Genomic DNA, 56,864 nt, shown 5'->3' on the forward strand with positions numbered 1-56,864 from the left:
CGGGCTCCGGCATCCCGGTGAAGAAGTCGGCGAGTCCCGCCCGGGACAGCGGGGCGAAGTCCGGGTCGTCCTCCAGTACCGCGGACGCGGTGCGGGCGAGGATGTCCGGCCAGGGCGCGAAGTGCTCGCGCAGGTCGATCTGCTTCGCCGTGAGGTCGCGGGCGGCCAGCGCGTCGCAGATCCCGGTGGTGACGGCCGCCCAGTCGACGGCCACCGGGCCGTCCACGGCGAGGACCAGCCCCGGTGCGAGCCCGGCGACGGCGTCCCGGAATCCGGCGCCGACCTTCCCTGTGACGCGGTGGCAGGGTTCGGCTTCGTAGCCACGAACTGCCGGCATGACGATGTCAGCCCTTCTGTCGGTACGGCTCGGGGTGTTCAGACGGCCGGGCCGAGATGCGTGAGCGTCCCGACCCCCTCGACGGACAAGGCGGCGGGCAGCCCGGCAGGAGTGCCGGTGGCGAACGTCGGATTGATGTCGAACAGGGCGGAGAGCACCGCCTCGGCTCCGGCCGCGCCCGCGATGCACTCGCGCGTGGCCACCCCCCGCTCCGCCACCCGGGCCCGGTGCCGTCCGTCCGCCCCGGTGACGATCTCCATGGCCTGGCCCCACAGTCCGCCCGAGGCGGCCGACGGGAGGTCACGCAGCAGGGCGATCGCCCGGTCGCGGTGACCGAGGCGGGCCAGGCCGTGGGCGGTGATGGCGGGCCAGGCGGGAAAGGCCCCGCCCGCGCCGTGATCGGGGCGGTCGGAGGCGGCGGCGATCGGGTCGTCGGGACTCAGCGCCCGCATCCACCCACCCACCAGCAGACGGTCGGTGACGAAGTCCGTCATCTCCCGCCGTATCCCGTCCGGGAGTTCACGGTGGAGGGCTGCCGCGACGAGGCCGAAGTCCAGGCAGTGCCCGATCGTGTCGGTCCCGTCCGGGCGGCGCACCTGCCAGCGGCCCGAACCGGCGTACAAGTCGACGAGCGCATCGGCCAGTTGACCGGCCTCGGACTCGGTCCGGTCGGCATCCTCACGGCGGCCGAGCCGCCGGTACAGTCCGGCCAGCGAGCGCGTCGAGCCGACGTAGGCGGCGTTGAACGAGGCGACGACCCCGGTGTAGGTGGGCACGCACTCCAGCAACTGCCACGCATCGTCACCGAAGTCGGCGAGCACACCACCGGTGGCCGGACTGCGCCTGTCGCGCCACCCGAGGCCCAGCCGCTCCAGGTGCCCGAGGACGGTCGTCCCACCGACGGTCTCCTCAAGGAAGGCGAGGTCGCCGGTGATGCAGACGTAGTGCTCGACGAGCCGGAACAGGGCGTAGTCGGTGGAGCTGTAGGCATTGCCCAGGGGGCCGCCGCTGAGGTTCTCGACACCGAAGGAGTCACAGTAGGGCCCGGCCAGGACCCGCAGCAGCCAGGACCGCAGCCCGGCCGGCTCCAGCAGGGCGTACATCCGGCTCCACTCGCAGTGGTCCCAGAAGTAGGTGGTGGTCGGGCCGAGCCGGGGCCCGCCGGTGAGGAACACCGGCTCGCCGGGCCGGATACGGACGCTGCGCATGTACAACGCCTGCAACGCCCCCATGTAGTAGGTGCGCGCGAGTCCGGCGTCCTCGGCGGTGAAGGTCGGCAGGTGCCCGGAGAAGTCGGGATTGCCGGGGATGAACATGCTGGCCCAGAGCCGGCGCCAGCCGTCCGCCCCGGCACGCATCGTCGCCTCGAAGTCCTCCGCGGCACTGAGGGCCTCGGCCGAGACGGCGTCCGCGTCGGTTCCGTAGGCGCAGCTGATCCCGACGGCCACGCTCCCGCCGGGCTCGATCCGGCAGGTCCAGGTCGCCCGGCCACCGGCGCCCTCGATCCGCAGCCCCGCGGGCGGCCCGGCGAAGGCGAAGACGGCACGCGCAGGCGACCGTGAGTCCGCGACGGCGACCGTACCGCCCTCGATACGGGACACCCAGCGGCGTGACTCGCTCCAGTGCCGGGTACGGGCGACCTCGGCACCGTCGAGACACATCACGACCTGGTCCGCTTCCACCCGCACCCGCACGTGGTGCCAGTCCCCGGCAGCGAGTGGGGCGTCGGTGGCCTCCCGTTCCCCGGTGATGCCGAGCCACGGACGGCCGTCGGCCACGCCGATCTGGAGCGAGTCGGGGTGATTGCCATGGGTGAGCACGGTCCCGGACTGCCCGGCCGTGTCGAGCCGCAGCTCGAAGCCGATCGTCAGCCCGGGGGAGAGGGCGAAGGTGCCCAGACCGGTCTCTCCGTCGGGTGTCAGGACGACCGGCTCGTCGGCCCGGACGAGCACGCCCCCGTCGGCCGTCTCCACCCGGAGCCCGCGTACGGCCCCGGCCACGCCGACCCGCGGCTCCGGCTCCCTGTCGTGGCTGACGTGCGCCGGGAGCGCGTCGTCCAGGAGCATCGGGCCGTGGTCCTCGTCCCGCTGGATCCCCGGGACCCGGGGCCTGCCCAGCCGCAGCCGCCGTGGTGCCGGGGAGAGCAGGTAGTGCCGCTCGCGTCCGGCCGTGGTGGCGCGGACGCGTTCCAGTGCCATGAAGTCGTGGTGCATGCCGTGGTTCCACGGGCCGTCGTACAGCCAGCCGTAGCCGACCTCGGAATGGGCAGTCATCGCGAACAGGTCCTGGGCCAGCTCGACCGTCCGTGCCTCGCTGCTCTCGTTGGTGACGACGATCCGCCACAGCAGCAGGTCCCGGGACAGCGCCATCCGGGTGTCGGTGGTCAGCAGCAGCCCGTCGCCGCGGTGCTCACGCTGGACGCCCCACGGCTTCCACAGGAACCGCTGCGCGGCCGGGACCACGCCGTCCACGCGCAGTTCGCCGGTGTGGTAGCCGAAGGTGAACGGCGGGGCGGCCAGCCAGGACAGGGAGGTCAGGTCGTGGTTGACGTGGGCCTGCCCCTGCTGGTTGCGCAGGGAGGGCAGGTGCGCGATCTCGTCCTGGGCGACCCAGTGCCCGGCGACGTCGTCCAGGTCGGGTACGCCGGTCGCGCCGATGTCCACGGGGCCGGTTGCGGTGTTGGCGGTCACTTGCTCGCTCCCGAGGTCAGTCCGGCGATGAACTGCTTCTGCAACGTGAGGTAGCCGGCGACGGGAACGACCGCCGCGAGGAGCATCACGCCGAACAACTGCGCGTAGTTGGTGGAGAACTGGCCGACCGACAGATACAGCCCCGTGGTGATGGTCTGGCCGTGCAGGGGGCCGAGGATGAACTGCGGGTTCATGAAGTCGTTCCAGATCCACAGCGACAGGAAGATCGCCACGGTCGCGGTGGCCGGACGCAGCAGTGGCATGACGATCGTCCGCCAGATCCGCAGCGTCCCGGCGCCGTCCACGGTCGCGGCCTCGATGATCTCGCCGGGGATCGACCGGAGAAAACCGGAGTACACGAACACCGCGAAGGACAGATAACCGCCGCCGACGTTGGCCAGGACCAGCCCCGGATAGGTGTGGTCCAGGTGCAGGAAGGTCAGGATGCGGATGGTCGGCAGCAGCACCACCGCGGGCGGGATCATCAGACCGGCGGCGAACCCCGCCAGGACGATCCGGCGCAGCCGGGCCGAGCGCCGGGACAGCCAGAAGCTGAGGGCCGCGCCGAGCGGGATGATCAGCAGCACCGAGGCGAGGACGGTGACCGCGGAGTTGGTCAGCCCGATCTGTACGATCCGGTCGGGCCGGGCCAGGGCGTCCGTCAGGTTGTGGGCGGTCGGCGGAGCCGGGGGAGCCGCCGGATCGCGGATGATCTGGTCCTGCGTCTTGAAGGCGTTGACGAGCGTGAGATAGACCGGGCTGACGAAGGCCAGCGTGATCAGTCCCGCCGCGACGAGATGGACCCGCCCGGCCCAGGCCCGGCGGTCCCCGCCCGGCGCGGGTACGGCCCTCGGTGCCGGTGTTCGCCTCTGGACGGCCGGCCGTGGCGATGTCGACGTACTCACAGGTCCACCTCCCGGCGGCGCAGCAACGCGGTCACGGACAGCGCGATGACGACGGAGACGCCCAGCAGCAGCATCGCGACGGCCGAGGCGTAGCCGTAGCGGTCGTCCGTGAAGGCGAGCTGGATGATGTAGAGAGCGGTGGACTGGGTGGAGTTGGCCGGTCCGCCCGAGGTGAGCACCGCGATGATGTCGTACAGCTTCAGCATGGTGATCAGCGAGATGGTGACGCTGATGGTGGTGCCGGGGGCCAGCATCGGGAACGTGATCCGCCTGAACTGCTGCCAGCGGCCTGCCCCGTCGACCTTCGCGGCGTGGTACAGCTCCACGGGGATCGACTGGAGTGCGGCCAGGTGCACGACGGTGGTGAACCCGGTCAGCACCCAGGCGGCGACGAGCCCGACGGACACGACGGCCAGGTGCGGACTGCCCAGCCAGGTGATCGGCTTGTCGATGATGCCCAGGGAGACCAGGATGGTGTCGAGGATGCCGTCGCGGGCCAGGACGTAGCGCCAGACGTATCCGACGATGACACCGGACAGCACCTGCGGCAGGAACGCGACGGTACGCATCATCCGGAAGCTCAGCGACGTCTTGTTGAGCAGGATCGCGAAGCCGATGCCGACGGCGTTGGCCACGACCGTGACCGCGCCGGCCAGCAGGAGCGTGAAGCCGAGGCTGCCGGCGAGGGCGCTGTCGTGCGCCATCTCCGTGTAGTTGGCGAGGCCGACGAAGTCGGACCGCGCCAGCAGCGGGTTCTCGTTCGTCAGGCTCTTCCAGGCACTCATGATCACGGGAACGATGATGAACAGGGCGTACAGGCCCAGCGCGACGAGCGCGATCGACCCCAGGGCGGGGTCGCCACGGCGTGGGCGGACTCGGGTGGTCATGGCTCTTCCCTCGAAGGAGATCTGCGGCGCCGGAGCCGGTACGGCCGGGGCCGGTGAGGTGGCTTACTTGGTGGCCGAGTCCCAGGCGGCGTCCAGCTTGGCCAGCTGCCCGTCCACGTCGTCCGACGAGAACAGCGCCTGACTGGCCGCGTAGAAGGCGTTGTTCAGGCCCGAGGGCATGGAGTCGTCGTTGGTCGCCCAGCCGACCGCCGAGACCTTGGTGTTCTGCTGGGTGACGTAGGAGTACGAGTCCTTGAAGACCTTCGTGACGTGGACGCCGTAGTCGTCCAGGGTCCTGCCCTTGAGCATCGGGAACGCGCCGTCACCCTCGATGAGGGCCTTGTAGTTGGCCGGGTCCAGCGACCATGCCTCGGCGAACGCCGTCGCCTTGGCCGGGTCGGCCGCCTTGGCGCTGATCGCCATGGAACCGCCCACCGAGAACGGCACCACGAGCGACCCGTCCTCGGTGGGCGTGAGGAAGGCGCCGAAGTCGTCGGCGTGATCCTTGGGAACCGAACCGAGAAACCAGCTGCCCATCATGTACATCGCGGCCTTGCCGGAGGTGAAGTGGGTGATGGAGTCGGCGTACTTGACGCCGAGAGCGCCGTCCTCGAAGTAGCCGTTCTTCACCATCGTCCGGTACTTGGCCACCGCCGCCTTGACGTTGGCGTCGGTGAAACGGACCTTGCCGGAGTAGCGCTTCTTCAGCCAGTTCGGGTCCTTGCCCAGCACATCCGCGGACAGGATGCCGACCAGCGGCATCGCCGCCGAGAACGGATCGCCGCCGCCCAGCTCGACGGGGGTGATGCCGGCGGCCTTGAGTTTGGCGCACACGGCCATGAAGTCCGACCACGTCTTCGGAGCCGCGTCGATGTGGGCCTTGGCGAACAGCTTCTTGTTGTAGAACACCTCCGGGATGATCTGCGAGTTGGTCGGCGGGATGTACACCTTGCCCTGGTACGCGTTGCCCATGGGCAGCAGGAAGTTGGCGTTCACCCACTTCTGGTCGTACGGCCTGAGCAGCCCGGCCGTCGCGAACGTCGACGGAGTGATCGACTGGAGCAGATCCGGGAACTGCCCGGAAGCCTGCAACTGCTTGGCGTACGCGTCCCGGTCCGTGCTCGGTGCGACGATCTTCCGCACCGCGACGTCCGGGACCTTCTTCTCGGCATCGGCGATCGAGGTGTCCCAGAACCCGGCGGTCAGGCTGGGGGTCTCGAAGGTGAGGTAGGTCAGGGTGCTGCCACCCTTCCCGCTTCCGGTCGACGCGGCAGAGCATCCGGTGAGGGCAAGCCCCGCGGCGAGGCAGGCAGCGGTCAGACGTGTACGCCGCATGGAAGTCTCCTGGAGGGACGATGTGGCCCGACGGGACGGGGCGGACCGGACAGGTCGACGCCGCCTCATCCTTCGAGATAACGTTATCCCGAGGATAGAAGCGCGTTGCGGGAATGTGTCAAGGGCCGGTCTGATATCGGTCCACTGTTTCGACGAGGAGCGACCGGATGGCCCGAGCACGACGTGAGAGCGGGGAACGGCCCAAGCGCCCGACGATGGTCGACGTCGCGCGCGAGGCCGGGGTGGCCCTGCGGACCGTCTCACGAGTGGTCAACAACGACCCCACGGTGGGCCCGGAGTACGCCGCCAAGGTCGAGGCCGCGATCACCGCGCTGAACTACCGCCCCGACGAACGCGCCCGGCAGCTGCGCACCGGCGTCACCGGAACCATCGGCGCCGCCGTCCGCCGCATCGCCGAGGTCAACCCGGAACTCGCCGCCATCGAACGCACCGCCCGCGACTCGGGACTGACCCTCCTGGCCGCCTCCACGGACTTCGACGAGGCCAGAGAGCGCGACATCCTGATCTCCATGTGCCGGCAGCGCCTCGACGGCATCATCGTCGAGCCGTTCGGCGAGAACCACGCCTACCTCCAGCCCGAGCTGGACGCCGGCATGCCGCTGGTGGCTATGGACCGCCCGATGAGCGGCGTCTCCGTGGACTGCGTCATGTCCGACAACGCCTCCGGCATCGGCATGGCCTTCCACCACCTCCACCAGCACGGACACCGCCGCATCGCCTATATCGGCGACAGCGAGCGCGTCTTCTCCGGCTACGAGCGCGCCGCGGCCTTCCGCGCGGCCCTGCGGGCCCACGGCCAACCCGTCGAAGGCATGGTGCACCCCGGCGAGATCACCGCCGAGCGGGTGGCCGCCGCGCTGGACACCGCACTGCACGGCCCGGACCCGGCCACCGCCCTGGTCACCGGCAACATGGACACCACCCTCGCCGTCCTGCGGCACCTCGGCCCGCAGGCGGCGGCCGACCTGGCCATGGTCGGCTTCGACGAAGTGCCCCTGGCCGACCTCCTGCAACCGGCCCTCACCGTGATCGCCCAGGAGACCGCCCAGATCGGCCACACCGCCGTCGAACTGCTCCGCGCCCGCATCGCCGACCCCGGCCGCCCGGTCCAGACAGTGATCGTCCCGGTCACCCTGAAGGTCCGCGGCTCCGGAGAGGTACGCGTCTGAAGCTCGGGGCCGCAGGTCTTTGCCGGACCTTTGGCACGGCCGCGCAGGGCAGGGGGATTGCGTGCGATAACGTTATCCGAAACATGGTTCGAAGGCCCGTCGTCCGGGACGGTTGGCCTTGGTCCAAAGGACCCGGGTCTCGGCTGTGTCGATCCTCGGTCGGGTTCCCTCGGCCACACGGGAAGAGAAGACCTGTGCGGCCGCTGTCACCTCACGGCCGCGGAAGACGCCTCTCGTACCGTTGCAGATCAGGCTTTCGCAGGAGTGCTCGCGATCGCCCCCGGTGGGCGCGTCATGAAGACGTCGATCGGGTCCTGGGCCTCCACGACGAATCCGTGGCGCTCGTAGAGCCGACGGGCAGCACTGCCCTGGAGGACGTTCAAGCCCACGGTCATGCCCTGTGCGTCCGTTCGCTCCAGTACCGTGCGCAACACAGCGGAACCGAGACCTCGGCCCTGACAGTGCGGAGCAAGGTAGAAGTGCTCCAGCCACTGCCCGCCCTCGGCGGGCCGGACCGTGACGCATCCTGCCAGTTCACGGTCGATCATGATGATCGACGTGTGCTGCGGGGAGAAGGAGTCCCGCAGCCGCTGCCGTACCCGGTACCCGTCGTAGCGCCCAAGACGTTCCAAGTCCGCACGCATGACCGTGGCTCGCAACTCCGCGATCACCTCGATGTCCGCTGCCACCGCGGAACGCAGCATCCAGCCCGTGGCGTGCGCCGACGTGGTCCGTGCGGGCACGGCCCCGCCCGATCCCGTACCGTTCCCCGTCCACCCGGCATCCATGGCCGGAGTATTTCAGTCCGCCTGCCCTGAACAGGCACGTGGGCATCCCCGGCGAACTGCCCCGTCCACCGCGACCTCGATCGCGGAACGGGTAGGTGGCGGACGGCGGCCACACCTCCGCCGCGCTGCTCGACACCGTCGTCCGCACCCGCCGCATCCGCGTGGTCGGCGCGCTCCGGCCCAGCCCAGCCTGACGCGGACCGGCCCCGGCGCATCCACGAGGAGTCCGTCAGGTGGCGTTGATGTCGAGTTTGCCGATCTTGTTCGGCGTGAGCAGGCCGAACCAGATGGCGCCGGGCTGGTGCGGGTTGATGTCGCAGGGGTAGGAGGCCGACGAGGGGGTGGGCCACATCGTGACGTCGCCGGTGCGTGGGTCGAGCCGGGCGATCTGGTAGCCGAGTCCGGCTGCGGCGGGGAAGCTCACCGACGCGTAGATGTTGCCGTCGCTGCCCTCGGCGACCGGTCCGGGTGAGGGCAGGGGGTTGCCGATGCTGCCCTGGCCGAGCCCGTTGAGGACGCTGGTCAGGATGCCGGCTGGGCCCGCCAGGGGGTACTCCCTGATGTGGCCGGTGCGCGGATCGATCCGGGCGAGCTTCATGCCCAGTGACTCGCCGACCCAGATGGAGCCGTCCGATGCGGTCCGGACGCCCACGGGGAAGGACGCGGGCGTGGGCATGGTGTAGCGCGTGAACTTCTTGGTGTCGACGTCGATCGTGGCGACCTGGTTCATCTGGGGCAGGCCGAACACGATGGTCCGGCCGGGTCCCGGCTTGATGATGCCGAACAGCGCGTGCACCTGCCCCAGAATCTCACCGGGCACCTTGTACTTGGTGAACTCGCCCGTGTGCGGGTCGTACCGCCCGACGGAGTTCAGGCCGCCGAGCGTGAACCACAGGGCGTTGTCCGGTCCCCAGGCGATGTCGTTGGCCAGGCCCAGTCCCGTGTGGAGGGGAATGCCGAGGAGCGAGGTGGCGAACGCCTCGGCCCAGGGCAGCGGTACCTCGGTCATGCTGCCGTCGCGGGTGTCGACGCGCAACAGGCTGTTGCCGGTGACTTGCGGCATCCACAGGTACCCGTCGCCGTCGAGGTCCATGCCGCCGGGCATGGACAGCGGCATCGGCGTGTCGAAGTTCGTGAACTTGCCCGTCGTGGTGTCGAAGCGTGCGATCTGGCTGCTGAGGTACTGCTCCACCCACAGGTTGTTGTGGTGGTCGAACTCGACCTCGCACACCCCGCCGACGGGTAGTGACGAAGGAACCGGGCCGTACTCGGTGATGGGTGACTGCGCCGTCGCCTCCGGAGCCACCAGCAGCGCGCCTGTGAGTGCTGCCGCCGCGGCGAGCGTACCGAGGAGGGCGTGCCTGCGCCTGCCCGGCGTTCGCCCGGCCCTCGCCGCAGAATCCGTTGTCCGGTTCACTCCGCCCCCTTCGTCCGGCCTGTCACTGACTGTACGTCAGATCTTGCCCGACCGGCGCACGACGGCACCGATGGCCGGTTCCGATGACGAAGCCGTCGAGGGCACGGGCCGCTACCGGAGGCGTGTGCGGCGAGGCCGACCTGGACGGCATCGCCCATGGGTTCAACCATCGCCCCAAGCTCGGGCCGATCAGTCCAGGTCGGACATGTCGAGCACGAAGCGGTGGCGGACGTCGTTGCGTTCCAGACGGTCAAGGGCCGTATTCACCTGAGACGACGGCAGCAGTTCGATGTCGGCGGTGATGCCGTGTTCGGCGCAGAAGCGCAACAGGGCGGCGGTGGACGGGCGGCCGCCGCTGCCGGCGGAGCTGAGGTGCTTGCGGCCGATGAGCAGGTCGATGGTGTCCACGGTGACCGGCCCGAGGTGGCCGAGGTGGCTGAGGGTGCCGTCCAGGGCGACCGTGCGCAGGTAGGGGGTCAGGTCGTGGGGGGCGGAGATGGTGTCGATGACCACGTCGAACCGGTCTCGGACGGCTCCCAGCTGCCCGGTGTCGGTGGAGACGACGAATCCGTCTGCGCCGAGGCCGTGTGCTTCGCCGGCCTTGTCCGGGGTGCGGCTGATGACGGAGGTCGTGGCGCCGAGCGCGACGGCCAGTTTGACGGCGAGGTGCCCCAGGCCGCCCAGTCCGGCCACGGCGACCGTGCTGCCCGGGCCCACCCCAAGGGCCCGCAGGGGTTCCCAGACGGTGACGCCGGCGCAGAGCAGGGGGGCTGCCGCGGCCGCATCGAGGCCCGCGGGCAGGTGATAGGCGAACTTCTCGCGTACGAGGTGTTCGCGGGAGTAGCCGCCCAGGGTGGTCGCTCCGTCCTGCCGGTCGCTTCCTCCGTAGGTCAGGGTCGGGAAGTCGCGGCAGAAGTTCTCCTGGCCGGCCTGGCACATCGGGCACATCCCGCACGAGTCGACGATGTTGCCGACGGCCACGGGGTCGCCCGGGGCGAAGTCGGTGACCGCGCTGCCGACCTCGGTCACCGTGCCTGTGAACTCGTGTCCCGGGACCAGGACCCCGTCCGCGTCGCTCTTGTGCGCGTGCACGGCGTGCAGGTCGCTGTGGCAGACGCCGCAGTAGTCCACGCGTACCGCGACATCGTCCGGGCGCAGGTCTCGGCGTTGGAGGGTGGCGCGGCGCAGCGTGTGCGTCGTGGGGTCCGCCTGCCAGCCGGTTGTGGTGCGCATCGCTCTCCTTAGACAAACTGTTCGGTCTATTTGAGTCTAGGCGGACTGGGGTGTGAAACCGGCGACCTCGCGCAATCGGGGGTCGCGTATTCCGCGGCGCGGGAGCTCGTGATCACCGTGAGTGATTGCAGGGGGCGTTGTGGCGCCAGGTTCCCCCGGCTCCTTCGGCAAGGCGGGCGGTGGTGTCGTTCATGATCCCGCTGTGGTTCGCGGGCGTTGAGGCGCGTGGTGTGCAGTCGTCGCTGCGGTGCGCCGGGTTGCGGCGCAGGGTGGTGCTCGACGGCGCGACGCAACTGCAACCGCCGGGTTGCGGTTGCGGGGTCTGATGTGCAACCGTTGGGTTGCGGATGGATGCGCGGGAAGCATCCGAGGGAGGAAGCCATGAACGACACCACCTGCACCGACGCCGAGCTCACCGAGCTTGACCGGATCGCCCGGCAGATCGACATCGACGCCCCGGCAGAGCGGGTCTGGGAGCTGGTCGCGCGCCCCGGCTGGTATGTCAACGACGGCGCGGTCGAGGCCGACCCGGACCTGTACTACGAGGGCGACGTGGCCGTGGTGCGCCATCCGACGCTGGGCGAGTTCCGGTTCCGGACGGTGACGCTGGACAAGCCGCGCTACGCCGCGTTCCGCTGGATCGGTACCCCATTCCGGGATGAGTCGACGCCCTCGACCCTCGTCCAGTTCTGGATCGACGAGCGGGACGGCGGCGGGGTGACGCTGCGCGTCGTCGAGAGCGGATTCTCCGGCCTCGCCGACGACCCGGCCGCGTGGCTGAAGGAGCGCGAGGGCAACGACAAGGGGTGGCTCGCCGAACTGGAGGCCGCGAAGGCGTTCGTCGAGAAGACCGCGCCGGCCCCGACGACGCAACCGTGACCGCCACTCTCCCCGTCGTGTGTGCAGCGCTCGGCGACCCGATGCGCTGGGAGATCCTTACCCGGCTCGGCGAGGGCCCCAAGTCGGCGTCCACGCTGGCCCGGGTGCTGCCGGTGAGCCGACAGGCGATCGGCAAGCACCTGGAGGTGCTGCGCGAGGTCGGGCTGGTCGAGTCCGAGCGGCGCGGGCGCGAGGTCGTCTATCTCGCGGTCGGCGTCCGGCTCGGCGCGCTGGCCCGGGAACTGGATCGGATCGGCCGCTCCTGGGAGACCCGCCTGCTGCGGCTCAAGGAACTGGCGGAGCGCCCCGGCCCGGCAGCCCCAGAAGCCTCGGACTGACGCAAGACGACTGATGACCTACGACGATTGGACACGATCGTGACCGAGCACGACAGCAGGAGGGTGGACCCCGGCCGCGCGCCGGCGCTGCCGCCGGTGGCCGACCGGGCCGTCTTCCAGGCTGAACTGGACAGGCTGCGAGTCCGCGAGAAGGCGCACACCCGGGAAGGCGACGCGATCGCCGCGGCCCGGCGCCGGCTGCCCATGGTCGAGGTGGCCGCCGACCTCCAGCTGACCGGGCCGGACGGGCCGGTCACCCTGCTCGACGCGTTCGAAGGGCGCCGGCAGCTCATCGCCTACTACTTCATGTGGCACGACGGCCACGACGCGGCCGGGCAGTGCGAGGGCTGCACCTGGGTCACCACCCAGGTGCAGGAGCTGTCCTACCTGCACTCCCGCGACATCACCTACGCGGTCTTCTGCCAGGGCCCGTACGAGGAAAGCCGCCGCTACCGCGCATTCATGGGCTGGGAGGTGCCGTGGTACTCGGCCCTTCCATCGCATGACGAGCTCCTGGTCGGACGCCACGTCGGCATGATGCACCTGGTCTGCTACCTGCGCGACGGCGACCGCGTCTACGAGACCTACTGGACGACGCTGCGCGGGGTGGAGGCGACGGACTACAGCTACGCGCTCATGGACCTCACCGTGTACGGACGCCAGGAGCTGTGGGAGGACTCGCCCCCCGGCTGGCTGCGTGGCCAGGGAACACCCGCCGACCACGTCGGCCTGCGGAGCAACGGACGTCCCATCCCCCAGTGGTCCCGCATCGAGGCCGGGCGCTCCGACGACCTCACGCCTCAACCGTGACGGCACAGCCGGCTCGCAGTCCCGGGTGGTTGACGATCAGCCGCCGGTTGTGAGATACGCGTCAAAGGGGCAACGAGATGATCTTGAAGCCCTGAGCGACCGGCCCGTCACCCTGCGATGAGCATGTGCTGGCCCTGCTGCTGATGTTGACGTCGTACCGGCGCATGGGGCGTTTCCCGGCGGACGACGCTGTTCAACCGGCTGAAGAAGCCCGCCAAGGCCCGACCTGGTCACACTTCAAGAACCTGACCAGACGTCTGGAATGGCTGGACGGGCTCGGCGACACCGATGTGTGGATGGACGGCGTCGCTGCGGGGAAGATCACCGACTTCACCGGGGAGGCGGACGCAGCGGCACGACCCGGTACCGTCCCGACCAACCGCCATCGGTGGCCGCACCACGACAGGGGGCGGAGCTGGGTGTGAGGTCCTCGTCAAGCGACGGCTCCCTTCGGGTGGTGGCGGCGCAGGTTGGCGGCGAGCATGCGGTCGAGCGTGCGGTCGGACAGGATCCGGACCAGGCGGGTGATCAGGGCGGCGTCCCGGCCGGCGGTGTAGCGGGTGCGTGGCTTGCGGGTTGTCACGGCCTTCGCGATGACCCGGGCGGCGGCGTCGGCGGTCAGGCCCGATGCGGTGCCCGTGGCCATCAGTTTGTTGTTCGCCTGGACCAGGCTGCCGTAGCGCTCGTCCTGCCCTGGCGTCATCCGGACGGCCAGATCGTTCGCCGCCTGGATCCCGCGGGCGGCCATCTCCGTGCGAACGCCGCCGGGCTGGACCACGACCACCTGTACGCCCAGCGGCGCGACCTCACGGCGGAGCGAGTCGCTGACTGCCTCCAGGGCGAACTTCGTGCCGGCGTACGCGCCGTATGTGGCCATGGCGACCGTGCCGCCGACCGAGCTGATGTTGATCACGCGGCCCTTGCTGCGCAGCAGTGCGGGCAGGAGCGCCTGAGTGACGGCGATGTGGCCGAACAGGTTGACTTCGAACACCCGCCGCCACTCCGCGAGTGGCAGGGCTTCGACCGCGGCGTTCACCTGGATGCCGGCGTTGTTCACGAGCGCGTGCAGCGCGCGCGAGTCGCCGGCGACGCGCGCGGCGAGTGCCTCCACCTGCTCGGGCTTGGTGATGTCGAGGATGACCGGCTCGATGCCAGTCGATCGGATGGAGTCGGCGTCACGGACGCGTCGCACGCCGGCCAGGACGTGGAATCCCTGACGGGCCAGTTCGCGGGCGGCCGACGCGCCCAGGCCCGTGGAGGCGCCGGTTACGACGATCAGCTTCTGGGTTTCAGATGACGTTGTCACCTGAGCTACGTTACCAATTCAGATGACGCCGTCAACTGAATGTACGATGGGTGCCATGGTCACCCGTGCGGAATCCGCCGCCCTCACCCGCCGCGCTCTGCTCGACGCGGCCGCCGAGCTCCTTGACCTCGGCGGCCCCGAAGCCGTCACCCTGCGCGAGATCGGCGCGCGGGCAGGCGTGACGCGGGGAGCGCCGTACCGGCACTTCATGGGCAAGGACAGCCTGCTGGATGCCGTCGCGACCGAGAGCTGGGAACGGATCGGCGACCAGATGCACGCCCTGCGGACCGACCCGGCCCTGCCGGCCTCCGAGAAGCTGTGCGGCGCTCTCCGCGCCCTCATCGGCGTCGGCCGGGACCAGCCGTACAGGTACCAATTGTTGTTCAAGCGGCTCGGGCACGGTCCGGGAGAGCGCGGCGAAGGGCTCGACCGCGTCATGCGCCAGCTCTGCGGACCGGAGGGCGACTCCGCCGCAGCCATCCGCGCCTCAGTGCGCTTTCAGGACGAGTTCCTGGCTATCGTCGCCGCCCTCGTAGGGGAGCGGAACGCACGCCACTACGGAGCCCTGCTACTGGCCGGCGCTCACGGCATCGCTGACATGGAACTCAGCGGCCACCTCGGCGAGGACACGTGGCGCACCACCGCCGACGAACTCGTCGGCACTCTCGTCCGCCTGGTCGCGGATACCGGCGAAACGACATAGCAGCGCCCACGCCCCGTCGACAGCAGCCTCCCCGCCCCTGGGTCGGCGGCGGCGACCAGTTCATTCAGTTGCTGGTCGGTCAGGTCATCCGCGGCCATCACTTGGTGACCCCCTGCCCTCGTCGGGGCGCGAGCACCAGCCCGCACGCGGATCGGCCTGTTGCTGAACACCCGAGTCCCAGCCGAGGTGCAGCGGCCAAGGCAAGCCGCTGGAGGGGCAGCAGCTGATCTCGGTCTTCCTGCCCTGCCTGGCGGGTGAGGCGTTTCATGGGTGGTCCCTGTGGCAACACCGCGCGACGAAGACGTTTCGGCAGGTCGCAATGTTTCACGTGCCGTTTCCTTCCTCTTGATCGGCGAAACGCACCTCTGAAACACCCGTGGGGCGAGACCCGACCCGCACAAGCTCGTCGAAGCGCACCCCTGCCCGATGTCCACCTGCCGGGCCCCGGCCGGCTCCCCGTGCCGGACCACGGCGGGGAAGGCGGCCCTCACGTACCACGCCGCCCTCTTCCAGCTCGTCCCCGCACTCCGGTCCGAACTGCACGTTGCCATCCCAGCCGTGCGCCATCCCGGCTCGCTCCGGACCGCCCTGCCGGCCGTGGAGCCTGCGGCGACATCCACGCCGATGGAGGTCCGCCTCGGCTACGCCCGCGTCTCCACCCGGAGGCAGGAGATCCCGTCGCAAGTCGACGCTCTCGGAGCCTCCGGGGGGATCGCCGAGACTGTCCCTCCCGCAAACAAACTGGTCGGTCTGCTAGCCTGGAGATCATGTCCGACCAGCCATCGAGCGCGCGCGGAGCCGCGACATACCGGCGGATCATCGACGCCGCCACGCAGGAATTCGCCCAGTACGGCATCGCCGGGGCTCGCATCGAGCGGATCGTCGCCGCCGCTCAGACCAACAAGGCCCAGCTGTACGGCTACTTCGGCAACAAGGAACAGCTTTTCGACGCGATCTTCTTCGCCTCACTGGAGCGCATCACCAACGTCGTCCCCATCGAGGTCGAGGATCTGGCCGACTGGGCCGTGCGCCTCTACGACGAGTACCTCGCCCGTCCCGATCTCATCCGCCTCGCCACCTGGGCCCGCCTGGAGCGGCGCCCGTCCGGGCATCTCGTCGCGGGGCAGCGCTACGACGATCACAAGCTTCGCGTCATCGCCGAGGCCCAGGCCGCTGGGCGGGTCAGGCCGGGCGACCCCTTCGACCTGATGGCCATGGTCATCGCCATGTCCATGGCCTGGTCGCCGGTGAGCAACGTCTACGCCGCCACCGCGGCGGAGCCCCCGGAGGTACACGATCAGCGGCGCGCCCTGTTGCGGGACTGCGTTCGCCGCGCCGTCGCCCCTGGATGAGCAGCGTTTGTCGGGCCGTGAGCTGTGGCCCGTTCCCTCTGGTGCGAGCGGCACGGCCCGGTTGCCCGGCCGCGACGGGCGGATGACCGACGCCACGGTGGTCGGCGTACGGCAGGAGCCGGGGCGGCACGGGGCCCGGACCGTCACCGCGGCCGGGCGGCTCCCGCCCCGTCCGGCGGTGCTCCCGCACCGGAGCCAGGGCAGATGGCTTTCCGTGCCCGAGCCCGGCAGATTCCGCACCCGGGTCAGCCCGAGTCCGGCAGATGGCTTTCCGCACCCGGGTCAGGCAGGCGGCTGCTCGAACTCGACATCGTGCAGGGCTCGGTCTCCGGAGGTGACGCGGATCGAACCGACGGCGGGTGGGTAGCCGGTGGCGATGATCGTGTAGTCGCCGGGAGGCAGGCCCTCCACGGTGCAGCCGCCGTCCGCGCCGGTGAGCGCGGTGACGATGGCCTTGCCGTCGGAGTCGACGTCCATGATCCGGGCCTCGCGTACCGGCCGGCCGTCCGACCCGGACCGCGCCGTGCCGGTCAGCAGGGCGTTCCCGAGCAACTCGACGTCCTGCCGTACGGCTGCGTTCCGGGCCGGCGTGACCGTGGTGGCGGTCGGCCGATGGTTCTCGGCGCTGACCACCAGCGTGGAGCTACCGGTGCTCGGACCGGGCAGCGCGAAGCCGCCGTCCGCGCCGGTGAGCGCGGTCGCGAGCACCTCACCGTGCCCATCGGTCAGCGTCACCGCCGCACCGGCGACCGGGGTACCGGGTCCGCTGACCGAGACCGAGCCATAGAGCCGGCTGCTGCCGGTGAGCACCAGGTCCAGCGCCGACGGGCCGTTGATCGTGACGGTGGATGCCTGCGGTTGGTGGGTCCCGGACGAGGTGACCAGGACGTAGCTGCCGGCGGCCGGGACGGCCGGCCCGTACCGGCCCGAGCTGTCGGTGAGCATGCCGGCCACCTGGCGGCCGTGCGGGTCGATCAGCGTCAGCGTCGCGCGGTCGATAGGTGTGCCGTCGGCGTCGGCCACGGTGCCCCTGAGCTGGTGTTCCGCCCCCGCCCGTAGGGCGGCTCCGCCGGTCGCCGCCGTGCCTGGCACCCGGGATCGCGGCAGGTCCGAGGGCGGAGCCGCGGTCCGGGCGTGCGGGGCGCCCGCTGCCGCTACGCCGTCGGCCACGGTCCCCGGCACGGCGCGGCCGGGCTGCGCGGGGGCCGCGGGGGGTGGGGCGGAGCTGCTGTGGGTCACCATCATGAACACCACCGCGACCGCAATGCCGACGACCGTCTCCAGGGCCCGGTCCCGCAGGAGTACATGGACGGGCGACGGCCTGACGAGTTGGATCATCATGAGCGCGAGGGTCGTGATGAACACCACGCCCACGCTGTAGTTACGGCTGACGGACAACTCGGTCAGCACCTGGAACACGGCGACCAGGATGATCGCTCCTATGCTGTCGAGGCCGAGTTGCAGCAGGAACCCGGCGACCGCGAGCCCGACGAACGTACCGATGATGCGGTGGCCGGCCCGCAGCACCCGGTCGGGGGTGGACAGCGCGGCCATCGGGACCACCGCGGTGACCGCGGCCCAGTACGGGTGGCCCATGCCGGACGCCGTCGAGATCGCCCCCGCCGCTGCCGGCGCGAGCGTGCATCGCATCAGGTGCCCGCCCACCCCGGGGTGCCGCAGCGCGTGGCGCAGCCCGGGCGTGGGGATCGCCCGGCGCTGCGTCAGCCGTTCCGGTCTGTGCAACCCGGCCACGGTGGTGGCCGCGATGGCGAACAGCGCGGCTCCGGCGCAGACGAGGGCTGCCGTCCCGAGCGACCTGGGCGTCGAGGGGACGACGGAACACGCCCCGACCGCGAACGCTTGCAGCAGCGAACCGGGCGGATGCAGCCGGACCGCGTCGGAGAGCACCGTGATCACGCCCGACCACAGCGCCAGGATCGGCACGACGAGCCAGGTCCGGTCCGCCGAGAGCGCGACCGCGAGCCCGATCAGTACCGAAGCGGTGAATGTGGCACCGGCGATCGCCTGTGTCCCGAGCTTGACCCGCTGCACTTCGACCCGGCCGTACAGCGCGGTGAACGAACCGAACGTGGAATACAGCGACAGATCGAGGTGCCCGGTGGCCCACAGCACGGCGAGCGGTACGGAGACCGAGATCCCCACCCGGATCGCGACCAGCCCGTCACCACGGTGGTACGGGCCGACGGCGATCAACCGCCGTGGATGCGGGAGTACCGCCGCGGCGCCCTCGATCATGGATGCCTCCCGTCAACTTTACTTCACTGGTAAATTACTTCCAGTGTTGTCAGGGAGAAGATGAACTGTCAACCGAAGGTGTGGAGGAGGACAATGCCGGGCCGCCACGACCACGACAGCGTCGACGAGATCATTGACCGCTGGCGGGCCAAACGGCCCGAGCTGGACCTTTCGCCGATCGCGATCATCGGCCGGATCGTGCGCGCCGCCCGGCTCGTCGTGCTCGCCAGCGACGAGTACCTCGCCGAGTACGGGCTCAGCCGGGGAGAGTTCGACATCCTCTCGGCACTGCGGCGGTACGACGAACCCCTGACGCCGAGCGCGCTGACCGCCGCGGTACTGGCCTCCCCGGCGGCGACGACCAAGCGGCTGCACTCACTCCAGTCCCGCGGGCTGGTGGAGCGCAGCGTGAATCCGGACGACCGGCGCAGCGCCCTCGTGCGGATCACCGCGGAGGGCACCGCCACCATCGACCTGGTCATGCCCGCACAACTGGCCGTCGAGGCGGAACTGCTGACCACGCTCGACGACGCGGACAACGCCGCGCTGGCCGACGCGCTGCGGCAACTGCTCGCCGCATGGGAACGACAGATCTGACCGCGCGCGTCACCCGCCGCTGCACCGGACGCGCTGGGGCACATCGCTACCGCGGTCAGGCGGTTTTGACGGTGGTACCGGCGGATTCGAGTGCGGTCACCTCGTCGGCGGGTGCGGTGGTGTCGGTGACAAGGGTGTGCAGGAGGGTGGAGGGGCCGATGTGGGCGTAGGCGGTGCGGCCGAGCTTTCCGCCGTCCGCGGCGGCGATGGTGCGGTGGGCGGAGGTGATGCTCGCCTTTTTCACCGCGGCGTCGTCGAGGTCGTAGGCGGTCAGGCCGTCGGCCGCGCTCAGTCCGCAGCAGCCGATGACGGCGGTGTCGAAACGCAGGGCTGCCAGGGAGGCGAGGGTGAGGGGGCCGGTGAGGGCTCCCTCGGCGGCGCGGGGCTGCCCGCCGGGCACCACCAGCGTGGCGGGGCCGGGTGTCTCGCCGAGCAGGTGGATGGCCTGTAGGGACAGAGGCATCACGGTGACCGGCCGCTCGCGCAGGAGGCGGGCGACCTCCAGACACGTGGTGCCGCTGTCCAGCACGACGCTCTCACCGTCGGCGATGAGCGCGGCGACCTCGGCGGCGATCCGGCGCTTGGCGTCGACCGCCTCGTGGGCGCGCAGTGCGAAAGGGGGCTCCTCGCCCCTGAGCAGCAGGGTGCGTGCCCCGCCGCGGACGCGTTCGAGGACGCCCTGGGCGGCCAGGGCGTCGAGGTCGCGCCGGATGGTCATCTCCGAGGCCCCGGTCAGCTCCGCGAGCTCCTGGACCGTGGCGCCGCCGGAGTCCCTGACGGCCTTCGCGATCAGCCCGTGCCGGTCTGCGTTGCTCATACCGGGATTGAACACCACCGGAAAACGAACACGCAAGGTGTTCATTAGTGCGCCTTCCGAAAGCAATTTATGTTCGTTACGGTAGGTGGCGTGAAACCTTCGCTTCGAGCCGCCCGTCTGGCGACCTACATCTACTTCGTTCTGTGCGGCACTCTGATGGGCACCTGGGTGGTGCACATCCCGGCCGTCGAGGAACGCGTGGGCATCAGCCACGCGACGCTGGGCGGCCTGCTCGTGCTGCTCGGACTCGGAGCCTTCACCGGGATGCAGGTGGCCGGGAGCCTCACCGACCGCCTCGGCGCGCGCATCGTGGTGCCCGCGGGCGGTGTGCTGTGCGGCGCGACCCTGGTGCTGCCCGGTCTTGCCCGAGATCCGTGGACCCTGGCAGGCGCACTACTGGTCTTCGGCTTCTGCAACGGCGCCCTGGACGTGAGCATGAACGCCCACGCCGTGCACGTGGAGAAGGCGTACGGTCGGCCCGTCATGTCAGGCTTCCACGCCACGTTCTCCGTCGGCGGTGTCCTCGCCTCGCTCGTCGGAGCGGGTGCCGCGAGCGCGGGCCTGAAACCGGCCGCGAGCATGGCCGCCACGGGAGTCGTGGGCATCGTGATCGCCCTGGCGTCGGCCCGCGCCCTGTTGCCGGCTGCCTCGGTCGCCGCCGTCGCCGCCGGCACCGGCTCCGCGGCGGCGACCGAGGCAGCACCGGCGGTCACGCTCCGCAGCACCAGGCGGCTCGTCCGGCTCCTCGCCGTCCTGGCGCTGATGGTCATGCTGTGCGAGGGCGCGGCCAACGACTGGAGTGCTCTGCACCTGAAGGACGTCCTCGGTGCGCCCGCCGGCACCGCGGCCTTCGCCTACGGCACCTTCGCGGCGGCCATGACCATCGGCCGGCTGCTCGCCGACCGCCTCGTCGCCCGGTTCGGTTCCATGGCGATCCTGCGCCACGGCGCGGCCACGGCCGCCGTCGGCATCACGATCGTGGCTCTCGGCCCTTGGACCTGGGCCGCGTTCGTGGGCTGGGCACTCTTCGGGCTGGGCCTGTCGGGCTGTGTCCCGCAGCTGTTCAGCGCGGCCGGGCACGCCGACCCCGCGGCCGCCGGCGCCAACGTCTCCCGCGTCGCCGGGCTCGGCTACGTCGGTATGCTCGCCGGTCCCGCCGTCATCGGCTGGCTGACCCACTTCGTCCCCCTCAACCACGCCTTCGTCCTGCTGACCCTGATGTGTGTGACCACCGCTGTGGCCGCCGGGATCCTGCGCACCGGATCCGACCCCGACCGCACGCGCCAGGGCGAGATGGCACGCAGCGTCCACTGACCGCTTGTGCGGCACGGCCCTGACACCGTGCCGCACAAGCCCCCGTCTCACAGGCCACCAGGGCCAGGCACGCGATCCTCCGCCAGGGAACCCACCGCTCCCGCCGCCCCGGTGACGACGGGCACCGCGCCTCCTCGGTGACAACCCGCCTGCTTCGGTCGTGCCGCCGAGGCCGTGGCACGTCCGGAGAACCGTGCCCGGTCCGCCGGGCGTCCTTGCCGGGAACGGACCCGGAACGTACAGAAGGCTCGCCCCATGCCCACACAGCACGACCGCACGGAGCCGCCACCGGCCGGCGGGAGCCCGGAACGCGGCGTCACCGCCACCGCGTTCGCCGTCCTGCGGCGGCATCGGGGCACTCTCGCGGGTGCGACGGTACGCGTCGTCGGCCTGTCCGGACTGGCCGGGCTGCTGATGACGGCCGCGATATTCGCGCTCGCCTGGCCCCTCTTCACCCGTATGCGGAACCAACGCACCTGGTACCACCAGATCGAGGACCCCTACCTGCACGACCACACCGACCTGGCACTGGTCGCCCTCTGCACGCTCCCGCTCTTCCTGCTCCTCCTCGGCACCGGCAGCGCGGCCTTGCAGACCGTGTGCTCCCGGACGGTCGCAGCGGGGCTACAAGAACCCCCGCAAGGGGACCGGTCACCTGCCACGGTTCCCGCGCGGCTGCGACCGGTGCTCACCGTGTACACGCTGCGCGGCCTGCTCGTATGGTCCCTGCCGCTGCTGGTCGAAGCCGTGGCGAACAGTCTCACTGGCTACCAACTCGACACCCCGGAGCCCCTGGAACGCGGATCGTGACCCTACACGCTCGTCGCGGCCTCCCCTGCGGCCGCCGTGTTCGTCGCCGTGCTGCTGTGCCTCGGGCTCACCCTCGCCCCGGCCGCCGCGGCCGGTGGCCTCGGCCCCCGCGCGGCCCTGCGTCGTTCCTGGTCGCTGACGTGGACGCGCGCCGGAACGGCCCGCGTCCTCGCCCTCGCGCTGCCGCTGACCGCGCTCACCGCCGGGTTGGTCTGGCTGGTGACGCAGCTCGCCCTGCCGCTGCGCCCCCTCGTACGCACCCTCCTCGAACGGGCCACGGGCAACTTCTTCGCCGCGTATTACGCCGGCATTCTCGCCCCCGTCATCGTCGGCATCCTGGTCACCGCGGCCGTGACCCTCCCCCTCACGTGCACGGCCTTCGCGGCCCTCCACGACCACCTGCGCTCGCCCCGTACCGCTCCGCCACGCACCGGGAACACGGCGGACTCGGCCGTCTGACACACGTGAAGAACCACAGGCCGCGCCAGCCGGTCGGCGGCCGAAGCGTTCGGCGGCGCAGCCTGAGGATCCGTGAACTGCCGCAGACGAGGAGGCAATTGCGCACTCAACGCACGCGCACACGCGATCTCCCGCTCGGCCACGGCCGCGGCCTCATCGGACGTCGGCGTGTGCCGGACGGCCTGGGCCAGTGCTCGGGAACGCACGGCGGTGACCCTGCTCGGGCAGATCTCAACTCGGCTTCCGTGCGTCCGGTGTGCAGCCGCCAGCAGGCGTCGGCGATGGTCTGAGGCTGGGAGTCGTGGCCGCCCTGGCCGATGTAGGCGGCGATCGCCACGTGTGCGGCGTGGACGCCGGTACCGGAGAGCGCGGCATGCACTGCTATGCCTCCTGCGTATGCATGCAGGTCGTGGCGGCCTCGCGGGCCGCGGCGAGGAAGTGGCGGATCAGGCTGGACGGGGTGCCCGCGGTGGGGTCCCAGGCGAGGCGGACCGGGATCGGCGGGGCCCCGGTCAGGGGGAGGAAGCGCAGCGAGGGGTGGTGGATGCGTCGTTCGGCGGCCGTCGGGACGATGCCGATGCCGCGCCCGGCGGCGACCGACTCCAGCCACTCGTCGAAGTTCGCGGTCTCCACGAACTGCCGGGGGCCGCCCCCGTGCGGCCAGGACCAGGGGCCGGTGGTGCCGCTGGCGGTGTTGACGACGAGGGTCCAGTCGCGGGCGTCCCTCCAGTCCAGGCGGTCGGCCGAGGCGCTGGTGCCGGACGACAGGTCGTCGCGGGCACGAACGGCGACGCGGGTCTCGTCGTACAGGTGCAAGATCCGCACACGCGGCTCGACCGGCCGGGTGCCGCGCAGCAGGGCGACGTCGATGCTCCGGCGGTCGAGGGCGGCACAGGGGTCGTCGCAGCGCACCAGCTCGACCCGGGTGCCGGTGTCGCGTTCGAAGCGGGCGATGGTGCGCTGGGCCCAGGGGTCGGGCAGCAGCCAGCTGAAGCCGAGCCGCAGGGCGGATTCGCGGCGCGCGGCGGCGACAGCCGCGTCGAAGGCGGACAGGGTGCGCTCGGCATGGAGGAGGAACTCCCTGCCGGTGTCGGTGAGGTGGACGGTACGGGAGGAGCGGTCCACCAGGCGCACGCCGAGAGCCTTCTCCAGCTGGGCGACGGTGCGGCTGAGGGCCGGCTGGGTGATCAGCAGTTCCTCGGCGGCCCGGGTGAAGGAGCGGTGCCGGGCAACGGCGGCGAAGGCCCGCAGATGCCGCAGCTCGATCCCGGAGGCTCCGGCCGGACCGGGCGCCGTCATCCTCGCCCCGTTCCATACCCATGGCGCATGGATGCAGCGTAACCGGCATTTCCAAGCAGGGCGCGGGCGCTCTAGCGTTGTGCGAAGCCGTCCCGCACGGGACGTCACGAGAGTTGGTGATCATGCCTGAGCTGTCCGCATCACCCGACCGGTGCCGCCGCGGGTCCCGGCCGCAGACCGCCTCGCCGTGGCCGACCGCGCTGCGGGGCGCCGCGGCCCTGGCCGCCGCGATGGGGGTGGGGCGGTTCGCGTACACGCCGATCATGCCGCTGATGCACACCCAGGCCGGGATGTCGGACAGCCTGGGGGCCGCGCTGGCCACCGCCAACTACGTCGGCTACCTGGTCGGCGCCCTGCTCGGGATCGCCGTCCCCGCGCTGCTCCGCTCGGCGGCCGGGCTGCGTGCCGGGCTGCTGGTCCTGGCGGTGAGCCTCGCCCTGATGCCCCTCACCCACGACGGCGCCGCCTGGTGGGCACTGCGGCTGGTGGCGGGCGCGGCCAGCGCCGTCGTATTCATGATCGCGACGAGTGCCATGCTGGCCGGTCTCGCCGCGCACGCCGAGCACATGACCGGCTGGGCCTTCGGCGGGGTCGGCGGGGGAATCGCGCTGTCCGGGCTGGCGGTGGTGGCGGTGCAGCAGGTCGGCTCCTGGCAGGCGGCCTGGTCGGCCTGCGCCGGGCTCACCGCGCTGTTGACCGCTGCCGCCTGGAACCTGGCGTCACGAGGCGCGACCGCCGTGGCCCCCGCCGCCGCGGCGGGGGCCGAACGGCCGCGCACCCAGCGCTGGTTCGCGGCCCTGCTCGCCAGCTACCTACTGGAGGGCATCGGCTACATCATCGCCGGGACCTTCCTGGTCGCCGCCCTCCAGCAGGGTGCGCCCGGCTGGATCGGCAGCGGTGCCTGGATCGTCGTCGGCCTGGCCGCGCTGCCGTCCTGCGCGCTGTGGATGCGCCTGGCCCGGCGCATATCCCGCCCGGTCCTCCTCATGATCGCCCTGTCTCTCCAGGCCGTCGGCATCGCCCTGCCCGCCCTGTACGCCGGCAGTGGCCCCGCGCTCGCCGCCGCCGTCCTGTTCGGCGCCACCTTCATGGGCGTGAGCACGATGGCCCTCGCCATCGGTACCCATCTGCGTATCCCGCGTGCCATCGCCCTGCTCACCACCGGCTACAGCCTCGGCCAGATCCTCGGCCCCCTGCTGGCCGCACCGCTGCTGCGGCACGGATACCACTCCGCGCTCCTGCTCGGCGCCGCCCTGGTGCTCGCGGCCGCCTGCGCCGCGGCCGCCTGCTGCATTCGGTTCCCCCACCACCTCACCCCCCACGCCCGGACCGCCTGAACCCCGGCGGGCTCACGGCGGAGGCCGCGGTGCTGCCCTGGCTCGGACTGCTCATCCCGCAGATCGCCCGGCCGGTCCGTGGCCGGCTCAGCGAACGTCCTCGAACTGTTCGTGTCCCAGCACGCCCAGCAGCCTGATCTTCTCGAACGCTTCGCTGCGCGGCGGTGCGGTCAGCACGAGCAGGGCCTGCGACTGTTCCTCGGTGAACAACACCTGGCAATCCACTTCGATCTCGCCGAGTTCCGGATGGATCAGCACCTTGTGGTCCGTGAAGCGGGCGGCCACCTCGTGCCGTTCCCACAGCCGGGCGAACTCGGCGCTCTTCGCGAGCAGGGCACGGACCAGCTCACCCGCCCGCGACTGCGATCCCATCGTCCCGTGCGCCGCCCGCAGGTTCGCCACCAGCGAGCGGCTCTGCCAATCCCGATCGTGCTCCGGGTAGACGCGTCGCTCGGCGGGATCGGTGAACCAGCGGTAGATCTCGCTGCGGGCGAGCCCGGTGTGCCGGGACCGATCGCCGTACAACGCTTCCGCGAGCCGGTTCTGCACCAGCACTTCCATGAGGGTCGACACGATCAGCGCGGGCGTGTCCGACAGCCGGTCCAGCACGGCGCCTGGCGAGGACGCCCGGTCGACGCGGGCACGGAGGCCGTGTGTGCATCCGACTTCGCCGCCGTCGAGCGCCTCGACGCCTGTGCCGCTCACGAGGCCGCCGTCTTCGCCACAGGGTCATGCCGCACTGGCCGGGCCGACCCGAGACCGCCCCACCACCACACACACTGCCAAAGGAGCACGATCATGTCCGACAACGCCAACATCACGCTCGTCCGTCGTGCGTACGAACCCGGCGCAACCCCCGACGTGACCGCCGAGATCATCGACCCGACATCGTGTGGGACATCCCCGTCGGCTTCCCCTACGGCGGCGTCTACCACGGCTGGGCCGGCGTCCGCAGCGACTTCTTCGGCCGGCTCGCCCCCCACTTCAGCTCCTTCGAAGCGGTGGCCGAGGAGTTCTACGGCGTCGATGACCACGTCTTCGTTTGCGGCCACTACCACGCCGTGTCCAAGTCCGGGCAGCAGTCGGATGCGCGGTTCATCCACCTGTGGACCATTCGCGACGGCAGGCTCACCCACCTGGTACAGACCGCGGACAGTCACGTCGTCCAGCAGGCCATGAGCGCCTGACCACATCCACTTCGGCCGATCACCAGGAGGCCACACCCATGTCAGAGCGGTGACGAATCCGAAACCCACGGATGCCGTGGGCCGCGGGTGAGTCAGAACGCGAACTCGTCCCCGAGAACACGCGGTTGCCGCACATCCCCGCCCACCGCGGGCGCACCGGCTGCCTCGGTCCGGGGCCGCTGCCTGGGCACGGCACCCCACCACTACGGCTTCCACCTCTTCCACCGGTGACAAGGGGGAATCTCCCGGCGAAGCGGCGGAAGACCGGCGCGTCCACCCAGGCGGTGGAGCGCACCTACGACTGCTTCTTGGCGCGGAGTTCGTACTCCTCACGGGCGGCGAGGACTTCATCCGTGTGCTGCACCGACCATTCCGTGAGTGCTCGAAGGGGTTCCCGCAGCGTCTGGCCGAGCGGAGAAAGGCCGTACTCCACGCGGGCCGGTATCTCCGGGTACACGGTCCGCCGGACCAGTCCGTCGCGTTCCAGGATGCGCAGTGTCTGGGTGAGCATCTTCTCGCTCACCCCGGCCAGCCGCTGCCGCAGCTGGGTGAACCGGCACGCCCCGTGCCTGCCGAGTTCGCCTATCACCAGAACCGCCCATTTGCTGCCGATCTGGTCGAGCAGGTCACGCGACGGGCAGCCACGCGCGTACGGGTCCCATGACGCTATGGGCTCTGTCACATCCTCAGCTGTCGCCAAGTCGCTCACCTCAATGCTTTCCTGCACGTTGCCACCTTACCGCCAAGTGGCTGCTTACCAATGGAGAGCATGCAGGTCATTGTTGCTTTGCCATGCCACGGGAGGTCCGTGGCGGGAAGGAGCAACCTCATGTCGATCGTGGTCACCGGAGCCTCCGGCCAGTTGGGCAGGCTCACCGTCGAAGCACTGCTGCGGCGCGGGGTGCCGGCCTCGGACATCGTCGCGACCGGCCGGGACACCACCAGGATCGAGGAGTTCGCCGACCGCGGTGTCGTGGTGCGCCGGGCCGACTTCGCGGACCCGGACAGTCTCGCGGCGGCCTTCGCGGGCGCGGACAGGTTGCTGCTCGTATCCACCACGACCGTGGACGAGCGGGTCGCCAACCACTGCCGTGCCATCGACGCCGCGGCGGCGGCAGGTGTGTCGCTGGTGGCGTACACGAGCATGTCGCACGCGGACACGGCCACCACCGTCCTCGCCGCCACCCACCGCGCCACCGAGGAACTTCTGCGGCAGCGCGGAGTACCCGGCGTGCTGCTGCGCAACAGCTGGTACCTGGAGAACTACACCGGCCAATTGCCGCTGGTGCTGCGGAACGGCGCCGTCGTCGGGTCCGCCGGCCAGGGCAGGATCAGCGCCGCGACCCGTGCCGATTACGCCGAGGCCGCCGCGGTCGTGCTGACCACCGAAGGCCATGCCGGCAAGGTGTACGAACTGGGTGGCGACGAGGCGTTCACCCTCACCGGCCTCGCCGCGGCGATCTCGGCCGCCACCGGCAGGCAGATCACCTACACCGACCTCCCGGCGGACGAACTCGTCCGCGTGCTGACCGGTGCGGACCTGCCTGCCGAGTTGGCGGAGGTTCTCGCCGACGCCGACCTCGGCATGAGCCGCGACGAGTTGCTGACGACCTCCGGTGACCTGCACCGCCTGCTCGGACGTCCAGCCACGTCCCTGGCCGACGCAATCGCTGACGCACTGCACCGAGAGCCGGCCGCCGCAGACCACGCCGGCTGATCGCGGAGTTCTCCTGGCCACGCTCGCTCTTCCCGCAACCGCCGCGCCGGCCCATGGCCGCGAGGACAACGGCTGCACGATCAAGATCAACGGCAGCCAGGTCTTCCCAAGGTGAGGGACGGGGAGCGGGCGCCGGGGCCGAGCAGTTGCGGTAACGCCTGCGGCCCCTCCATGTCATCGCGGCCCGGCGGGGATTCAACGAGCCCGCACCCTTCAGCCGGGTCTTCCACAGCGCCTACGGCATGGCACCCAGGGACTACCGCCACTACGCCCATCACGGCTGAGTGCAGGAATCGACAAGCACTGTGCGGTGAAAGTCAACGACGCTTGTTGCCGCCGTCGGCATCCTCGTGACCGCACCGCTATTGGGTGAGTCCACAAGGAACAGAGGGGGAGCCGTGAGCAGGCCGAGCACCACGGCACGCACACCATGGCGCGCCGCGAAGGTACGGCTGATCGGGTCGACGGCCGTGGCGGCTGGGGTCATGACGCCCGCGTACGCCGACCCTGCGAACGCCGAACCCGCCGCTGCCGAGGCGCTGCTGAAGCCGGTCCCCAACCAGGCGTAACGATCAGCCAGACGGTGTCCGGCCGTCTCCTTCATGAATCAGGAGTGATCATGCGAACTGCACGTTGGGCAGTCTCCGCCGGTGGTGCCGCAACCGGTCTGGCCTTGATACTGCTCGCCGCAGCTCCGGCGAGTGCCTACGCGGACCACACCGTCTACTCGGAGCGGTCGGCGAAAGGCGGGTACGGCACCTCGAACGCCTACCTGACCGGTGAGTACTTCTGGCTCAGGGTCTGCGACAGGGGGACAGCGGACGGTTACCGCGCCGTCGGCCGCTTGTCCAAAGACGGAACTTCCTGGAGCGTGACGCGACACGCCGCGGGCGGAAGCGGTTCCTGTGTCGGCGGCACAGAAGACGGCGCGACCAGCGGCTTCCTGCCCCAGCCGTTCCGCGGTAACTACACACTGACGGTTTGTCTGCGCAACACCGCGAGCGGTGCGGACTTCAACTGCAACGACACGGCGTTCTACTACGACGGCTCGGCCTGAGCGCTGTCCGATGGTCCGGAGCGGGGCTGGATCAGCGGCACGGTCGAGGCCGAGCAGGCCCGAGTCGCTCAGAGCGTCGAGCGGCACCTGATGCTCGACGCCGATCGGCCGGGGCCGGTCTCAGCGCCGACCCTGCTTCCCAGGATCGGTGTACGAGTATCGGTGTACGAGTGGGGCGCGTCGGCGGCTCCTGGGACGTCCTTGTGGTCGAGGGGTGTCCCCCGCTCGCCCCGCCCGGTGCCCGGACTGCCGGAAATCGGAGTCGCCGAAGGACACGCAAACCGGATGAAAACACTCAAGCGGGCCATGTGCGACCAAATCTCGTTCGAACTCCTCCGGGTCCGGATCCTCATCCAGCCGTGAGCTTCACGGAACTGCGGACAGAGTCGATTTCAAGAATCGCCCTCACCTGCACTGCCGTCTCCCCTGGTGCGCTGTGATGCGACGACGTCACTCGGCCGAGCGGGAATTTTGCAGTTTTTCATCCGTATTTACTGCAATTGGTGTACATAGAGGCGCGGTCGACCTGCGGGTATCGCCCGGCGTGACGGCAGGCGGCGCTCTGGGCGTCAGGAGTCCGGACTTGCCAGCCTCTTGGTGTCCGAAATGACGGTTCTTTCGGGTGGTCACAATGCATGGAAACGGTGCTAACTCTCTTAAAACGCCCTCTTGCTGTCCCGTAACAATATGACGAGCGACCTGGTGACGACCATCACAAAGCACTTGTCATTGCTACCAGCGGGATGAAATATCCCAGCAAGTCGTCGCCGGGCCGGAGCCTACGACGCCGCGCGACACCGCCCGTCGAATGCCGGCAGCGTCACCGGTCCTGTGGATGAACCGTATGGCCGCGCGACGAGCCAAGTGGCTCGCTCGTCGGCAACTCGCCGCCCCTGCGGCGTGTTCGTGTCACGTAGGTCGGCAGCACGACGTCTTCCGGACGGCACTGCCACCACCAGTCCCCGTAGACCGTCCGCACGGACGGTCCCCTCTCAACTGACCTCAGTTCCACATCTCGCAGGGAGACCGGTCATCGTTATGCGAATAGGCAGCGCAGGCACTACAAGACGCACCCCGGCCGCATTCGCGGCAGCAGGGCTGGTTCTCGCGGCGACAGCTCTTTCCCCGGTGGCCTCCGCCGCCACCGCGATGCCGACTGTGCGGTTCGACTCCAGGGCCCAGTACCAGTCAGGCGACTCGAACTGGGGCGGCTACGTGGCCCAGGGCAGCTTCACCAAGATCACCGGCTCGTGGACCGAGCCGCACGTCGTCTGCCGTTCCAACAACGACAAGTTCGCCCCCTGGGTCGGGCTGGACGGCTGGGGCTCACGCACGGTGGAGCAGGCTGGGGTGCAGACCGACTGCTCCAGCGGTTCCCCGGTGAGAACCGCTTGGTACGAGATGTTTCCGTCCCCACCGGTGTACTGGCAGGATCCGGTCTCCGAGGGGGACAGCATGACCGCGTCGGTCACCTCCGATGGCGCGGGTGGCTACACGCTGGCCCTGACCGACAACACCAAGGGCTGGACCGAGAGCGTCAAAAAGACGGTTCAGGCGAATAATGTCAGCGCGGAGGCGATCATCGAGTCGCCCAACCAGGCATATCCGGAAATCGATAGCGTGCGTTTCACCCAAGTCGCCGTGGATGGAAAGTCAATGGACGCCATGGCGCCGCAGGCACTGACCAGTGGCGGCTACACGCCGGGGCCGCTGCACAATGGCTCGTTCACCATGCAGCCGGGTAACCCGCAGGCGGGCAACTCTCAGCCGGGTAACTCTCAGCCGGGTAACCCGCAGGCGGGTAACTCTCAGCCGGGTAACCCCTATCCGCAGCCGGGCAACGCGTACCCGCAGCCGGGCAACGCGTACCCGCAGCCGGGCAACGCGTACCCGCAGCCGGGCAATGCGTATCCTCGGCCGGGTAACCCGTATCCGCAGCCGGGCAATGCGTATCCTCGGCCGGGTAACCCGTATCCGCAGCCGGGCAATGCGTATCCTCAGCCGGGTAACCCGTACGCCCCCCGGTACTGACCTTGCTTGCCCAGCCCGCTCTCACCTGAGGATGTTCATCCACCGACCGCGGTCGGCGCCATGGACTCCGACGCGTACCCGGGGGAGCGGGCCCTGTCCCCGTGCGTGATCACGCCGCACACCTTACGCGCGCTCGGCGGCCGGTCACGCCATTTGTAGGAACCACGACTCGGACACACCCAGCGCCCGGCAGGCGGTGCGGTGCGGTGCGGAATACCGTCCTCGGCCCTGATGGCGCGATACATCCCTCCAGCCTTTGAGTCAGGACACCGGCTGTCAGAGCGACACGGCCCAGTTCACGCCAGGGGACAGCGACCTTGCGTCAGGCGCACGGGTGGTCTTTGCTCGTGAAGTCCGTGTCGAGGGGCTCGAACGTGGCGTCGGCGAGATCCATGCTGAAGGTCTGGCGGGACTGGGGGTCCCAGAGCCAGATGCGGTCGGCGTCGGGACCGAACGTGAGCACCGGGTGGGTGAGGGGCACGGTGCCCCCGTAGGAGGCACCGGGAAAGCCGCGTTCGGGGTGGGTCACGGGTGTGACGGGCCGGACGCAGACCAGGACAGGGCGCAGGCCGTAGTAGGGCGGAGGCTCCTGGAAGCGGGCCGCGGCGTTCTCGGCCGTGGCCGAGGCGCCGGCGCGGAGGTAGAACGGCATCACGACGAGGACCAGGCCGACGAAGAGGCCGGCACCCGCCGCGAAGGCGGCGTTGCCCAGATCCTGGGCGTCGGGATGCGCATGGAACCGCCGGTTCCAGCCGTACGCCGCGACCCCGAACGCCACGCAGTAGAGCACCCCCGCCACCGGCAGTGCTCCTGCCCACAGGCGGTCGATCGTGCCCGCGTGCACCGAGTCGGACGGTATGCCGAACGAGCTGATGTAGCGGTCCTGGACCAGCCCGCCGAGCCAGGTCACGAACGGCAGCAGGACCGGCGAAGCCAGAGGCAGGGCCCACAGGGCGGCCCGCCGCGCAGGGGAGTCCCGCAGCGCGTGGCGAAGACCCGCAATCAGCCAGGGCAGACCGAACAGCACGGTCGCCGACCATCCGAAGGGCTGCCAGCCGGTGTGCGGCGCAATGGCCAGGACGGCAGCCGAAAAGGCCACCGCATTCCCGAGGTTGACCAGCAGGAGGTTGGCCCTGACATCGGTGGACGGCGTGTCGGCGGGATCGAGGTCGACGGCCGAGGCGTGCACGTGACCGGCCAGCTCCCGGGCGCGCAGGTCGGCGAGTGCGCCTGCCCGGCCGCGGGGTTCGACAGCCCGGACCACGCGGCCGGGCCGTGGGACGCCGGGAGCGGGACGCACCCGCCAGGCCGTGTACCGCTCCGGTTCGTGCTCCAGGAGGACGGCGTCCCGAGCCCACATGTTCAGCGAGGCCGCCACCGCGAGCCGGTCGACCAGGCCGAGCGCCCGCTCGACAGCACCTTCCCGCGCCCCGGTCAGCCGGACCTCCACCACGCGGGCGACGCGCTCGGGCGGGCAGCCGGCCCGTTCGGGTTCCTCCGCGGGGCGCACCGGCCACCCGCGGTCGGCGAACAACTCCTCGGCCAGAGCTGTCTCGTTAGGGTCGTCGGCGATCTCGACCAGGATCACCACGCGACGGTCGAACGGGAGGCTGGAGCCGGCCCGTAAGCCCTCTCTCGCGGTGAATCGGGACCCGCCGCGGGAGAAGCCCTCGGCGATCCCTCCGAAGGCGTCTCGGGAGTTGCGACCGGTCGGCGACTGCATAGCGCCCACCTTGGAGGAAGGGAACCGCCTGCGGCAAGCTCGTCGCCGGCTCCGCCCTGACGCCTGCCGATTCCGTACCGTCCGCACCGGGTGCCACCGCAAGCCGTCCCCCGCGAAGTCTCGGGACTTCGGGGCCGGACGCTGCCGAGAAGGAGGTTCCTGATTCCTTTCCCCCGGCGGGCGGGGCCGCGTAGCCTAACCGTAGGGAGGAGCCTACTTCCGCGACTGTTGCCTGTAGCGGGTTCAGGTGGTTCATGTCAGGCCATGGTGAGTGTGAAGACTTTTGAGTAAACGTCTTGACTGGCCCATTTTGTTCGACGAGCCGACGCGTCCCGGTGATCCCATCGCCGTACTGCGGAGCGGCCGTCCCAAGAGCGAGCGGACCGAGGCTCTGCGACGGCTCGCCTCCGCGGCCAGGAACGGCAATCCCCCGGATATCAACCGATTCGCCGCTGGTCTGCTGTGGAACGGGGACCCTTACGACGCGGTGCGGGTGTGGCGTGTCCTGCTGGCCCAGCAACCGGACATGCTCATCGCGCGTCTCAATCTGGCCACCTGCCATCTGGTCACCGGTCTGCGCGCCGAGTGCGCACGCGTACTACGGGCCTGCCGCGACAGCGCGAACCCTGGTACTCCCGAGCGGCGCGTGGCTGAGCAGCGCATCGCAGAGCTGGAGGGTGAGGCGGGACAGACGCGGCTGCTGGAGCTGAGAGCCGCCGCCCTCCAGGAGCGCGCCGAGCTTGGACTGGCGACCCCCTTCGACCACCAGGACCTGGCCCTGACGATGTACGGGCTGGCTCGCCTGCCAGGGGGTGAAGTCACGGGCGACGATGTCCTCGACGCGGCACGAAGGGCGTGCCGTGCGGCGACCGGCGATCCGGCAGCCCTGGAGATCCTGGTACTCGGGCTGCTCGCGGGGGATGGACCGGAGACGGAGCTGAACGGCACGCTGCGAAAACTTGAGGATGCGGCCCCTCATTCGAAGGTACTGACGGTTGTCCGCGACATGAGGACGGCTCGTGGGGACAGCGCCGAGGTGCGTGCTCGCGCCGACCGGACGCGACAGTCGGCGCGCGGGGCGTCAGCCGGCGACAGCGACGCCCAGTGGGCGCAGTTGGTCTGGAGGAACATCTCACCCTTGGGTGACGGGCGGCGCCCGTCGGACCGTGAGCAGAACGCGTCCGACGGCCGCAGTGCGGACGAGGGAACCGGCACCGCACCGAGCCGCGCCTTGCGGGGGCTGGCCGCGGACCTGATGGCCACCGACTCGGTGGAGCGGGCCGAAGGATTGCTCACCCAGGGGGCGGGTCACTTCGATCCGCACGCGCTGCTGGGTGAACTCACCCGCGTGCGGGAAGAGCTCCTCTCCCGCGGACGCCCCGCTGAGGCCGCGGTCGCGGACTTCCACCACGGGACAGTCGAACGCCTGCGTCTGTCGCTGACCGGCCCCCGCAACGTACGCAACCACATCGTGGAATCCGGTCTCTGGGACTCGGCACCCGATTTCCTGCGCTCGTTCGACACGGTCCGCCAGGCATCGGAGCGCGAGGCGTTGACCCGGCTGCGGCGCGGCGATCTCGACACCGCACTGGTCCTGCTGCACAACGCTGCGATGATCCCGCCGTTCGCTCCGGAGGAACGCGTACGATCCGCGGGACTCCGGTTGCACCTGGCCGGCGAGCTGAGGGACGCGGGGCGGGCCGTAGAGGCCCTTGCGCTGCTCAACGCCGAGACACTGGGGCCGGATACGGGCGGTCCCCTGGCGGGCGATTCTCGCACCCAGCTCTTGCGCAGCCGGTACCACTTCCTGCGTGGGCTCCTTTGCGACGACTGCGGAGCATACGAACAGGCCAGGTATTCCTTCCGGGAAGCGATGGACGCGGCTTCCTCCGGTGGGGACCGCGAAGGCAAGTACCAGGCCCATTCCGCTCTCGCCTTCTCCTACCTGAAGGCCGGCCGCGCCAGGGAGGGTGTGCGCGAATTCCGCCGAGTGTTGGCCAATACAGAGGCCAACGGAGGCCGTCTCCCTCCGGTCCTCAACAACCTCGGTAGCGCCTACCGGGACGCCGGCGAGATCAGGGCGGCGCGCAGTTGCTTCACCCGGGCACGGGAGCTGGCGGAGGAAGAGGGCGCCGAGGGGATCAGTATGGCGACCGCCCTGCTCGGCATCGGCGACCTGGCTCGGGACGAGGGAAACGAGGAGGAGGCCGGCGAGGCGTACTTCCAGGCCATGATGAAGTGTCTGAGCCCAGCCGGCGGAGTCCTCGAACTGACGCTGGCTGCGGTAGTAACCAGGTTCAAAGACATGGGCGAACTCGGCGACCTGCTCATGGAGACGGCGGAGCTGCTTCACAGCGCGCGAGGCGGCACGTTCGATTCATGGGAGGCACGCGCCATGTTCCGGACGGCGCAGGCATCCCGGAATCAACGGGCCGGCCGGCACGCCGAGGCCGTTGCAAGCCTGCGCGCCCTGCACACATCGGCCACAAGACAACCCTCGGGCACGCAGATACAGATCGTGACGACCGGATATCTGGCACGCGCACTGACGCGCTGGGGTGCCGAGCGGCCCGAGGCCCTGCAAGAAGCCTTCGACGTGTTGGGGGAGGCCCGCGGCCGATTGCTGACGATTCTGTCGGACGGGGCCGTCCAGGACAGGCCCGCGCTGGTGGCACTGCACCACTCAGTTTACGAGCACCTGATCGAACTGCTGGTGGACCACGGATCCGCGGTGCGCCCGCCGACCGGCGAGCCCAGGCTGGAACTGGCCTTCGACCTGCACGAGGAGTACAAGACGTGGACCAGCGGCGCGGGCCGCCAGCCCATCACGCCCGCCCGTTTCGCGGCCCTGAGGAACTGGCTGCGCGCCCACCATGACGCCGCCGACTGCGCCTTCGTGTCGTATTTCTGTGGCAGTGGCGACATGACCGCATTCTCCTACGTCCCACAGACGGACCGGCTCACAGCCGTCCGCACGCCGCTGGACCTTGACGTCTTGCGGCAGGCAGCCGAGCGGCTGCGACGCACTTTCGACGGCGACCCGGATGCTTTCCCGCCGCAGGGACAGCTCCCGCCGCAGCGGCCCTGGAAGCGCAGCCTCGCCTTCTTCGACGAGTTGGCCCCCGCGCTGCTCGCCGTACTGCCCCACGTAACCGGCCGCGATCTCCTGTGCATTGCGGCCGACGGACCGCTGCACGACCTGCCACTGCATGCCCTGCCCGTACCCGGCGACGACGGCCTTCCCCTCGCCCACCGGCACGCCGTCGTCCAGGTCGGCAACGCCACGACCCTGCTCATGCTGGGCGGCCTACCGCCTGCCCGGGGCAGCTCCACGGTGTACGTCGGCGCGGTTGCCGCACACGAGGACGGGGAGCCCGGACGACTGGAGCGGGACGCGGAGATCGTCTCCGCCGGCGGCTGGCACGTCACCGGTACGACCGGAGTCGAAGCAACTCCCGACGTGGTGGCGTCGGAGTTGCGTGCCGCGTCCGTGGCGCATCTGACAGCGCACGGTTGGTTCGACACGGCCGAGCCGATGGACTCGGGCGTCCTCCTGGCGTACGGCGGACAGCGGCCGCCCAGGGAGCCGTACACCGTCGACATCAGGACCAGGCTCGACCATCTGCTGACGGCCCGCCGGTTGGCCGGCGAGGGACTGCGCTTGGACCTGATGACGCTGCGGGCCTGTTCGACCGCGCGCCGGGACCCGTACAGCACGGGCCACATGGAGGGCATCGTGCAAGCACTGCTGCACTCCGGCGTGCGCACCGTCGTCGCGACGCTCTGGAACGTCGACGACACCAGTTCACGCAGGCTTTTCACCGACTTCTACCGCCATCTCCTGGGCGAGGGTGACGCCTTGCCCGAGCAGCCGCCGTGGCGGGCGTTCTGGGACGCTCAGCGCGCCATGCTGCGGCAGCCCGCTGGGCCCTGGGAGTCCCACCCGTTCCACTGGGCCGCTGTGGCCCTATTCGGTCTTTGGAGGCACACATGACCAGATCCGTGGTCGCCGCACTCGACGAAAAGTCGCTGGTCCTGGCCTTGCAGGAAGTGACCGAGGATCTCACGGCCGACGGCCCGCCCCATGCCTTGCCGATGGACCAGGACGAGGCATGGGAGCTGCTGATCGCGGTGCTCCGAGCGGGCGGGTACAGCGGTGCCGAGTTGGCCGAACTCGATCGGCCCGGTCAGTACGCGGCCGCCCGTCGAGTCCTCGCGGAACTCGTGGAGGACCCCGCCACCCGCGATGCGGCCGGACCGGTGCTTGCGGACCCGCCGTCCGACACCCGGCTGGGCGCCGACCTGGTGGGGCCCGCGCTTGCCGCCGTGGCCGGCACCGTGGCCTGGTTGCAGACCAAGGTCGACGTACGGATCAAGCGCAAGGACGGCAAGACGGAGTTCGAGTTCCGCGTGGTGAAGGAGTCCGCACCAGCCGGGCTCCTGAAGGAACTGGCAGCTGTGGTGATGCGGCTGTGGAACGGCCCGCCTCAGCAGTGATGGTGGGTCGCCCACTCCATCAATTGATTCGGTCACCCCAGGCCGCAGTTCTGCGCCAACGTCTCGGCCACCATGGGGTGAACCTGCCACTCGGCATGCACATCGCTCGGCGGAGGCTCTCGGGTTCGGTCAGCAACCCGACACGTCCAGTCCCGCGAGGATCGGGGAGCTGAGCACCCGTTGCCCACGACTGGCGCAGTCGTTTGCCTGACTGAAGGGCACACGCGGGGAAGGCCGTCATGCGTCTCTGCTGCCGCGCTGCGCCTTTCCAGTGCCGTAACAGGAAGCGATCCTGGCCTCCAGGACCAGTCAATCAAGGCGAACCCTCATGACCGCGAGCAGCACCGATGACAACTCCGACCCGGCCGCCGACCCTTCACCGCAACCCCCTGCGAGAAAGTGGCTCAGCGGCCCGGCAGCGCTGGCGTATGCGGTTGCCGTTGTCGGCGCGGTGGTGGCCGCCGTGGTGACTCCGCTCGGGGATCACGTGGTGAAGTCGTTCTTCGAGGAGCCGACCTGTCCGGGAGAGGCGTGCGAGGGCAAGAACCCGCAGAACCAGGGCTGCGGTGAGGATGCCCGCACCTTCAAACCTGCGGTGCACAACCCGGCCCTTCTCCAGATCCGCTACAGCGAGGACTGCAAGGCGGTGTGGGCGAGGATCGAGCACGGCCGCCCCGGGGACCTGGTCACGGTGAAGGTGTCCGGCGGCACCACGCGAGGTGCCGAGGTGGAGTACGGCGACGACCAGTTCACGAGCATGGCCGCTGTTCCGGACGGGGATTTCCAGGTCACGGCCTGTGTGGTCCCCAAGCAGGGTGGTGGCGGCACATTCGAGCGGTACTGCCTCCAGGCGACCGAGGCCACCGCCTGGCGCTGACGGCTCAGGCCGGAGATGAGGGACACGGATGCCGGATCCGCGGCCGGATGCGCAGTCAAGGACTTCCGCGATGAGGTAGTCCTGGCCACCAAGTTCGGCTACGACATGACTGCCGACCCCCTCGGCATCGCCGTCGACAGCCGGCCGGAGACCATCCGCCAGGTCGCGGACAACAGCCTGCGCTACCTCGGCACCGACCACATCGACGTCTTCTACCAGCACCGGGTCGACCCGGAGGTGCCGATCGAGGAGGTGGCCGGGACCGTCAAGGAACTCATCGAAGCGGGCAAGGTGAAGTACTCCGGCCTGAGCGAGGCCGGGCCGCAGACCATCCGCCGCGCGCATGCCGTTCAGCCGGTTTCCGTCCTGCAGACCGAGTACAGCCTCTTCGAGCGGGACGTCGAGCAGCTCTTCCCTGTCCTCGACGAACTCGGCATCGGTTTCGTCGCCTACTCGCCGCTCGGCCGCGGCTTCATCACGGGCACCGCCAAGGCCGCCGGCCAGTACGACCGGACCGACGTGCGGAACTTTGACCCGCGCTGGCAGCCGGGCAACTTCGAGAAGAACCTCGATGCCGTCGAGCGGCTCAAGGATCTGGCCGCGACCAAGGGATGCACCGTCTCCCAGCTCGCCCTGGCCTGGCTGCTCGCCCGCGGCGAGCACATCGTGCCGATCCCGGGCACGCGCAGTCCCGAGCGCATCGAGGAGAACGCTGGTGCCGCTGACGTATCCCTGAGCGAGGCGGACCTCGCCGTCATCCACGACATCCTGCCGACCGGCGGCTTCGGCAGCCGTTACGTCGAGCAGGCCATGCCCACCTGGGACTGATCCCCCGGCAGGCTGTCGGGCCGGACTGTCCAGCGGGCCGGCCCGACACGGCTCCTCATCTTCCTCACCGTGCTGGGCGCTGCGGCTGTCGGCACGGGTCTCGGGGAGCGGTCACGAGAACTCCGATGGTCACTTCGCAACACCGCTCAATCGGCCGGAGCCATGTCCCTGGTCATGACCTCTGTCATCCAACTGAAGGAGCCGGCCTTGAGCCGCACCATCACCACCCTGACGCAGTACTCCCTCGCCTCGGCCCAACGCGCGGCACCGCGCGTGGAGAGCACCGAATGGGTGCCCGCCCTTGTTCCTGGCGGCGTGCATGAGTCCCTCATCGCCGCCGGTCGCATTGCACACCCCTACCGGGACGACAACGAGACGTTGATTCGCTGGATGGAGGAGCGGGACTGGTGGTACCGCGGCGAATTCGCCGGTCCCGTCGACCTCGGTCCGGACGAGCGGCTGCGGCTCACCTTCCTCGGCCTCGACACCATCGTGGAAGTGTGGCTCAACGGCGAACTGCTCGGTGCTCACGAGAACATGTTCCGCCCCGCCGTCTTCGACATCACCGAGCGGGTCCAGGCCCGCAACGACCTGCTGCTGCGTTTTTCCCCGCCCCTGGCCGGGCTTGAGGTGCCGCCGAACGTCATCGACATGTTCAGCAGGCGCGGACAGTTCCCCGACAACCGGCTCTACTTCGCCGAGATCAAGGACATCCCATTCGGCACCAGCACGCTGGACAGTGAGGTCGCGCTGATGGCGCCCGGGGTCGCCGAGGTGACGGTGACAGCCCACGGCCACGCCTACTTCGTGCACATCCCGAGCCCCATGCCCGGCCTGCGCTTCAGCGACCATTACCTCGACCTCCGCGACGGCCACAGTGCCGCCATCCGAGTGACCGGACTTCCGGAGGGCTTTGACCCGAAGCAGCTCGAAGTGCGCGGCTACGCAGGGGCGCCTGTCGCCCCGTGACCAGTGCCGGCCGGCCCGGCCGGTCCACGAACGCCCCGCTCCGCGAATGTCGGTGACTCGACTCCGGCTCGCCGGGAGTTGACATGGAGTGCGCTCCAACTGATGGAATCCTCGCCACGACCACGGACTGAGGGGGCTGGCCATGCGTTACCGGGTGCTCGGCGGGACCGGCATCGAAGTGAGTGCGTACTGCCTCGGAACCATGATGTTCGGCGCTGTCGGCAATCCTGATCACGACGACTGCGTCCGCATCATCCACGCCGCGCTCGACCGAGGGATCAACTTCGTCGACACGGCCGACATGTACTCGGCGGGTGAGTCCGAGGAAATCGTCGGCAAGGCGCTCCGGGACCGCCGCGACGGGGTGGTGCTTGCCACCAAGGTCCACTTCCGCATGGGCGAGGGCCCCAACCGCAGCGGCAACTCACGCCGCTGGATCATCAAGGAGGTCGAAGAGAGCCTCAGGCGCCTGCGGACGGACTGGATCGACATCTATCAGGTCCACCGCCCCGACCACACAACGGACGTCGAGGAGACGCTCTCCGCCCTGAGCGACCTCGTCCACCAGGGCAAGATCCGCGCCTTCGGCTGCTCCACCTTCCCGGCCGAGGAGATCGTCGAGGCGCACCATGTCTCCGAGCGCCGGGCCCTACTGCGCTTCAGGACGGAGCAGCCGCCGTACTCGCTGCTTGCCCGGGGGGTGGAGACGTCCGTGCTCCCGGTCTGCCAACGTTACGGGATGGGCGTGCTGACGTGGAGTCCGCTCGCCTCGGGCTTCCTGTCCGGGGCATACCGCAAGGGTCGGCCCATCGACCTGTCCACAGGCCGTGCGGCACTCACCCCGGCGCGCTTCGATCCGTCGATCCCCGAGAACGTCGCCAAGCTGGAAACGGTGGAAAAGCTCGCGCTGCTCGCGGACAGCGTCGGCTGCTCGCTCCCGCAACTCGCCGTGGCCTTTCCCCTCGCACACCCCGCGGTGACCTCGGTCATCATCGGCCCACGGACCATGGACCAGTTGGAAGGCACACTGAAGGGCGGCGCACTCACCCTGGACGACGACACGCTCGACGAGATCGACGGCATCGTGCCGCCCGGATCCAACCAGTACCACCCCGACGGGGCCTGGCGCGCCCCCGCGCTCGTCGACGTCGCCCGGCGCCGCCGGCCTCTCGCGGAGCGTGCAGCGGGCTGACCTCCGGCCCAGCCGGCAACAGGCGGGCTTCGGCCGCTCGGTACAGCGCTTCAAAAGCGACTACGCCGCCCCATCACAGAGGACACCGCGATCGACCACAAGGGTGATGCGCGGACCGGCGGGTTCGCTTCGCCGGAACCACAGTCAGTACCGGGCGACCATCGGGCCGACCGGTCCCGGCAGGACATCGTTCGGGAACGTCCGGCGGTTTGCCTCCGTTGCCGCCGGGGATACGAACAGGGCCGCGCCGGCGGGCCGGGTGACCGACGGGCGACGGCGTTGCGCACGTGGTCCGGTTCTGGGTGCCCGGTCCGTCGGTCGCGCAGGGGGCGGACTGCTTCGTCGAGGTGGTCGCGGAGCCACTGCGAGGCGGGGTCGTTGTCGACGCGACGGTGCCAGCGGACTTCCACACGGACCGTGGGAAGCTCGACAGGCACCTCGTGCCAGCGCAGTGGGATGCGGCGGTCGACCAGATGTTGTGCCATGACCCGAGGGACCAGGCAGATGACATCGTCCTCAAGAGAGGTCAACGCGCCCACCGCGTAGGACGGTACGACCGCGGCGACGCGGCGGGAACGTCCGAGTGCTTCGAGCGCTTCGTCCAGCGGACCTCGGGCGATGCCGCGCCGCGAGGCGGAGATGTGCGGCGAGGCGCACAGGTCGTCCACCGTCAGGGCCTCGGCCCGGCCCAGCGCGGAATCGGCTGCGACCACGGCGACGAACCGGTCGTCGAACAGGGGCCGGGCCAGGACGTCCGGTGGCGGCGGCCCCTGGTACAGCGTGCTCACCGGTCGTCACCCCACCGACCGCAAACGCGGGGTCGGGATCTACGGCAAGTACGTCACCGGCGGCGGCTACACCGGCACCATCCGCTCGCACGAGGCCGGCGGCCCGAGCCGCAACGTCACCCTCAAGGACTTCGCCATCATGGGCGAGATCACGGAGCGGGTGGACGGAGATCAGGTCAACGCGATCGGCGGCGCCATGACCGACTCGGTCGTGGACAACGTCTGGATGCAGCACACCAAGGTCGGGGCCTGGATGGACGGTCCGATGGACAACTTCGTCATCAAGAACAGCCGCATCCTCGACCAGACCGCCGACGGCGTGAACTTCCACACCGGCGTTACCAACTCCCGGGTCACCAACACCTTCGTCCGCAACTCCGGGGACGACGGCCTGGCGATGTGGGCCGACCGAGTGCCGAACGTCAACAACTCCTTCGACCACAACACCGTGGTCGCGCCGATCCTGGCCAACAACATCGTCACCTACGGCGGCAAGGACATCAGTATCACCGACAACGTCGTCAGCGACACCCTCACCAACGGAGGCGGCATCCACGTCGCCAACCGCTACTCCAACGTGAACTCCAATTACGGCACCGCGCTGGCCGGCACCCACACCATTGCGCGCAACACGCTGCTGCGCGCCGGGAACGCCGACTACAACTGGGTCTTCGGGATCGGCGCCATGTGGTTCGACGGGGCGAACGAGCCGATCAACGCCACGATCAACGTCACCGACACCGACATCCTGGACAGCTCCTACGCCGCGGTCCAGTTCATCCAGGGCAACAACAAGACCGTCAACTTCAACAACGTGAAGATAGACGGCACCGGCACCTACATGCTCCAGGTGCAGTCCGGGGCCACCGCGACGTTCACCAACGTCCGCGTGGACCACATCGGTGCGGGCATCTCCATCCACAGCTGCGTAGGCGGGAGCTGGGTGCCGCAGCTCATCGAAGCCGGCAACACCGGCTGGAGCCTCAACTCCACGGTGTGTACCGGGAACTGGCCGGCCCCGAACTACATCTACCCCGATGGCGGCGCCGGCCCCGGGGGTCTGACCGGTTCACCCGGCGTGCTGTCCTTCGCCGCGCGCGTGGTCGGCACCACCAGCCCGGCACAGACCGTCACCGTCACCAACGGCGGCGCGTCCGCCGCTCCGATCGGCTCGGTCACCGTGACCGGCGACTACACCCAGACCAACACCTGCGGCACCTCGCTGGCCGCCGGCGCGTCCTGCACCGTCAGTGTCACCTTCCGGCCCACCGCCACCGGCACCCGCACCGGCACGCTCACCGTGCCCAGCAACGACGCGAACAGCCCGCTGACCGTAGGGCTGAGCGGCACGGCCACGTCCGCCAACCCCAACCTCGCCCAGGGCCGCCCGACCACCGAGACCAGCCACACCCAGACCTACGTCTCCGGCAACGCGGTCGACGGCAATGCCAACACCTACTGGGAGGCGGCCGGCAACGCCTTCCCGCAGTCCATCACCGTGGACCTCGGCCAGGCGACCAACATCGGCCGGATCGTGTTGAAGCTCCCGCCGGCCACCGCCTGGGCCACCCGCTCCCAGACCATCGCAGTCACCGGCAGCACCGACAACGCCACCTACACCTCGATCGTCGCCGCCACCTCTTATACGTTCAATCCGGCGACCGGCAACACCGCCACCCTCACCTTCCCCGCCACCAGCAGCCGCTACGTTCGTCTGACCTTCTCCGCCAACACCGGCTGGCCGGCCGCCCAACTCTCCGAACTGGAGGCATACGCCTCCTGACCTGCTCCCGAACCAGGCTCCGGGGACAGACACACTCCCTTACCCCCGGAGCCTCGGTCGTGGAGACACTCCTCGGCACCATGAGTGGTGGTCGACCGCGTGTGCCCAGCCGTCAGCGTAGGTACGGAGCGACGTGATCGATGATTGTCTGCAGGAGGTGTGCGTTGTGGTCGACGCCGAGCTGGTTCGGGATGGTGAGCAAGAGGGTGTCCGCGGCGGCGACGGCAGCGTCGGCAGCGAGTTCCTTTGCGATGACGTCCGGTTCGCCGATGTAGCTGCGGCCGAACCGCGAGATCGCTCCGTTGAGAATTCCGACCTGGTCGCGGTTGTCTGCCGTGCGTCCGCCCCCGAAGTAGAGGCGGTCCTCGTCGGTGGTGATCGGCAGCACGCTACGGCTGACAGACACGCGCGGGGTGTGTTTGTGGCCCGCGTGGCGCCATGTCTCGCGGTAGGTGTCGATCTGCTCGCGCTGCTGTTCGTCGAAGGGTGTTCCGGTGTCCTCGGACAGCAGTGTGCTGCTCATGAGGTTCATGCCCTGCTCGGCGGTCCAGACGGCGCTTGCCCGGGTGGAGGAGCCCCACCAGATGCGTTCGGTGAGGCCCGGCGAGTGGGGCTCAACTGGAAGTCCCGCGGTGGGGCCTGTGGCTGGGTCGGTCGATGCGATGGGGTGTCCGGCGATGGCAAGGCGGAACTGTGCGGTGTGATCGCGCGCCATGTCGGCATCGCTCGTCCCTAGTGCGGGGACGTGCCCGAATGCCTCGTATCCGCGAAACGCCACTTCCTGTGATCCGCGGCTGAGTCCCAGTTGCAGTCGTCCGGCGCTGATGAGGTCTGCTGCGGCGGCTTGCTCGGCCATGGCGTAGGGATTCTCGTAGCGCATGTCGATGACGGCCGTGCCGATCTCGATCCGGTGTGTGCGCGCGGCGATGGCGGCGAGCAGGGGAAAGGGGGCCGACGCTTGGCGGGCGAAATGGTGTACGCGCACGCTTGCCATGCCGATCCCGATCTCCTCGGCGGCGATCGCCAGCTCGATGGTCTGAGTCAACGCGTCGCGGGCGGTGCGGGTGTGTGAGCCCGGTACGGGCTGGTAGTGGCCGAAGGAAAGGAAACCGAGAGTCTTCATCGTGGTGTCCCGTGTCTGCTCTGGTCGGATTGCAGCGGAACGGCGCCCTCGCCGTGTGCTTGGGTGGGTCGACGGTGAGGCGCCGGTGCGCTCAAGCGCCGGTCGTCTGGGCGTGCCGGCGTGCGTTGAGGCCGAGGGCGGCGATGGCGCTGGCGAGGGCGAGCGCGGTGGCGGTCCACCAGGAGATGGCGTAGCCGTGGTGCGGGTCGGAGTTGGGCAGAGCAAGAAAGATGACGAGAAGACTCACGCCGAGGACAGAGCCGATCTGGCTGCCCATGTTGACCACGGCGCTGCCGGTGGCTGCTTGGTGCGGGGGGAGGTCACGGGTCGCGGAGGAGAACATGGTGGGCAGCGCCAGGCCCATTCCGAAGCCTCCGATGAGCCAGCCGGGGAGGATGCCCGAGGCGTAGTGAATGGCGTGCCCGCCGGTGGAGACGGTGATCAGGGCGATGCCGGCACCCGAGAGCAGAGCGCCGACTGCGGCGATGAGGCCGACAGGCAGCCGGTGGGCAAGTCGCGCGGCCAGCAGTGAGGCAACGAACACCATGCCCGGTCCGGGTGCCACCGCGAACCCCGTCTTGACCACCGACCAGTCGCCCTGCTGCTCCAGCCACTGGATGACGCCCAGCAGTTGGAGTGTGAACGAGGCGTAGAACAGGACGACCGCCGCATTCGCCGAGGAGAACACCACGTTCCGGAAGATACTGAGTTCCACGATCGGCACGTGCACTTGGGACGAGCGGACGATGAACGCGATGAGCGACGCCGCGGCCAGGATCAGGCTGCCGAGCGTGGACGCCGCGCCCCAGCCCCAGTCCGGGGCCTTCACCAGCCCGACGGCGAGGGCTCCGACGGCGAGGATGATCAGCAGCCCGCCGAGCAGGTCGGGGATGCGGGTGGCCAGGTCGTGGCGGACATTGGGGATCAGGGGGATCGCCATGGCGATGGCGGCCAGGCAGAGGGGGATGTTGATGAGGAAGATCCACTGCCAGGCCGCGTTCGTCAGCAGTCCCCCGGCCGCGGGGCCGGCCGCGGCGGCGAGCGACCCGCTGGCCGCCCAGATCTGAACGTACTTGTGCACCTTCGCAGGTGGGGCCGTCGCAAGGACCAGGCCAAGGCTGGCGGGGGTGAGCACCGCCGCCCCGGCGGCCTGGATGACGCGGAACACGACGAGGAGCCACAGATTCCCCGACATCGCCGCGCCCAGGCTGGCCGCGGCGAACAAGCCGAGGCCGAGGATGAAGGCGCCCTTGCGCCCGTAGCGGTCTGCCAGCCGGCCCGCGGGGACCAGCAGTGCAGCGAAGACGATGGCGTATCCGTTCAGGATCCAACTGAGATCCGACAGGTCGCGCGTACCGATCCCGCGCCCGATCGGGTCGAGGGCGACGTTGACGATCAGCAGGTCGAGCGAGGCCAGGAAGGTCGCCATCGCCAACAGTGCCAGGACCAGCCCCGGCCGGCGAACGCCCGGCCCTGACGCACCGGAGTCGGCTGCAGTGGCTGTGCCCTGTCCTGGAGACGGCTTGCCGAGGGTCTGGTCGGGCGGAAGGGCGTCAGGCATGACTTCTCCGTTCATGCGGTCTGTGCTGGGTGCTCGACACCGTGCCCTTGGCGTGACCGCGACACTTCGACTTAGGTACACGGATGCGTTTACAGGCGGACCGTAACACGCATGGAGCGCTCAAGTAAACGCAACCGTATACATAGATAGTGGTCCAGGGATCATGGATCCGTCATCGGGGCGAGGTCGGCCGCGTCGTCGACTTGCCCACTTGCCAGGCACTCTCCGCGAGCGCCCGGGATGGCGCACGCCGGCCGAGCCGCCGTCCCTGTTTCGGCGGCGCAGCGGCGAGACCTTGGGCCCACTGCGTCGCGGCCGTTCGGGCGGCGGACTGCTGACCCTTGACTGCGAGACCCGAACGTGACCCTGTCGGGGAGTACGTCCTGAACGCGATGAGGAGGTCTGTGCGGGAATCGCATCCTCAGGTGATGCTGTGTGGGAGATGAAGGATTTGGCCCTTCGGAGTCGCCCTGCGGCCGCAGGAAGACGTCCACGCTTGGACGGCGAATCAGCCCGACCGTTTTCGCCGCCGCCCGGTTCGCTGTCCGTGGAGACGAACTGACCGCGGTGGCGGACGTTGCCGGCTGTCCGACTGGCGCCACGCGGTGCTTGCTCACCCAGTGAAGTTCTGGGCGGCCTGCGCATAGGGCTCCTTGAAACTATGTAAACGGAAAGTTTCGATGCGAACTCAGTGCGGGACCCTTGATTAAAGTAAACGCTAGCGTATACTTTCCCGCATGGGTACAACGACTACGGCGCCTCAACGGCGGGGACGTGGAGGTCGGGAGCGCATTCTGGCCGCCGCCGCCCAGCTGTTCGCGACCCAAGGGATCAATGCAACCGGCATGGAACAGGTCGCAGAGAAAGCGCCGGTGTCAAAGAGGACGCTCTATGCGCACTTCAGGACCAAGAACGACCTGGTCATCGCCCATTTGCAGGGCCTCGTGCTGACGGGTGCCACCCTGGAGAGTGTGCTGGACCGCGAGGACCTCCCCCCTCGCGAGCGGGTCCTTATGCTCTTTGATCAGATCGCAACGGACGCGGGGCCGGTTCGTGGATGTCCGTTCATCGATGCCGCTGCGGAGTTCCCGGCCCCGGAGAGTGAGGTCCACTCCTACGCCCGCGAACAGAAACTGCGGATGGTGCGTCTGATCGCCGCCTTGGTGGCGGAGCTGGGCTGCCGCGAACCCGACGCACTCGCCGAGCAGCTGGCCACCCTCGCGGACGGCGCGGCCAGCCGCGCCATGGTGCTGGGCGAAGCGGATTACGGTCGGCATGCACGGGCAGCGGCGCAGGTTCTTCTCGAACAGGCTCTGCCGAACAGCAAAGGACGAAAAGAGGGTGAGTGAGCCTCTTTCGTGCGCCAGTAGAACAGAAGGTGGCACCGTGACGTAGCGGTGTTCTCGGATCAGGGGCAGACCCGCACTGAAGCTCCCCCCTTGATCGTGGACACCTGGACGCTGGGATGTGGGAGCCCAGAGGAAGCAGCGCCAAGTGGGAAGCTGCACGAAGTGGTACTCGCAGGAGTACAAGCGGGACGCGATCCATCTCGTGCGGTTGTCGGGCCGGCCGGACGGTGACGGAGGTTGCCCGGGAAATCGGGGCCATCCGGGTTCCTCGACGACTACGCCTTCGAGGACTGGCTGTTCCGCCTGGAACAACTCGAAGGGCACGAGGAACGTCTGGCCGCCGGGGAACATGTTGGCGGCCCGGCCGCCGACACCTACCGACACCGCGTCCACACCGCACTCACCAGGTTCGCCGGCCGTGTCGTCACCGCCGCCAAACAGGCCCACGACCCGCTCGACAACCCGCTGCTCCAAATCCCCCCAGCCGGGCGATGCCCTGCGTTCTGGACCCCGACAAGGCTCTCTGCCAACTCTTCGCCTGCCACCAGCACCTGGCCGCGCACCGAGACCGACTCGCACGCCAGGCGTTGCTTGAGGCCGCTGACCGACTCCTGACCGGGAAGCCTCGCCACTGCGGAGGTCAAGTACTGGGTCGTCGCCCAGAAACACACTGACCTTCGTGATCACTTCCAGCAGCTCGCGTTCGAAGCCGGAGCACTCGCACCCGAGTCACGTCCGGTCGACGCCCCATCACAACTCTGGCAGAAACACGACAAACTGCGGAAGCACTGCCACGGTCTGGAGTAACTCGTTGCCCTCTGTGCCACCGCCATCAACGAACTCACCCTCGAAAACCAGGCACTGCGGGATCAAGCCATCGAACACCGTGCAACTGTCACGCCACTCGACCGGACGCAACGCAGCCGCGAGACGGCCTAGGACTCCTGAAGCTACGGCCAAGTGCAAAGTGGCGGGTTGCCGCGGTCACGACCTTGTTGCAGGGTCCGTGGGGAGGGAAGGGGCCACTTCGGTCAGGCCCTGTCGGCCGACCAGGGACGGGACACCTTCGTGTCCGTTGCGGACAGCTTCGGGAGTCCTGGGCCGACTCAGCGGGCCGTCGGAGCCGGCAGCGTGACCGCCTCGCGCAGCTCATCGGCGGCCTGGGTGATGAGCTGGGAGAGGGAGGCGTCCGGGTCGGTCAGCCAGCGGGACGTGGCGCGCCGGTGGATCGCCAGCACCACGTCGATGATGAAGCGTGCCGTGCCGGGCTCGACGCCGCGGCGCTCGAGCGCCCGCGCCAACGCGTCAGCGATGTCGGCGAGCTTGATCAGATCGCGCTCAGCCAGTGCCGGGTTGGCGGCGATCACTCTGACGCGGCGCAGCAGGAACTCGCGCGGGCGAAAGATCTCCTCGGCGGCTCTCAGCGCGGTCAGCACCGCCTCGATCGGCGTGAGGCCCGGGTCGGTCGCCTCGACCTGGGCGACGAGGTGGGCCTCAAGCTCGTTGCCGGCGAAGAGGACTTCCCGCTTGTCGGGGAAGTAGCGGTAGAAGGAGCGCTCCTTCAGACCGGCGGCACCCGCGATCTGCGCGACCGAGGTGCGCTCGAAGCCCTGCGTCTCGAACAGTTCGAGCGCCGCGCGTTCGAGCCGGCCCTGTGCGTCGGATTCCCATCTCGGCATACCCATCAGGGTACGACAACAGAAGCTGTTATCAGCTGGTACGGTCGATGACAACAGATGCTGTCATCAATCGGGAGATCGTCATGAAGGCTCTGCAATTCGACCGGTTCGGTTCCCCGGACGTGATCGTGCTCCGCGACGTCCCACAGCCGGAGCCGGGTCCGGGTCAGATCCGGATCGCCGTGCGGGCGTGCGGCCTGACGCCGGCCGACTGGCACGTCGTCGACGGTCTCCTCGCTGACCATCTGCCGCCGCTGCCGCGCGGGCTCGGCTTGGAGATCGCGGGCACCGTCGACGCGCTCGGTGAGGGCGTCACCGGCGTCCATTTCGGCGACCGCGTGTTCGGCCCGGCCACCTTCCACGGCCCGACCGCTGGCGCCGCTGAGTACGCGCTGATGCCGGCCTGGGCACGCATCCCCGAAGGCGTCACCGACGAGCAGGCCGCCGCGCTGCCGATGGCGGCCGAGACGGCGTGGCGCGCGCTCGACGACCTCGGCGTCCAGCCGGGTGAGCTGCTGCTCGTCCACGGCGCGGGCAGCACCGTGGGTGAGGCGGCGGTGCGCTTCGCGCTGCACCGGGGTATTCGGGTGATCGCCACTGCCGGGCCGACTCGGGCCGCGGCCCTGGAAGAGATCGGCGCCCAGGTGGCCGCCTACGGCGAGGGCATGGCCGAACGCGTCAGCGCGCTGGCCGGAGGCCGCGTCGACCGCGCCCTGGACACGGCGCCGACCGGGGGCCGGATCGACCGCGCCGACCAGCCCAGCCCGGCCGGCGGCTCGCTACCGACCTTGATCGAGCTGACCGGGGATCCCGACCGTGTCCTCACCGTCTCGGACTTCGCCGCCGCGGCCGAGCTGGGCGTCCGGATCACCACCGAGATCCGCTATGACCAGATGGACGAGTTCGCCCGGCTCGCCGGCGAAGGCATCTTGGTCGTACCGGTCGCCCGCACCTACACGCTCGACCAGATCCAGGAAGCGGCCGAGCTCAGCCAGTCCCGCCGACCCGGCGGCAAGCTCATGCTCGTCCTGTGATCACCCTGCCGGCCTGGTAAAGCGAGACCACCTCGACGAGGAGCGGGGCCGGGTATCTCCTCCTCGTCCGGGGGCGCCACCTTCTGTGGTGGTGCGGAGCGGCGAATTGCAAGAGCGGCTTGATCAATCACGAAGAGTGCGCCAGAACCAGGACCACAACTACCCGGCAGACCCTTGACGATCACCACAACGGCCTGACCGCACGGCCTTGAAACTAGCCCTGCGCGTGTCTCAGCACACCTCTGACCGGCGACGGGTCGCTACTTTGCACCTGGCCGTAGCTTCGGGAGCCTAGGCCGGGATTGACTGTTGATGCTCGCTGCAACCGGACCTGCTGGTCATCGTCCGTATCACACCGGTCGACCAACAGCCTCAAACTGGCTGGAGAACATTCGGCACTCCCTGCATCCACGAACACGCATGTATTCGATGCTCCATGCTCCGACCGGATCCGGCTCAGAGACACTGCCTCGTCGAGATCCGCGACCACCTGATCGCCCGAATCACCGAAGCAGAACGGGAAGGACGGCTCGGTGAGATCGAAGGACTCCAAGTCAGCCTCGCCGGCGCAGCGGAGACACTCACCCAGCTCGATGCAGAGCAAGCCGTCAATGCCAAGTGATCGATCCAGGCATGCCCCGCTTCAGCCAGATCGCGACACGAACCAGTGCGGCGAGAGGACCTTCAAGTCGGACGACCTTTCTCCACTCGGATGATCTACACCACTTCGTCCCAGGCCACCGGCGCTTTAAGCCGCCTGAGGGAAGTCCGCGGCCCGGGAGGCGGTCTCCTGGGCGCGCAATTCGTCCAGGGCGCCGCGCAGTTGGTCGTAGACGGCGTCGTAGCCGCCATTGCCCAGGACGATGCGGCGGGGCGGGGAATCCTGCCTCATGGCGGCGACCACCGCCTTGACGCCGCGGTGGGGATCGCCGGGCTGGCGGCCGTCCTGACTGACCATGGCCTCCCGCACCGTCTCCATGAACGCCCGGTATGCCTCCACGGTCTCGGTCACCGGCTCCTCGGCGAAGCCGGCATATGCCTGGGTGCGGAAGGCACCCGGCTCCACGGCGAGGACCTGGATACCGAACGGCTCCACCTCGGTGCGCAGCGCGTCTGTCATGCCCTCCACCGCGAACTTGGCGGCACTGTAGAAGCCGAAACCGGGCACGCTCGCGATCCCGGCGACCGAGGACATGTTGACGATCCATCCGCTGCGCCGCTCCCGCATGCCAGGAAGTACCGCGCGGACGAGATCGACGACGGAGAAGAAGTTCAGCTCGAAGGAACGGCGTACATCCGCCTCCGGGGAGCCCTCCACCGATCCGTACCAACCGCGGCCGGCGTTGTTGACCAGCACATCGATCCCGCCGAAGTGCGCTTCCGCGGCCTGGACCGTGTCCCTGACCTGCTGGGGGTTGGTGGTGTCCAGCTCCAGCAGGAGGATCCGCTCACGCGCCTCGGCGCCGTGCAGGTCGGCCCATTCCTTCAGTTGCCCGGGCCGGCGGGCAGTCAGCACGACGTTGTTGCCCTGCTCCAGCGCAACGTCGGCAAAAGCCCTGCCGAAACCGCCGGTACCGCCGGTGATGAACCACGTCTTCATAGTGCTCCTCCTTGGAGTGTGAAAGGCGGCAGCGTGTCAGGGGGCGATGACCAGGCTGCTGATCAGTTCGCCCTCAAGGGTGAAGCGGTAGTTGAGATCGGCGCTGCCGCCAGGGAAGTCGCCTTCCAGGTGCTGGGTGAGGGTGAACTGGTGGGTGCCGGTGCGCTCGGCGGCCACCGGCGTGGTGGTGTAGGTGAACTCGGAAGCGGCGTTGGAGATCCAGTCGGTGATCGAAGGGACGCCGGTGTAGGTGTGGCCCTCATCGGTCACGCTCGCCTGCGGGGTCAGGATCCCGACCACCGCGGCGGTGTCCCGGGCGGTGAGCGCGGTCAAGAACTGCTGGACGACCGCAGGCAGGTCGGTGATGTCGATACGAACGGTGTTGTCAGTCATGGGGTGCCTTACATGTATTGGTCGAGTGGGGGAGGTTCTGGTGGCCCACTGCGGGGTGCGTGCGGCCACCGGGGGTCGAAATAGCGCCTCAGCCTGTCCGCCCGGGGTGGAGGCCCGCGCCACTTGTCACTTCCACATCAGAAACCACGGCCCTGCCGCCAGTCGGGCAATGCGTGCCCGCTTCGACGAGCTCGATCACCGATGGGGCGCGGAGCGCAGCGAGCGGGAGTCGGTCCAGAGGGCGAGCCCTGCCGGCACGACGGCGGCACGCGACGGACCTCGTACGGCGCTCGCGACCAGTTCACGGACCTGCGCCGCGGAGATGGCGCGGCCGGGGTCCTCCAGGGACCACGCCCACCATTCCTTCGGCCCCAGTCCGGCGGGCGCCTCCCCGCGGTAGGGCTCGACGTAGACAGGAGTGTTTGGTTCGCTCCGCCAACTGTCTGCGAGCGTGCCGATGTCCACCGCGTCGTATCCGAGGACATCCAGCAGTTGGCCGGCCTCCTCCTTGGCCGTCGTGCTGTCGCCGGCGATGGGCAAGGCGCTCCGGTCGGGTGACCCGGCGGGCCGGGCAAGGGGGAACAGCCGGCCGGAGCCGATGCTGTTGAACGCCTTGACCACGGTCGATCCCGGCAGGTGACGCTGCAGCAGGCCGCTGGAAGTAATCTCGTCAGCGTCAAGCTCGGCCATGGGGCCGTCGCGCTGGGGGTAGTAGTTCCCTGTGTCCAGCACGATTTTGCCGTTCAGTGCGTCCGCAGGGAGCCGGCCGAAGGCCGTCAGCGGGACGGATACCACCACCAGGTCGCCGGCCTGCGCTGCTTCCGCCGGTGTGGCCGCGCGAGCGTGGCTCCCCAGGGTGTCAACGAGCTCGGCAAGGGTTTCAGGTCCTCGTGAGTTACTGAGGATGACGTCGAGCCCTGCGGCGACGGCCAGGCGGGCGAGGGACGTGCCGATCGCTCCGCTGCCGATGAGTCCGAGTGCTGGAGGCACTGCATTATCCGTTCGTAATGTTGGCGAGTCCAAAGGCCAAGGGCGGGAGCTACTGCCCCTGCCGGAAGTTCGCGCCGCGCGTGGCGTGTCCCTGCGGCGCAGCTCGGCCGGCATGGATTCAAGCTGCTCAGCCACGGAGTCGTAGCCGTCCGAGCCGGTCACGAGCCAGTGCGGCAGCGTGTCCTGCGCCAGCGTGCCTGGCGGCGCTGCAGCACGGAAGCCGAGGACGTCCCGCAGGTCACGGGCCTGGGGGCGGCCAGGTAGCGAGTGACTACCACGGGTAGCGCGGTCGGGTCGAGCAGGTAGTGCATGTCGATCACGATGGGGTCTCCCCCGGGGGGAGGGTCAAGCACAGTGAGCCCGGCGGATACACACTGGGAGAATGTCCTGCGGATTGACGATCGGCGAGTTCGCGCAGTTGACGCACCTGAGCGTGCGGACCCTGCGTCGGTACCACGAGTCCGGGCTGCTGGAGCCCGCCTCGGTGGACCCCGTCAGTGGCTACCGCTACTACGCCGGCGACCAGATCCCTACCGCGCAGGTCATCCATCGGCTGCGTGACCTGGACGTGCCGCTGGCCGACGTAGCCAAGATCCTCGCCACCGAGGACGCCGCAGAGCGCGCGGACCTGGTCGGTGAGCACTTGCAGCGGCTGGAGGCAGAACTGGACCGCACCCGAGCCGCTGTGACCTCCCTGCGAAACCTTCTGCGCCCCGACGACGGCGGCCTGCGGGTCGAGCTCCGCCCGGTGACAGCCAGAACGGTCGCCGGGGTCGAGGACGTCGTCGGCCACGAGGAGGTGGTCTCCTGGTACGACGTGGCGATGGCCGAACTCGAAGCCGCGGTCGCCGGTCTGCCGGCGTTGGGGCCGCCGGGTGGGTGCTACGCCAACGAGCTGTTCACCCGCGGCCGGGGAACGGCGATGGTCTACCGGCCTGTGGCCGACCCGCCGACCCGAGGTCGCGTGCGACCGGTGGATCTCCCGGCCGGCGAGCTTGCCGTGGTCGTCCATCCCGGACCGCATGACGACATCGACGTCACCTACGGCCGGCTCGGCGCCTGGGTGGTCGACCACGCCCTCGCTGTTGATGGTCCCGTGCACGAGACATACCTCGTCGGCCCGCGCGACGACCCGGACCCGGCAGCCTGGCGTACCGAGATCGGCTGGCCGGTGTTCCGGCTCGCGCCCACCCCCGGTTGACAGCCGGCTGACCACTGTGGACTCACAGGGCGCACGCACCGGGCCTCGGTATCCCGCACTGCGGACAGTGCGCACCGGCATTCGATCTGTGACGCCGGCCTCTGTGAGACGGCGTCCCTTACCTGATCGGGTGATCGCCACACCTGTTGCGCGCCCCTGCCGTGCCCGGCGCCTGGGCAGCGGCGGCTTCGGGGACGCATGCAGCACGGTTCGCAGCCGGACCGCCTCAGTGAACTGCCTCAGTCGCTCCAGTCGCTCCAGTCGCTCCGGTCGCTCCGGCGATCGCGGCGGGACCGGATCAACCGTGCCGGGGCCGCCGCATTTCGTTGGGCTTCTCCCTCACGCCCTCATCCCCTTGTCAGTTCTGGGACATCGTGGTGCGCACGAAAGTGGCGTCCATCGTCAGCCGGTGCGCGCCGGGTGGAGTCCGTCCGGCGGCGGGGCCGTCGCCGGGGTGGGCCGTGGTCGGGGACGGTGGGTGCCGGCGCGGTCCCGGATACCGTCCTGGAGTTCGGCGGGAGTTCGGCGGCTATCCTGGCGACGGCCTCGAACACCCGCCGGGTCTGCTCCACCGTGGCGATGCCGGTCGTCCGCTCCTGGCCACGGCTCGCCTTCCGGTCCGTGCGGGACGGCCGCGAGCCGGGCCTCGGGCGGCAGGCAACGGCGTGCGGACGGGCGGTCCGGGCAGCGGCGGTGCGCACCGCTGCGTCGGGTGCCCGGCATCGGGTGGGCTCAGCGGCCGGTATCCCGGCCGTGCCGCCGCGGTGACAGCGTCCCCAAGACGGCGAAGCCGCTCGGCCGTGAGATCTCGGGCTTCCACGTCCGTGCGGGAGGGCCCCAAGGCCCGCAGCCCCGTCAGCGCCTGCTCCTGATGAGGCCATGCCATGACGGTATGGGTGGATCCTGGGTTCGTTGCGCGCGCCCGTCAGCCGTGCTTGGCTCGCCCGATGAACTTTCTGTTGACGGCGAGTGGCCTGCGCAACGAGACACTGCGGGATGCGCTGCGGGACATGCTGGGAAAGCCGTTCGGATCGGCGAACGTCGTGTACGTTCCCACGGCATCAGTCGCCGAGCCCGGGGACCACGGGTGGTTCGTCGCGGACATGAACCGGCTGTACGGCCTCGGCTGGCGGGAGTTCGACGTCCTGGAGCTGAACGGCCTGCCCCGGCAGATGGTGCTCGACCGGCTGCTCCACGCCGACGTCATTCATGTCGAGGGCGGCAGCCACTACCACCTCGCGCGCAGCATCACCGGCAACGGCCTGGCCGACGGCTTCCTGGAGGCGCTGGAGAACCGGGTCTATGTGGGGGTCAGCGCCGGATCAATGATCTTCAGCCGTAATCTCACCGGACACTCCGCCGACGTCATCGGGGACACCACGGACCTCCACGTGCTCGGCGCCACGGCCGTGGAGCCGCCGTTCGGCCTCTTCGACTGGTATCTCAAGCCCCACCTGTACTCGCCGGATTTCCCCGAGCGGGACGACGCCTGGGCTGATCGCATCGCTGCGCGGGCGGACTTCCCGATCTACTTCATCGACGACGAGACGGCCGTTCGCGTCAGGGACGGCAAAGTGGATGTCATTTCTGAAGGCCGGTGGCGGTTCCATCCGTGACTCAACGTGTGGTGGGGAGCCCCGGACAGGGCAGTGCCGCGCCGCGTTGCCGGGCCGGAGCATGCCCACGACCGTGCTGTCGCGGTCGCCGAAGCCCACCGGGCTCAGTTGGCGCTGGGCTTGACCGTGAGGAGGTCGGCGAGGCCGACGCGGGTGAGGAATTCGTCGCGGATGCGGTCGGCGACGTCGGAGACTTCTTCGGAGCCGTCGTTGGCTGGGTCGATGTGGACGCGGTAGGGGCGCCGGCCGGGGGGCATGGCCACGATGCGGGCGATTTCGTCGGAGACCATCGAGGCGTCGGCGTCGGCGGGGGCGAGGGCGGCGAGCTTCTTGGCGACCTGGTCGACCAGGCCGGGGTATTTGGTCTCGTAGGCGGCCTCGGTGTCCGTGTCCTCGGGCTTGCCGGAGTGGGCGAAGTGGTTGGTGCCGCTGGTGAACGATCCGGGTACCACGATGGAGGTTTCCACGCCCCAGCGGGCCAGTTCGGCGGCGTAGCTGACGGCGAGGGAGTCCATGCCGGCCTTTGCGGCGAAGTAGGGGCCCAAGTAGGGCGGGGTGCCGCCCTTGACGCTGGTACTGGACACCCAGATGACCAGTCCGCGGCCGGCGG

At 69.6% G+C, this 56,864-nt stretch carries 53 protein-coding genes and 1 pseudogene (2 of these 54 running past the window's edge); 31 read left to right on the top strand and 23 right to left on the bottom strand.

From position 1 onward, the window contains the following. From ACFY2B_RS26025 to ACFY2B_RS26045, 5 genes are all read right to left on the bottom strand, one after another. Positions 1-337, bottom strand: partial view of a class I mannose-6-phosphate isomerase gene (locus ACFY2B_RS26025; protein ID WP_390765485.1) — the 5' portion only. The gene continues 1,367 nt to the left of window position 1, outside the view; 337 of the gene's 1,704 nt are visible here — the first part of the coding sequence; its start codon is at positions 335-337; its stop codon lies off the left edge, out of view. Between the two features lie 38 nt (positions 338-375). Next, the gene (locus ACFY2B_RS26030) at positions 376-3,027 is read right to left on the bottom strand and encodes a hypothetical protein (RefSeq protein ID WP_390765486.1); all 2,652 of its coding nucleotides are present in this window, start codon (positions 3,025-3,027) and stop codon (positions 376-378) included. Next, complete coding sequence (locus ACFY2B_RS26035; RefSeq protein ID WP_390765487.1) at positions 3,024-3,932, bottom strand: carbohydrate ABC transporter permease; 909 nt, start codon at positions 3,930-3,932, stop codon at positions 3,024-3,026. The genes ACFY2B_RS26030 and ACFY2B_RS26035 overlap by 4 nt, the downstream gene beginning before the upstream one ends. Next, complete coding sequence (locus ACFY2B_RS26040; RefSeq protein ID WP_390765488.1) at positions 3,929-4,819, bottom strand: carbohydrate ABC transporter permease; 891 nt, start codon at positions 4,817-4,819, stop codon at positions 3,929-3,931. Before ACFY2B_RS26040 ends, ACFY2B_RS26035 begins: the two co-directional genes overlap by 4 nt. 63 nt (positions 4,820-4,882) lie before the next feature. Next, positions 4,883-6,154 (bottom strand): ABC transporter substrate-binding protein, encoded by a 1,272-nt coding sequence (locus tag ACFY2B_RS26045; RefSeq protein WP_390765489.1) that lies wholly within the window; start codon positions 6,152-6,154, stop codon positions 4,883-4,885. Positions 6,155-6,321: 167 nt separating this feature from the next. Here ACFY2B_RS26045 and ACFY2B_RS26050 point away from each other — a divergent pair, with 167 nt between their 5' ends. Continuing rightward, a complete protein-coding gene (locus ACFY2B_RS26050; protein ID WP_390765490.1) occupies positions 6,322-7,344 on the top strand; it encodes a LacI family DNA-binding transcriptional regulator in 1,023 nt (340 codons plus the stop codon). A gap of 248 nt (positions 7,345-7,592) precedes the next feature. Here ACFY2B_RS26050 and ACFY2B_RS26055 read toward each other — a convergent pair whose 3' ends face one another. The 3 genes from ACFY2B_RS26055 to ACFY2B_RS26065 all read right to left on the bottom strand — a co-directional run bounded on the left by ACFY2B_RS26055 (position 7,593) and on the right by ACFY2B_RS26065 (position 10,782). Continuing rightward, positions 7,593-8,132 (bottom strand): GNAT family N-acetyltransferase, encoded by a 540-nt coding sequence (locus tag ACFY2B_RS26055; RefSeq protein ID WP_390765491.1) that lies wholly within the window; start codon positions 8,130-8,132, stop codon positions 7,593-7,595. A 229-nt stretch (positions 8,133-8,361) separates the two neighbouring features. Beyond that, positions 8,362-9,549: a hypothetical protein gene (locus tag ACFY2B_RS26060; RefSeq protein ID WP_390765492.1), complete on the bottom strand. Its 1,188-nt coding sequence runs from the start codon at positions 9,547-9,549 to the stop codon at positions 8,362-8,364. 189 nt (positions 9,550-9,738) lie between these two features. Then, positions 9,739-10,782, bottom strand: a complete 1,044-nt coding sequence (locus ACFY2B_RS26065) for an NAD(P)-dependent alcohol dehydrogenase (protein WP_390765493.1) — start codon at positions 10,780-10,782, stop codon at positions 9,739-9,741. A gap of 182 nt (positions 10,783-10,964) precedes the next feature. Between ACFY2B_RS26065 and ACFY2B_RS26070 the strand changes: the two genes are divergently transcribed. The 5 genes from ACFY2B_RS26070 (at position 10,965) to ACFY2B_RS26090 (ending at position 13,234) form a co-directional block, all read left to right on the top strand. Continuing rightward, on the top strand, positions 10,965-11,108 hold the full coding sequence (locus ACFY2B_RS26070) for a hypothetical protein (RefSeq protein ID WP_390765494.1): 144 nt from the start codon (positions 10,965-10,967) through the stop codon (positions 11,106-11,108). Between the two features lie 55 nt (positions 11,109-11,163). After that, positions 11,164-11,661 (top strand): ATPase, encoded by a 498-nt coding sequence (locus tag ACFY2B_RS26075; protein WP_390765495.1) that lies wholly within the window; start codon positions 11,164-11,166, stop codon positions 11,659-11,661. After that, positions 11,658-11,999 carry an ArsR/SmtB family transcription factor gene (locus tag ACFY2B_RS26080; RefSeq protein ID WP_390765496.1) on the top strand — a complete coding sequence of 114 codons (342 nt, stop codon included), beginning with the start codon at positions 11,658-11,660 and terminating at the stop codon, positions 11,997-11,999. The genes ACFY2B_RS26075 and ACFY2B_RS26080 overlap by 4 nt, the downstream gene beginning before the upstream one ends. A 39-nt stretch (positions 12,000-12,038) precedes the next feature. Continuing rightward, entirely contained in the window at positions 12,039-12,809 is a 771-nt protein-coding gene (locus ACFY2B_RS26085; RefSeq protein ID WP_390765497.1) for a DUF899 family protein, read from the top strand. 125 nt (positions 12,810-12,934) lie between these two features. Continuing rightward, positions 12,935-13,234: a hypothetical protein gene (locus ACFY2B_RS26090; protein WP_390765498.1), complete on the top strand. Its 300-nt coding sequence runs from the start codon at positions 12,935-12,937 to the stop codon at positions 13,232-13,234. 8 nt (positions 13,235-13,242) lie between these two features. On the opposite strand, the gene ACFY2B_RS26095 is transcribed toward ACFY2B_RS26090, so the two are convergent. Then, positions 13,243-14,115 (bottom strand): SDR family NAD(P)-dependent oxidoreductase, encoded by an 873-nt coding sequence (locus ACFY2B_RS26095; RefSeq protein ID WP_390765499.1) that lies wholly within the window; start codon positions 14,113-14,115, stop codon positions 13,243-13,245. Positions 14,116-14,170: 55 nt separating this feature from the next. Here ACFY2B_RS26095 and ACFY2B_RS26100 point away from each other — a divergent pair, with 55 nt between their 5' ends. Both ACFY2B_RS26100 and ACFY2B_RS26105 read left to right on the top strand, forming a co-directional pair. Then, positions 14,171-14,818 carry a TetR/AcrR family transcriptional regulator gene (locus ACFY2B_RS26100; RefSeq protein WP_390765500.1) on the top strand — a complete coding sequence of 216 codons (648 nt, stop codon included), beginning with the start codon at positions 14,171-14,173 and terminating at the stop codon, positions 14,816-14,818. Positions 14,819-15,585: 767 nt separating this feature from the next. Continuing rightward, positions 15,586-16,170 (top strand): TetR family transcriptional regulator, encoded by a 585-nt coding sequence (locus ACFY2B_RS26105; protein ID WP_390765501.1) that lies wholly within the window; start codon positions 15,586-15,588, stop codon positions 16,168-16,170. A 282-nt stretch (positions 16,171-16,452) separates the two neighbouring features. On the opposite strand, the gene ACFY2B_RS26110 is transcribed toward ACFY2B_RS26105, so the two are convergent. Further along, the gene (locus tag ACFY2B_RS26110; RefSeq protein WP_390765502.1) at positions 16,453-18,426 is read right to left on the bottom strand and encodes a carboxypeptidase regulatory-like domain-containing protein; all 1,974 of its coding nucleotides are present in this window, start codon (positions 18,424-18,426) and stop codon (positions 16,453-16,455) included. 93 nt (positions 18,427-18,519) lie between these two features. Here ACFY2B_RS26110 and ACFY2B_RS26115 point away from each other — a divergent pair, with 93 nt between their 5' ends. After that, positions 18,520-19,023, top strand: coding sequence for a MarR family winged helix-turn-helix transcriptional regulator (locus ACFY2B_RS26115; RefSeq protein WP_390765503.1), 504 nt, complete (start codon positions 18,520-18,522; stop codon positions 19,021-19,023). Between the two features lie 55 nt (positions 19,024-19,078). Here ACFY2B_RS26115 and ACFY2B_RS26120 read toward each other — a convergent pair whose 3' ends face one another. Next, a complete protein-coding gene (locus tag ACFY2B_RS26120; RefSeq protein WP_390765504.1) occupies positions 19,079-19,840 on the bottom strand; it encodes a DeoR/GlpR family DNA-binding transcription regulator in 762 nt (253 codons plus the stop codon). 69 nt (positions 19,841-19,909) lie between these two features. Between ACFY2B_RS26120 and ACFY2B_RS26125 the strand changes: the two genes are divergently transcribed. From ACFY2B_RS26125 to ACFY2B_RS26135, 3 genes are all read left to right on the top strand, one after another. Continuing rightward, positions 19,910-21,154: an MFS transporter gene (locus ACFY2B_RS26125; RefSeq protein WP_390765505.1), complete on the top strand. Its 1,245-nt coding sequence runs from the start codon at positions 19,910-19,912 to the stop codon at positions 21,152-21,154. Between the two features lie 255 nt (positions 21,155-21,409). Beyond that, on the top strand, positions 21,410-21,964 hold the full coding sequence (locus tag ACFY2B_RS26130; protein ID WP_390765506.1) for a hypothetical protein: 555 nt from the start codon (positions 21,410-21,412) through the stop codon (positions 21,962-21,964). Positions 21,965-22,000: 36 nt separating this feature from the next. Next, positions 22,001-22,423: a hypothetical protein gene (locus ACFY2B_RS26135; protein WP_390765507.1), complete on the top strand. Its 423-nt coding sequence runs from the start codon at positions 22,001-22,003 to the stop codon at positions 22,421-22,423. Between the two features lie 381 nt (positions 22,424-22,804). Here ACFY2B_RS26135 and ACFY2B_RS26140 read toward each other — a convergent pair whose 3' ends face one another. After that, on the bottom strand, positions 22,805-23,722 hold the full coding sequence (locus ACFY2B_RS26140) for a LysR family transcriptional regulator (RefSeq protein WP_390765508.1): 918 nt from the start codon (positions 23,720-23,722) through the stop codon (positions 22,805-22,807). Between the two features lie 122 nt (positions 23,723-23,844). Here ACFY2B_RS26140 and ACFY2B_RS26145 point away from each other — a divergent pair, with 122 nt between their 5' ends. Continuing rightward, positions 23,845-25,059, top strand: a complete 1,215-nt coding sequence (locus ACFY2B_RS26145; RefSeq protein WP_390765509.1) for a YbfB/YjiJ family MFS transporter — start codon at positions 23,845-23,847, stop codon at positions 25,057-25,059. An 87-nt stretch (positions 25,060-25,146) separates the two neighbouring features. Here the strand turns inward: ACFY2B_RS26145 and ACFY2B_RS26150 are convergent, their stop codons facing one another. Next, positions 25,147-25,668 carry a hypothetical protein gene (locus ACFY2B_RS26150; RefSeq protein ID WP_390765510.1) on the bottom strand — a complete coding sequence of 174 codons (522 nt, stop codon included), beginning with the start codon at positions 25,666-25,668 and terminating at the stop codon, positions 25,147-25,149. A 281-nt stretch (positions 25,669-25,949) separates the two neighbouring features. Here ACFY2B_RS26150 and ACFY2B_RS26155 point away from each other — a divergent pair, with 281 nt between their 5' ends. Continuing rightward, on the top strand, positions 25,950-26,246 hold the full coding sequence (locus ACFY2B_RS26155) for a nuclear transport factor 2 family protein (RefSeq protein WP_390765511.1): 297 nt from the start codon (positions 25,950-25,952) through the stop codon (positions 26,244-26,246). Positions 26,247-26,541: 295 nt separating this feature from the next. Here ACFY2B_RS26155 and ACFY2B_RS26160 read toward each other — a convergent pair whose 3' ends face one another. Next, a complete protein-coding gene (locus tag ACFY2B_RS26160; RefSeq protein WP_390765512.1) occupies positions 26,542-26,928 on the bottom strand; it encodes a winged helix-turn-helix transcriptional regulator in 387 nt (128 codons plus the stop codon). A 147-nt stretch (positions 26,929-27,075) separates the two neighbouring features. Here ACFY2B_RS26160 and ACFY2B_RS26165 point away from each other — a divergent pair, with 147 nt between their 5' ends. From ACFY2B_RS26165 to ACFY2B_RS26180, 4 genes are all read left to right on the top strand, one after another. Further along, the gene (locus tag ACFY2B_RS26165; RefSeq protein ID WP_390765513.1) at positions 27,076-27,963 is read left to right on the top strand and encodes an SDR family oxidoreductase; all 888 of its coding nucleotides are present in this window, start codon (positions 27,076-27,078) and stop codon (positions 27,961-27,963) included. A 398-nt stretch (positions 27,964-28,361) separates the two neighbouring features. Further along, on the top strand, positions 28,362-28,532 hold the full coding sequence (locus ACFY2B_RS26170; protein WP_390765514.1) for a hypothetical protein: 171 nt from the start codon (positions 28,362-28,364) through the stop codon (positions 28,530-28,532). 50 nt (positions 28,533-28,582) lie between these two features. Continuing rightward, on the top strand, positions 28,583-29,020 hold the full coding sequence (locus ACFY2B_RS26175) for a hypothetical protein (RefSeq protein ID WP_390765515.1): 438 nt from the start codon (positions 28,583-28,585) through the stop codon (positions 29,018-29,020). 1,128 nt (positions 29,021-30,148) lie between these two features. After that, complete coding sequence (locus ACFY2B_RS26180) at positions 30,149-31,051, top strand: G1 family glutamic endopeptidase (RefSeq protein ID WP_390765516.1); 903 nt, start codon at positions 30,149-30,151, stop codon at positions 31,049-31,051. Positions 31,052-31,373: 322 nt separating this feature from the next. On the opposite strand, the gene ACFY2B_RS26185 is transcribed toward ACFY2B_RS26180, so the two are convergent. Further along, positions 31,374-32,774, bottom strand: coding sequence for a hypothetical protein (locus ACFY2B_RS26185; RefSeq protein WP_390765517.1), 1,401 nt, complete (start codon positions 32,772-32,774; stop codon positions 31,374-31,376). 283 nt (positions 32,775-33,057) lie between these two features. Here ACFY2B_RS26185 and ACFY2B_RS26190 point away from each other — a divergent pair, with 283 nt between their 5' ends. From ACFY2B_RS26190 to ACFY2B_RS26215, 6 genes are all read left to right on the top strand, one after another. Then, the gene (locus ACFY2B_RS26190; protein WP_390765518.1) at positions 33,058-36,768 is read left to right on the top strand and encodes a CHAT domain-containing protein; all 3,711 of its coding nucleotides are present in this window, start codon (positions 33,058-33,060) and stop codon (positions 36,766-36,768) included. Further along, positions 36,765-37,271 carry a hypothetical protein gene (locus ACFY2B_RS26195; protein WP_390765519.1) on the top strand — a complete coding sequence of 169 codons (507 nt, stop codon included), beginning with the start codon at positions 36,765-36,767 and terminating at the stop codon, positions 37,269-37,271. The genes ACFY2B_RS26190 and ACFY2B_RS26195 overlap by 4 nt, the downstream gene beginning before the upstream one ends. 328 nt (positions 37,272-37,599) lie before the next feature. Beyond that, the gene (locus tag ACFY2B_RS26200; RefSeq protein ID WP_390765520.1) at positions 37,600-38,148 is read left to right on the top strand and encodes a DUF2690 domain-containing protein; all 549 of its coding nucleotides are present in this window, start codon (positions 37,600-37,602) and stop codon (positions 38,146-38,148) included. A 15-nt stretch (positions 38,149-38,163) separates the two neighbouring features. Continuing rightward, a complete protein-coding gene (locus tag ACFY2B_RS26205; RefSeq protein WP_390765521.1) occupies positions 38,164-38,976 on the top strand; it encodes an aldo/keto reductase in 813 nt (270 codons plus the stop codon). Between the two features lie 207 nt (positions 38,977-39,183). After that, positions 39,184-39,945 carry a hypothetical protein gene (locus ACFY2B_RS26210; RefSeq protein WP_390765522.1) on the top strand — a complete coding sequence of 254 codons (762 nt, stop codon included), beginning with the start codon at positions 39,184-39,186 and terminating at the stop codon, positions 39,943-39,945. A 142-nt stretch (positions 39,946-40,087) separates the two neighbouring features. Beyond that, the gene (locus ACFY2B_RS26215; RefSeq protein ID WP_390765523.1) at positions 40,088-41,137 is read left to right on the top strand and encodes an aldo/keto reductase; all 1,050 of its coding nucleotides are present in this window, start codon (positions 40,088-40,090) and stop codon (positions 41,135-41,137) included. A gap of 50 nt (positions 41,138-41,187) precedes the next feature. Here ACFY2B_RS26215 and ACFY2B_RS26220 read toward each other — a convergent pair whose 3' ends face one another. Continuing rightward, entirely contained in the window at positions 41,188-41,925 is a 738-nt protein-coding gene (locus ACFY2B_RS26220; protein WP_390765524.1) for a LysR substrate-binding domain-containing protein, read from the bottom strand. On the opposite strand from ACFY2B_RS26220, the pseudogene ACFY2B_RS26225 reads away from it, so the two are divergent. Beyond that, a pseudogene (locus ACFY2B_RS26225) lies at positions 41,888-43,708 on the top strand (discoidin domain-containing protein); the annotation flags it as partial. The gene ACFY2B_RS26220 and the pseudogene ACFY2B_RS26225 sit on opposite strands and share 38 nt — an antisense overlap. A 112-nt stretch (positions 43,709-43,820) precedes the next feature. On the opposite strand, the gene ACFY2B_RS26230 reads toward ACFY2B_RS26225, so the two are convergent. Both ACFY2B_RS26230 and ACFY2B_RS26235 read right to left on the bottom strand, forming a co-directional pair. Further along, positions 43,821-44,831, bottom strand: a complete 1,011-nt coding sequence (locus ACFY2B_RS26230) for an LLM class flavin-dependent oxidoreductase (RefSeq protein WP_390765525.1) — start codon at positions 44,829-44,831, stop codon at positions 43,821-43,823. Between the two features lie 91 nt (positions 44,832-44,922). After that, positions 44,923-46,392: an MFS transporter gene (locus tag ACFY2B_RS26235; protein WP_390765526.1), complete on the bottom strand. Its 1,470-nt coding sequence runs from the start codon at positions 46,390-46,392 to the stop codon at positions 44,923-44,925. 737 nt (positions 46,393-47,129) lie between these two features. Between ACFY2B_RS26235 and ACFY2B_RS26240 the strand changes: the two genes are divergently transcribed. Further along, complete coding sequence (locus tag ACFY2B_RS26240) at positions 47,130-47,741, top strand: TetR/AcrR family transcriptional regulator (RefSeq protein ID WP_390765527.1); 612 nt, start codon at positions 47,130-47,132, stop codon at positions 47,739-47,741. A 237-nt stretch (positions 47,742-47,978) separates the two neighbouring features. Further along, positions 47,979-48,356 (top strand): hypothetical protein, encoded by a 378-nt coding sequence (locus tag ACFY2B_RS26245; RefSeq protein WP_390765528.1) that lies wholly within the window; start codon positions 47,979-47,981, stop codon positions 48,354-48,356. A gap of 491 nt (positions 48,357-48,847) precedes the next feature. Here the strand turns inward: ACFY2B_RS26245 and ACFY2B_RS26250 are convergent, their stop codons facing one another. Further along, the gene (locus ACFY2B_RS26250) at positions 48,848-49,420 is read right to left on the bottom strand and encodes a TetR/AcrR family transcriptional regulator (protein ID WP_390765529.1); all 573 of its coding nucleotides are present in this window, start codon (positions 49,418-49,420) and stop codon (positions 48,848-48,850) included. Between the two features lie 83 nt (positions 49,421-49,503). Between ACFY2B_RS26250 and ACFY2B_RS26255 the strand changes: the two genes are divergently transcribed. Then, a complete protein-coding gene (locus ACFY2B_RS26255; protein WP_390765530.1) occupies positions 49,504-50,454 on the top strand; it encodes an NADP-dependent oxidoreductase in 951 nt (316 codons plus the stop codon). Positions 50,455-50,890: 436 nt separating this feature from the next. Further along, entirely contained in the window at positions 50,891-51,076 is a 186-nt protein-coding gene (locus ACFY2B_RS26260; RefSeq protein WP_390765531.1) for a hypothetical protein, read from the top strand. A 126-nt stretch (positions 51,077-51,202) separates the two neighbouring features. Here the strand turns inward: ACFY2B_RS26260 and ACFY2B_RS26265 are convergent, their stop codons facing one another. The 3 genes from ACFY2B_RS26265 to ACFY2B_RS26275 all read right to left on the bottom strand — a co-directional run bounded on the left by ACFY2B_RS26265 (position 51,203) and on the right by ACFY2B_RS26275 (position 53,437). Then, complete coding sequence (locus ACFY2B_RS26265) at positions 51,203-52,054, bottom strand: SDR family NAD(P)-dependent oxidoreductase (protein WP_390765532.1); 852 nt, start codon at positions 52,052-52,054, stop codon at positions 51,203-51,205. A gap of 36 nt (positions 52,055-52,090) precedes the next feature. Continuing rightward, on the bottom strand, positions 52,091-52,447 hold the full coding sequence (locus ACFY2B_RS26270; RefSeq protein WP_390765533.1) for a nuclear transport factor 2 family protein: 357 nt from the start codon (positions 52,445-52,447) through the stop codon (positions 52,091-52,093). Positions 52,448-52,642: 195 nt separating this feature from the next. Beyond that, a complete protein-coding gene (locus ACFY2B_RS26275; RefSeq protein ID WP_390765534.1) occupies positions 52,643-53,437 on the bottom strand; it encodes an NADPH-dependent F420 reductase in 795 nt (264 codons plus the stop codon). 382 nt (positions 53,438-53,819) lie between these two features. On the opposite strand from ACFY2B_RS26275, the gene ACFY2B_RS26280 reads away from it, so the two are divergent. Both ACFY2B_RS26280 and ACFY2B_RS26285 read left to right on the top strand, forming a co-directional pair. Then, on the top strand, positions 53,820-54,638 hold the full coding sequence (locus ACFY2B_RS26280) for a MerR family transcriptional regulator (RefSeq protein WP_390765535.1): 819 nt from the start codon (positions 53,820-53,822) through the stop codon (positions 54,636-54,638). Positions 54,639-55,585: 947 nt separating this feature from the next. Next, positions 55,586-56,254, top strand: coding sequence for a Type 1 glutamine amidotransferase-like domain-containing protein (locus tag ACFY2B_RS26285; RefSeq protein ID WP_390765536.1), 669 nt, complete (start codon positions 55,586-55,588; stop codon positions 56,252-56,254). A gap of 104 nt (positions 56,255-56,358) precedes the next feature. Here ACFY2B_RS26285 and ACFY2B_RS26290 read toward each other — a convergent pair whose 3' ends face one another. Next, positions 56,359-56,864, bottom strand: the 3' portion of a protein-coding gene (locus ACFY2B_RS26290) for an SDR family oxidoreductase (RefSeq protein ID WP_390765537.1). It continues 394 nt past the right edge of the window; 506 of the gene's 900 nt are visible here — the last part of the coding sequence; its start codon lies beyond the right edge, outside the window — the gene reads right to left on this strand; its stop codon occupies positions 56,359-56,361.

Origin of the sequence: Streptomyces sp. NPDC001270, from assembly GCF_042896695.1 — a bacterium.
Classification (GTDB): Bacteria; Actinomycetota; Actinomycetes; order Streptomycetales; family Streptomycetaceae; genus Streptomyces.

Coding starts and splice junctions, on each gene's coding strand:
- ACFY2B_RS26065 (WP_390765493.1), bottom strand. CDS start 10,782: ATGCGCACCACAACCGGCTGGCAGGCGGACCCCACGACGCACACGCTG.
- ACFY2B_RS26045 (WP_390765489.1), bottom strand. CDS start 6,154: ATGCGGCGTACACGTCTGACCGCTGCCTGCCTCGCCGCGGGGCTTGCC.
- ACFY2B_RS26050 (WP_390765490.1), top strand. CDS start 6,322: ATGGCCCGAGCACGACGTGAGAGCGGGGAACGGCCCAAGCGCCCGACG.
- ACFY2B_RS26230 (WP_390765525.1), bottom strand. CDS start 44,831: ATGAAGACTCTCGGTTTCCTTTCCTTCGGCCACTACCAGCCCGTACCG.
- ACFY2B_RS26115 (WP_390765503.1), top strand. CDS start 18,520: ATGCCGGGCCGCCACGACCACGACAGCGTCGACGAGATCATTGACCGC.
- ACFY2B_RS26130 (WP_390765506.1), top strand. CDS start 21,410: ATGCCCACACAGCACGACCGCACGGAGCCGCCACCGGCCGGCGGGAGC.
- ACFY2B_RS26145 (WP_390765509.1), top strand. CDS start 23,845: ATGCCTGAGCTGTCCGCATCACCCGACCGGTGCCGCCGCGGGTCCCGG.
- ACFY2B_RS26125 (WP_390765505.1), top strand. CDS start 19,910: ATGTTCGTTACGGTAGGTGGCGTGAAACCTTCGCTTCGAGCCGCCCGT.
- ACFY2B_RS26105 (WP_390765501.1), top strand. CDS start 15,586: ATGTCCGACCAGCCATCGAGCGCGCGCGGAGCCGCGACATACCGGCGG.
- ACFY2B_RS26265 (WP_390765532.1), bottom strand. CDS start 52,054: ATGAAGACGTGGTTCATCACCGGCGGTACCGGCGGTTTCGGCAGGGCT.
- ACFY2B_RS26270 (WP_390765533.1), bottom strand. CDS start 52,447: ATGACTGACAACACCGTTCGTATCGACATCACCGACCTGCCTGCGGTC.
- ACFY2B_RS26110 (WP_390765502.1), bottom strand. CDS start 18,426: ATGATCGAGGGCGCCGCGGCGGTACTCCCGCATCCACGGCGGTTGATC.
- ACFY2B_RS26280 (WP_390765535.1), top strand. CDS start 53,820: ATGTCCTGCGGATTGACGATCGGCGAGTTCGCGCAGTTGACGCACCTG.
- ACFY2B_RS26165 (WP_390765513.1), top strand. CDS start 27,076: ATGTCGATCGTGGTCACCGGAGCCTCCGGCCAGTTGGGCAGGCTCACC.
- ACFY2B_RS26055 (WP_390765491.1), bottom strand. CDS start 8,132: ATGGATGCCGGGTGGACGGGGAACGGTACGGGATCGGGCGGGGCCGTG.
- ACFY2B_RS26205 (WP_390765521.1), top strand. CDS start 38,164: ATGAGGGACACGGATGCCGGATCCGCGGCCGGATGCGCAGTCAAGGAC.
- ACFY2B_RS26120 (WP_390765504.1), bottom strand. CDS start 19,840: ATGAGCAACGCAGACCGGCACGGGCTGATCGCGAAGGCCGTCAGGGAC.
- ACFY2B_RS26185 (WP_390765517.1), bottom strand. CDS start 32,774: ATGCAGTCGCCGACCGGTCGCAACTCCCGAGACGCCTTCGGAGGGATC.
- ACFY2B_RS26200 (WP_390765520.1), top strand. CDS start 37,600: ATGACCGCGAGCAGCACCGATGACAACTCCGACCCGGCCGCCGACCCT.
- ACFY2B_RS26215 (WP_390765523.1), top strand. CDS start 40,088: ATGCGTTACCGGGTGCTCGGCGGGACCGGCATCGAAGTGAGTGCGTAC.
- ACFY2B_RS26100 (WP_390765500.1), top strand. CDS start 14,171: ATGGTCACCCGTGCGGAATCCGCCGCCCTCACCCGCCGCGCTCTGCTC.
- ACFY2B_RS26235 (WP_390765526.1), bottom strand. CDS start 46,392: ATGCCTGACGCCCTTCCGCCCGACCAGACCCTCGGCAAGCCGTCTCCA.
- ACFY2B_RS26040 (WP_390765488.1), bottom strand. CDS start 4,819: ATGACCACCCGAGTCCGCCCACGCCGTGGCGACCCCGCCCTGGGGTCG.
- ACFY2B_RS26140 (WP_390765508.1), bottom strand. CDS start 23,722: ATGACGGCGCCCGGTCCGGCCGGAGCCTCCGGGATCGAGCTGCGGCAT.
- ACFY2B_RS26240 (WP_390765527.1), top strand. CDS start 47,130: ATGGGTACAACGACTACGGCGCCTCAACGGCGGGGACGTGGAGGTCGG.
- ACFY2B_RS26285 (WP_390765536.1), top strand. CDS start 55,586: ATGAACTTTCTGTTGACGGCGAGTGGCCTGCGCAACGAGACACTGCGG.
- ACFY2B_RS26260 (WP_390765531.1), top strand. CDS start 50,891: ATGCTCCGACCGGATCCGGCTCAGAGACACTGCCTCGTCGAGATCCGC.
- ACFY2B_RS26195 (WP_390765519.1), top strand. CDS start 36,765: ATGACCAGATCCGTGGTCGCCGCACTCGACGAAAAGTCGCTGGTCCTG.
- ACFY2B_RS26075 (WP_390765495.1), top strand. CDS start 11,164: ATGAACGACACCACCTGCACCGACGCCGAGCTCACCGAGCTTGACCGG.
- ACFY2B_RS26255 (WP_390765530.1), top strand. CDS start 49,504: ATGAAGGCTCTGCAATTCGACCGGTTCGGTTCCCCGGACGTGATCGTG.
- ACFY2B_RS26250 (WP_390765529.1), bottom strand. CDS start 49,420: ATGCCGAGATGGGAATCCGACGCACAGGGCCGGCTCGAACGCGCGGCG.
- ACFY2B_RS26175 (WP_390765515.1), top strand. CDS start 28,583: ATGCGAACTGCACGTTGGGCAGTCTCCGCCGGTGGTGCCGCAACCGGT.